52 protein-coding genes and 3 pseudogenes (1 of these 55 running past the window's edge) are annotated in these 56,267 nt (G+C 71.4%); 25 read left to right on the forward strand and 30 right to left on the reverse strand.

Features of this window, described 5'->3' with window-relative positions:
• Positions 1-98: 98 nt before the first annotated feature.
• The 5 genes from ACFYST_RS00005 to ACFYST_RS00025 all read right to left on the reverse strand — a co-directional run bounded on the left by ACFYST_RS00005 (position 99) and on the right by ACFYST_RS00025 (position 4,228).
• Positions 99-470, reverse strand: a complete 372-nt coding sequence (locus ACFYST_RS00005; RefSeq protein ID WP_387858715.1) for a nuclear transport factor 2 family protein — start codon at positions 468-470, stop codon at positions 99-101.
• Positions 471-487: 17 nt separating this feature from the next.
• The gene (locus ACFYST_RS00010; RefSeq protein WP_387858717.1) at positions 488-1,249 is read right to left on the reverse strand and encodes an NADP-dependent oxidoreductase; all 762 of its coding nucleotides are present in this window, start codon (positions 1,247-1,249) and stop codon (positions 488-490) included.
• Between the two features lie 155 nt (positions 1,250-1,404).
• Positions 1,405-1,833, reverse strand: a complete 429-nt coding sequence (locus tag ACFYST_RS00015; protein WP_387858719.1) for a nitroreductase family deazaflavin-dependent oxidoreductase — start codon at positions 1,831-1,833, stop codon at positions 1,405-1,407.
• Positions 1,834-2,022: 189 nt separating this feature from the next.
• A complete protein-coding gene (locus ACFYST_RS00020; protein ID WP_387858720.1) occupies positions 2,023-3,861 on the reverse strand; it encodes a protein kinase in 1,839 nt (612 codons plus the stop codon).
• A gap of 130 nt (positions 3,862-3,991) precedes the next feature.
• Entirely contained in the window at positions 3,992-4,228 is a 237-nt protein-coding gene (locus tag ACFYST_RS00025; RefSeq protein ID WP_387858722.1) for a hypothetical protein, read from the reverse strand.
• Between the two features lie 90 nt (positions 4,229-4,318).
• Here ACFYST_RS00025 and ACFYST_RS00030 point away from each other — a divergent pair, with 90 nt between their 5' ends.
• Complete coding sequence (locus ACFYST_RS00030) at positions 4,319-4,897, forward strand: TetR/AcrR family transcriptional regulator (protein ID WP_387858724.1); 579 nt, start codon at positions 4,319-4,321, stop codon at positions 4,895-4,897.
• 162 nt (positions 4,898-5,059) lie between these two features.
• Here ACFYST_RS00030 and ACFYST_RS00035 read toward each other — a convergent pair whose 3' ends face one another.
• The 4 genes and pseudogenes from ACFYST_RS00035 to ACFYST_RS00050 all read right to left on the reverse strand — a co-directional run bounded on the left by ACFYST_RS00035 (position 5,060) and on the right by ACFYST_RS00050 (position 7,568).
• On the reverse strand, positions 5,060-5,539 hold the full coding sequence (locus ACFYST_RS00035) for a cytosine permease (RefSeq protein ID WP_387858725.1): 480 nt from the start codon (positions 5,537-5,539) through the stop codon (positions 5,060-5,062).
• A gap of 109 nt (positions 5,540-5,648) precedes the next feature.
• Positions 5,649-5,900, reverse strand: a pseudogene (locus tag ACFYST_RS00040) (cytosine permease); the annotation flags it as partial.
• A 100-nt stretch (positions 5,901-6,000) separates the two neighbouring features.
• Complete coding sequence (locus ACFYST_RS00045; protein WP_387858726.1) at positions 6,001-7,242, reverse strand: tyrosine-type recombinase/integrase; 1,242 nt, start codon at positions 7,240-7,242, stop codon at positions 6,001-6,003.
• A 17-nt stretch (positions 7,243-7,259) separates the two neighbouring features.
• Positions 7,260-7,568: a hypothetical protein gene (locus tag ACFYST_RS00050; protein ID WP_387858728.1), complete on the reverse strand. Its 309-nt coding sequence runs from the start codon at positions 7,566-7,568 to the stop codon at positions 7,260-7,262.
• Positions 7,569-8,114: 546 nt separating this feature from the next.
• Between ACFYST_RS00050 and ACFYST_RS00055 the strand changes: the two genes are divergently transcribed.
• From ACFYST_RS00055 to ACFYST_RS00065, 3 genes are all read left to right on the forward strand, one after another.
• Complete coding sequence (locus ACFYST_RS00055) at positions 8,115-8,783, forward strand: cutinase family protein (protein ID WP_387636880.1); 669 nt, start codon at positions 8,115-8,117, stop codon at positions 8,781-8,783.
• Positions 8,784-8,876: 93 nt separating this feature from the next.
• Positions 8,877-11,339, forward strand: coding sequence for a penicillin acylase family protein (locus ACFYST_RS00060; RefSeq protein WP_387858729.1), 2,463 nt, complete (start codon positions 8,877-8,879; stop codon positions 11,337-11,339).
• A gap of 53 nt (positions 11,340-11,392) precedes the next feature.
• Entirely contained in the window at positions 11,393-12,475 is a 1,083-nt protein-coding gene (locus ACFYST_RS00065; RefSeq protein ID WP_387858730.1) for an alpha/beta hydrolase, read from the forward strand.
• Positions 12,476-12,524: 49 nt separating this feature from the next.
• Here the strand turns inward: ACFYST_RS00065 and ACFYST_RS00070 are convergent, their stop codons facing one another.
• The 6 genes from ACFYST_RS00070 to ACFYST_RS00095 all read right to left on the reverse strand — a co-directional run bounded on the left by ACFYST_RS00070 (position 12,525) and on the right by ACFYST_RS00095 (position 19,459).
• Positions 12,525-13,595, reverse strand: coding sequence for a BTAD domain-containing putative transcriptional regulator (locus ACFYST_RS00070; protein WP_387858732.1), 1,071 nt, complete (start codon positions 13,593-13,595; stop codon positions 12,525-12,527).
• A gap of 169 nt (positions 13,596-13,764) precedes the next feature.
• Positions 13,765-15,111 (reverse strand): serine/threonine-protein kinase, encoded by a 1,347-nt coding sequence (locus ACFYST_RS00075; RefSeq protein ID WP_387858734.1) that lies wholly within the window; start codon positions 15,109-15,111, stop codon positions 13,765-13,767.
• Positions 15,112-15,123: 12 nt separating this feature from the next.
• A complete protein-coding gene (locus ACFYST_RS00080; protein WP_387858735.1) occupies positions 15,124-15,891 on the reverse strand; it encodes a serine/threonine protein kinase in 768 nt (255 codons plus the stop codon).
• 291 nt (positions 15,892-16,182) lie between these two features.
• Complete coding sequence (locus ACFYST_RS00085) at positions 16,183-17,703, reverse strand: peptidoglycan DD-metalloendopeptidase family protein (protein ID WP_387858737.1); 1,521 nt, start codon at positions 17,701-17,703, stop codon at positions 16,183-16,185.
• A gap of 11 nt (positions 17,704-17,714) precedes the next feature.
• The gene (locus ACFYST_RS00090; RefSeq protein ID WP_387858739.1) at positions 17,715-18,704 is read right to left on the reverse strand and encodes an alpha/beta hydrolase; all 990 of its coding nucleotides are present in this window, start codon (positions 18,702-18,704) and stop codon (positions 17,715-17,717) included.
• 434 nt (positions 18,705-19,138) lie between these two features.
• A complete protein-coding gene (locus ACFYST_RS00095) occupies positions 19,139-19,459 on the reverse strand; it encodes a tyrosine-type recombinase/integrase (protein WP_387858741.1) in 321 nt (106 codons plus the stop codon).
• Between the two features lie 34 nt (positions 19,460-19,493).
• On the opposite strand from ACFYST_RS00095, the gene ACFYST_RS00100 reads away from it, so the two are divergent.
• Entirely contained in the window at positions 19,494-20,909 is a 1,416-nt protein-coding gene (locus ACFYST_RS00100) for a reverse transcriptase domain-containing protein (protein WP_387858743.1), read from the forward strand.
• On the opposite strand, the gene ACFYST_RS00105 is transcribed toward ACFYST_RS00100, so the two are convergent.
• Entirely contained in the window at positions 20,798-21,157 is a 360-nt protein-coding gene (locus ACFYST_RS00105) for a phage tail protein (RefSeq protein ID WP_387858744.1), read from the reverse strand. The two genes, ACFYST_RS00100 and ACFYST_RS00105, sit on opposite strands and share 112 nt — an antisense overlap.
• Before the next feature lie 103 nt (positions 21,158-21,260).
• Between ACFYST_RS00105 and ACFYST_RS00110 the strand changes: the two genes are divergently transcribed.
• Complete coding sequence (locus tag ACFYST_RS00110) at positions 21,261-24,041, forward strand: SpoIIE family protein phosphatase (protein WP_387858746.1); 2,781 nt, start codon at positions 21,261-21,263, stop codon at positions 24,039-24,041.
• Between the two features lie 616 nt (positions 24,042-24,657).
• Here ACFYST_RS00110 and ACFYST_RS00115 read toward each other — a convergent pair.
• The 3 genes from ACFYST_RS00115 to ACFYST_RS00125 are packed head-to-tail and all read right to left on the reverse strand — an operon-like array spanning position 24,658 to position 26,765.
• On the reverse strand, positions 24,658-25,800 hold the full coding sequence (locus tag ACFYST_RS00115) for a hypothetical protein (RefSeq protein WP_387858748.1): 1,143 nt from the start codon (positions 25,798-25,800) through the stop codon (positions 24,658-24,660).
• Between the two features lie 10 nt (positions 25,801-25,810).
• Positions 25,811-26,527 carry a cytochrome b N-terminal domain-containing protein gene (locus ACFYST_RS00120; RefSeq protein ID WP_387858750.1) on the reverse strand — a complete coding sequence of 239 codons (717 nt, stop codon included), beginning with the start codon at positions 26,525-26,527 and terminating at the stop codon, positions 25,811-25,813.
• 46 nt (positions 26,528-26,573) lie between these two features.
• Positions 26,574-26,765 carry a hypothetical protein gene (locus ACFYST_RS00125; protein WP_380478221.1) on the reverse strand — a complete coding sequence of 64 codons (192 nt, stop codon included), beginning with the start codon at positions 26,763-26,765 and terminating at the stop codon, positions 26,574-26,576.
• 534 nt (positions 26,766-27,299) lie between these two features.
• On the opposite strand from ACFYST_RS00125, the gene ACFYST_RS00130 reads away from it, so the two are divergent.
• The gene (locus tag ACFYST_RS00130) at positions 27,300-27,665 is read left to right on the forward strand and encodes a hypothetical protein (RefSeq protein ID WP_387858751.1); all 366 of its coding nucleotides are present in this window, start codon (positions 27,300-27,302) and stop codon (positions 27,663-27,665) included.
• A gap of 108 nt (positions 27,666-27,773) precedes the next feature.
• Here the strand turns inward: ACFYST_RS00130 and ACFYST_RS00135 are convergent, their stop codons facing one another.
• Positions 27,774-27,926, reverse strand: a complete 153-nt coding sequence (locus ACFYST_RS00135; protein WP_387858752.1) for a hypothetical protein — start codon at positions 27,924-27,926, stop codon at positions 27,774-27,776.
• Between the two features lie 296 nt (positions 27,927-28,222).
• Here ACFYST_RS00135 and ACFYST_RS00140 point away from each other — a divergent pair, with 296 nt between their 5' ends.
• The 15 genes from ACFYST_RS00140 (at position 28,223) to ACFYST_RS00210 (ending at position 41,360) form a co-directional block, all read left to right on the forward strand.
• Positions 28,223-29,278, forward strand: a complete 1,056-nt coding sequence (locus ACFYST_RS00140; RefSeq protein WP_387858753.1) for a hydrogenase expression protein HypE — start codon at positions 28,223-28,225, stop codon at positions 29,276-29,278.
• Positions 29,279-29,356: 78 nt separating this feature from the next.
• Entirely contained in the window at positions 29,357-31,138 is a 1,782-nt protein-coding gene (locus ACFYST_RS00145) for a nickel-dependent hydrogenase large subunit (protein ID WP_387858755.1), read from the forward strand.
• Entirely contained in the window at positions 31,135-31,602 is a 468-nt protein-coding gene (locus ACFYST_RS00150) for a thioredoxin (RefSeq protein ID WP_387858756.1), read from the forward strand. Before ACFYST_RS00145 ends, ACFYST_RS00150 begins: the two co-directional genes overlap by 4 nt.
• Positions 31,599-32,246 carry a DUF5947 family protein gene (locus ACFYST_RS00155; RefSeq protein ID WP_387858757.1) on the forward strand — a complete coding sequence of 216 codons (648 nt, stop codon included), beginning with the start codon at positions 31,599-31,601 and terminating at the stop codon, positions 32,244-32,246. Before ACFYST_RS00150 ends, ACFYST_RS00155 begins: the two co-directional genes overlap by 4 nt.
• Entirely contained in the window at positions 32,243-32,887 is a 645-nt protein-coding gene (locus ACFYST_RS00160; protein WP_380478241.1) for a DUF6084 family protein, read from the forward strand. The genes ACFYST_RS00155 and ACFYST_RS00160 overlap by 4 nt, the downstream gene beginning before the upstream one ends.
• Entirely contained in the window at positions 32,884-34,245 is a 1,362-nt protein-coding gene (locus tag ACFYST_RS00165) for a hypothetical protein (protein ID WP_387858758.1), read from the forward strand. The genes ACFYST_RS00160 and ACFYST_RS00165 overlap by 4 nt, the downstream gene beginning before the upstream one ends.
• Entirely contained in the window at positions 34,242-34,772 is a 531-nt protein-coding gene (locus ACFYST_RS00170; protein ID WP_387858759.1) for a hydrogenase maturation protease, read from the forward strand. The genes ACFYST_RS00165 and ACFYST_RS00170 overlap by 4 nt, the downstream gene beginning before the upstream one ends.
• Complete coding sequence (locus ACFYST_RS00175; protein WP_380330774.1) at positions 34,766-34,870, forward strand: DUF6893 family small protein; 105 nt, start codon at positions 34,766-34,768, stop codon at positions 34,868-34,870. The genes ACFYST_RS00170 and ACFYST_RS00175 overlap by 7 nt, the downstream gene beginning before the upstream one ends.
• A gap of 120 nt (positions 34,871-34,990) precedes the next feature.
• The gene (hypA, locus tag ACFYST_RS00180; protein WP_387858760.1) at positions 34,991-35,371 is read left to right on the forward strand and encodes a hydrogenase maturation nickel metallochaperone HypA; all 381 of its coding nucleotides are present in this window, start codon (positions 34,991-34,993) and stop codon (positions 35,369-35,371) included.
• 6 nt (positions 35,372-35,377) lie between these two features.
• Positions 35,378-36,142: a hydrogenase nickel incorporation protein HypB gene (gene hypB, locus ACFYST_RS00185; protein ID WP_387636545.1), complete on the forward strand. Its 765-nt coding sequence runs from the start codon at positions 35,378-35,380 to the stop codon at positions 36,140-36,142.
• Between the two features lie 47 nt (positions 36,143-36,189).
• A complete protein-coding gene (hypF, locus tag ACFYST_RS00190) occupies positions 36,190-38,484 on the forward strand; it encodes a carbamoyltransferase HypF (RefSeq protein ID WP_387858761.1) in 2,295 nt (764 codons plus the stop codon).
• Positions 38,485-38,497: 13 nt separating this feature from the next.
• Entirely contained in the window at positions 38,498-38,788 is a 291-nt protein-coding gene (locus tag ACFYST_RS00195; RefSeq protein ID WP_189272948.1) for a HypC/HybG/HupF family hydrogenase formation chaperone, read from the forward strand.
• A complete protein-coding gene (gene hypD / locus ACFYST_RS00200) occupies positions 38,785-39,909 on the forward strand; it encodes a hydrogenase formation protein HypD (protein WP_387858762.1) in 1,125 nt (374 codons plus the stop codon). Before ACFYST_RS00195 ends, hypD begins: the two co-directional genes overlap by 4 nt.
• Complete coding sequence (gene hypE / locus ACFYST_RS00205; protein WP_387858763.1) at positions 39,902-41,011, forward strand: hydrogenase expression/formation protein HypE; 1,110 nt, start codon at positions 39,902-39,904, stop codon at positions 41,009-41,011. The genes hypD and hypE overlap by 8 nt, the downstream gene beginning before the upstream one ends.
• A gap of 67 nt (positions 41,012-41,078) precedes the next feature.
• Entirely contained in the window at positions 41,079-41,360 is a 282-nt protein-coding gene (locus ACFYST_RS00210) for a hypothetical protein (protein ID WP_387858765.1), read from the forward strand.
• A 381-nt stretch (positions 41,361-41,741) separates the two neighbouring features.
• On the opposite strand, the gene ACFYST_RS00215 is transcribed toward ACFYST_RS00210, so the two are convergent.
• The gene (locus tag ACFYST_RS00215; protein WP_387858767.1) at positions 41,742-42,293 is read right to left on the reverse strand and encodes a hypothetical protein; all 552 of its coding nucleotides are present in this window, start codon (positions 42,291-42,293) and stop codon (positions 41,742-41,744) included.
• 180 nt (positions 42,294-42,473) lie between these two features.
• Here ACFYST_RS00215 and ACFYST_RS00220 point away from each other — a divergent pair, with 180 nt between their 5' ends.
• Positions 42,474-42,551: a DALR anticodon-binding domain-containing protein gene (locus ACFYST_RS00220; protein WP_387860036.1), complete on the forward strand. Its 78-nt coding sequence runs from the start codon at positions 42,474-42,476 to the stop codon at positions 42,549-42,551.
• 390 nt (positions 42,552-42,941) lie between these two features.
• Here the strand turns inward: ACFYST_RS00220 and ACFYST_RS00225 are convergent, their stop codons facing one another.
• From ACFYST_RS00225 to ACFYST_RS00235, 3 genes are read right to left on the reverse strand one after another with little or no spacing between them, the layout of a single operon-like run.
• Positions 42,942-45,398 carry a beta-glucosidase gene (locus tag ACFYST_RS00225; protein ID WP_387858768.1) on the reverse strand — a complete coding sequence of 819 codons (2,457 nt, stop codon included), beginning with the start codon at positions 45,396-45,398 and terminating at the stop codon, positions 42,942-42,944.
• Between the two features lie 55 nt (positions 45,399-45,453).
• The gene (locus ACFYST_RS00230) at positions 45,454-46,779 is read right to left on the reverse strand and encodes an MFS transporter (RefSeq protein WP_387858769.1); all 1,326 of its coding nucleotides are present in this window, start codon (positions 46,777-46,779) and stop codon (positions 45,454-45,456) included.
• 25 nt (positions 46,780-46,804) lie between these two features.
• Positions 46,805-48,046, reverse strand: coding sequence for a glycoside hydrolase family 1 protein (locus ACFYST_RS00235; RefSeq protein WP_387858771.1), 1,242 nt, complete (start codon positions 48,044-48,046; stop codon positions 46,805-46,807).
• 96 nt (positions 48,047-48,142) lie between these two features.
• Here ACFYST_RS00235 and ACFYST_RS00240 point away from each other — a divergent pair, with 96 nt between their 5' ends.
• Complete coding sequence (locus ACFYST_RS00240) at positions 48,143-49,330, forward strand: TetR/AcrR family transcriptional regulator (RefSeq protein ID WP_387858772.1); 1,188 nt, start codon at positions 48,143-48,145, stop codon at positions 49,328-49,330.
• On the opposite strand, the gene xerC is transcribed toward ACFYST_RS00240, so the two are convergent.
• The 5 genes and pseudogenes from xerC to ACFYST_RS00265 all read right to left on the reverse strand — a co-directional run.
• The gene (gene xerC / locus ACFYST_RS00245; RefSeq protein ID WP_387636528.1) at positions 49,234-50,094 is read right to left on the reverse strand and encodes a tyrosine recombinase XerC; all 861 of its coding nucleotides are present in this window, start codon (positions 50,092-50,094) and stop codon (positions 49,234-49,236) included. The genes ACFYST_RS00240 and xerC overlap by 97 nt on opposite strands.
• A gap of 184 nt (positions 50,095-50,278) precedes the next feature.
• Complete coding sequence (locus ACFYST_RS00250) at positions 50,279-51,904, reverse strand: FAD-dependent monooxygenase (RefSeq protein ID WP_387858773.1); 1,626 nt, start codon at positions 51,902-51,904, stop codon at positions 50,279-50,281.
• 303 nt (positions 51,905-52,207) lie between these two features.
• On the reverse strand, positions 52,208-53,491 hold the full coding sequence (locus ACFYST_RS00255) for a serine hydrolase domain-containing protein (protein WP_387858775.1): 1,284 nt from the start codon (positions 53,489-53,491) through the stop codon (positions 52,208-52,210).
• 231 nt (positions 53,492-53,722) lie between these two features.
• Positions 53,723-53,994, reverse strand: a pseudogene (locus ACFYST_RS00260) (transposase); the annotation flags it as partial.
• A gap of 24 nt (positions 53,995-54,018) precedes the next feature.
• Positions 54,019-54,708: pseudogene (locus ACFYST_RS00265) on the reverse strand (tyrosine-type recombinase/integrase); the annotation flags it as partial.
• Between the two features lie 364 nt (positions 54,709-55,072).
• Here ACFYST_RS00265 and ACFYST_RS00270 point away from each other — a divergent pair.
• Positions 55,073-55,795 (forward strand): LURP-one-related/scramblase family protein, encoded by a 723-nt coding sequence (locus tag ACFYST_RS00270; protein WP_387858777.1) that lies wholly within the window; start codon positions 55,073-55,075, stop codon positions 55,793-55,795.
• A gap of 411 nt (positions 55,796-56,206) precedes the next feature.
• On the opposite strand, the gene ACFYST_RS00275 is transcribed toward ACFYST_RS00270, so the two are convergent.
• On the reverse strand, positions 56,207-56,267 hold the final stretch of the coding sequence (locus tag ACFYST_RS00275) for a hypothetical protein (RefSeq protein ID WP_387858778.1). The gene runs 203 nt beyond the window's last position; the window shows 61 of its 264 coding nt (coding positions 204-264); the start codon falls outside the window, past its right edge — the gene reads right to left on this strand; its stop codon occupies positions 56,207-56,209.

Raw genomic sequence — 56,267 nt, forward strand, 5'->3', positions numbered from 1 at the left:
CGACCCGCCACGACCGGGCCGGCCCGGCGTCGTCCTGGTCGGACCGACCAAGACCACCCCGACTCGCCAAAAATCAACCTAAATCACCGGTATTGCATCTAGGCCGGCTGGCGGGCCTCGGTGACGAAGGTGTAGAGCTCGACGATGACGCCGTCCTTGCACCGGGTGATGTCCATGCCGGTCACGACGGGCTCCTGGCCGTCGGGGCCGTACCGGAAGCCGAGGTGGCCGAGGTCGTCGATGGCCGAGACGGGGCCGTCCGGCTGGAAGACCCAGTCCGGCGTCCGCGCCCGCAACTCCGCGGCGCGCTGTGCCAGTGCCTCGCGTCCTCGGACGATGCGGTCGGGCTCGTGCCACACGACGTCCTCGGCGTAGGTCTCGGCGATGGCGGCGGCGCGGCGGTCGGGGTCCGGTTCGTCGAAGACGTCGAGGAGGTTGCGGCGCATCAGGTCGGCGGTGGTGGTGTTCACGGGTTGGTCCTTCGGGGTCAGGGCTGGAGGACGATCTTGCCGTGGGTGTGGCGGCGCTCGAGTTCGGTGTAGGCCTCGCGGACCCGGGCCAGCGGGTAGACGTTCGCGATCGGCACTTCGAGGTGTCCGTCGGCGATCAGGCCGGCCAGCTCGGCGAGCACCTCGGCGCCCGGCCCGGCTGCCGTCCCACCGTCGGTCCGCACCCCGGCGGCGGCGAAGTCGGCGATGGTGTCGATCCGCTCCGTCGCGACGCCGAGCGCGAGCGCCAGCTCGACGTACCTGTCGCCGTGGGTGTCGATGAAAGCGTCCACACCGCCGGGCGCGGCGGCCCTGATCCGGTCCGCGACACCGTCACCGTAGGCGAGCGGGATCACGCCGCGGCTGCGCAGCCAGTGGTGGTTCCGCTCGCTCGCCAGGCCGATGACGGTGGCCCCGGTGCGGCGGGCGAGCTGGACGGCGAGCGAGCCGACTCCGCCGGCCGCTCCGGAGACCACGACGGTCTCGCCCGCCCCGGGGCGGACTGCGTGAACCGCACCCCACGCGGTCACACCGGCGACGTACAGGCCGCCGGCGACCTCCCAGGGGACCCGCTCCGGCTTGCGTGTGAGGTTGCCGGTCTCGACCAGGACCAGCTCGGCCTGGGAGGCCCGCTCGTTGCTGAACCCGATCACCTCGTCACCAGGCCGGAACCCGCTGGCCTCGGGGCCGACCTCCTCGACGACGCCGGCGAGGTCGCTGCCCTGCCCGGACGGGAACGTGGACGGGAAGATGTCTGCCACCGCCCCCTGCGGATGGCCGCTTCGCTCGGGTTGATGCCGGCGGCCTTCACCCGGACCAGGACCTGACCGGCCGCGGGCACCGGGCGCTCCACCTCTTCGACCCGCAGCACGGCGATCCCGCCGAACCCGTCGTACCTGACCGCCGTGGACATGAGTCACGCCCGCCGGAGTTCGAGCACGGGGATGGTGCGAATGCCTTCCGTCCGCTGTGCGTAGTCGGCGAAGCCCGGGTAGCGCCGGGCCTGTTCGGCGTAGACCCGGTCGCGTTCGGCGCCGGTCAACTCGCGGACGGTCGCCCGGTACGTCTCGGTTCCGCGTTCGACGCTGCCGGTGCCGGCGGCAGCCAGGTTGCGGTACCAGTCCGGATCGGTGGGGGCTCCGCCGTTGGTCGCGAAGACGTAGACGACGTCCGGCTCGGTCTCGTGCGGGAGGTACATCATCGGGTTGACGTACTCCCGCCCGCTCTTGCGGCCGCGGTGGTGCACCAGGACCAGCGGAGCGCCCTCGAAGACCCCGCCGACCCGTCCCTCGTTCGCCCGGAACTCCGCGATGGTCTTCGCGTTCCAGTCGAGTGCTTCACTCATGTCCGACTCCTGTCCGGGAGGTATGGTCACTGAGCCCTACCACCGGCGAGGTGAGCGGGCATCACCGGATCGAGGTGATTCGCACGGCCGGGGCATCGCGGTCCCACCGGGCCGGGTGCCGGGTCAGCCGGACCATCAGGCCAGCCGCCGACGACCGGTCCGGACGCGACCCCGAATGAAACGCGCAGGCTAGGGGATCCGCCATTCCTGGAACTTGTTGGCCGGGGTGCAGGCGGTCATGGTGACCTGCTTGCCCGGGCCGTTGTTGGTCAGGCAGGTGTCTCCCGCCTGGAGGTAGTAGGCGCCCGAGGTGCTCGCCGTGACCACCGACCAGGTCGTCATGAAGCTGAAGCCCGACGAGAGTTGCACCTTCCGGTTCTGGGCGGGCCAGCCCCCGTCGCTCTCGCCCTGGACGAGGGCCGGACCGCTCAGGTTGCACGGATGGAACTGGTACCAGCCGCCGGGGTCCGGCGCCGAGCGGACCCAGCCGTAGGCGGTCGTCCCGCCCATGACGGCTGCGGCGCCCGCCGACGGGCTGTCGGTGGCCAGGCCGAGCTTCTGGCCGTCGGCCACGTTGACGATGGCGCCCCAGTTCGCGCCGCCGCACCCGGCCGGCACGGTCGAGGCGGGCGGCTTGGCCGTGGTCGCACCGGGAGCCGGATGCGGCGGGGTCTGCTGGTTGGGCGCGGCCCCGCCACCGCCACCTCCGCCTCCACCGTTGGTACTCCCGCCACCGCCGGTACTCCCGCCACCTCCACCGCCGCTACTGCCGCCACCGCCGATGCTTCCGCCGCCACCGCCCGCCGACCCGCCGCCGAGGTCCGGCGCCGGGGTGGACTCGGACGGGGCCGACGGCGGGGTGCCCGGCGTCGTCTCGCCGCCCGGCGGCGTGCTCGGTGTCGGCGAGCCGGTGATCGCGGCGGCGGACACGGAGACGGCGGGCTGCGCGCCGGGGGTCTCGCCCCGCGACTGGAACGGGACCCGGTCGACCAGCAGGACCGTGCCGGCGCCGGTGGTGATGATCACCGGGACGACGACGGGCACCAGGAAGCGGCGCCACGGCCGCCTCGTGCCGGGCTCGGCGGTGCTCCGGGGCGCCACCAGGGGGATCTCGACCGACGAGTTCCCGGCCCGGGCCCCGGCCGCGGCGACGGCGGGCGGAACGGCCCGCACCACCGCGGCGACCGGCACCGACCGGTCACCGACCGCGGCCCGCGCTGCGGCCGCCATCGCCGCGGCGTCGGCGAACCGGTCCCCGGGTTGCTTGGCCAGCGCCCGCGCCACGAACTCCCGCACCGCCGGCGGGAACTCCTCCGGCAGCTCCGGCGCGGACTGCTGGACGTGCTTGAGCGCGACCTCGACCACGCTCTCGCCGGTGAACGGCGGTGTGCCGGTGAGCAGTTCGTAGCAGACCACGCCGATCGAGTAGAGGTCCGAGGCCGCCGTGACGGCGCCGCCGCCGGCCTGCTCGGGGGCCATGTACAGCGCGGTGCCGATCACCACGTTGGTCGCCGTGAGCGTGGTGCTCACCAGCGCCCGCGCGATGCCGAAGTCCGTCACCGTCACTCGGCCGTCGGCCCCGACCATCAGGTTGGACGGCTTGACGTCCCGGTGCACGATCTCCTGCCGGTGCGCGGCCTGCAGTGCGTCGAGAGCCGTGGCGATCATGCTCAGCACCCGTTCGGGCGGCATCGGGCCGTCCTCGGCGAGGACCTTGTCCAACGGCCGCCCGTCGACGAGCTCCATCACGATGTACGCGATCCGCTCGCCCTCCGCCTCGCCGCTGCTCTCCCCGTAGTCGTAGACGTCCACGATGCCCGGGTGGCTGATCGCGGCGAGCAGTTGGGCCTCGCGCCGGAAGCGGCGGGCGAACGTCCCCTTCTCCAGCAGCTCCGCGTGCAGGACCTTGACCGCCACCTGCCGCCTCAGCACCGCGTCGTCGGCGCGCCAGACGGCACCCATGCCGCCGCCGCCGATCCGCTCGGTCAGCATGTAGCGACCTCCGAGCACCGCCCCCCGACCAGTCATGTCCCGCCCCTTCGCGATACCCGGCCCCAACCGGCTGTCAGTAGCGTGTCACGTCCTGCCATCAGTGTTCCCCGGCCCGGTGGGCGGCGGGACGATCCGGCAGCCCGGCCTCAACACAGCACGCAGATGCTCAACCGCCGTTGCGCGCGCACATGGCGAGGACGAGGAACGCGACGATCAGGATGACGACCCAGGCAAAGCACCCCAGCCCTTCCGGGTTCCCGGGCTTGATCTGAGTGACACCGCCCGGTTCGACGCGCGGGTGCCGCCGGGCATAGTGATCGAGCAGCTGCTGCGCCGCAGTAGCTTCAGTGGTCCATCCGGTCTTGAATCCGCACTCACCACAGTGTCCACAGAACTTGGCCATCGACTTCCCCCTCGGAAAATCACCACCACACATGTGGTACCACGGCTGGGGTGGTACATTCAAGTAGGCATTGAGAAAGCGAAGTTGACGATGAACCATGGTCGAAGGGACCAGTTGCGCGATGCGGCCATCGAGGTGCTGGCCGAGGCGGGCGGGCGCGGGCTGACGCATCGGGCCGTTGACGCGGCCGCCGGGGTGCCGTCGGGTACCACCAAGAACTACTTCCCGACGCGGGACGCTCTGCTGGGCACGGTCGCCGAACGGTGCGCCGAGCAGTACCGCATGATCACCGAACAGCTAGCGGCCGCCGGCCCGGGACCCAGCGACCGCGAGGGCCTGGTGGCCATGATCAGAGGCCTGTTGGAGAACGTCGCCGGACCGGGCCGCGCCAGAATGCTCGCCTGCCTCGAACTCCAGGCCGAGGCCGCCCGCCGGACCTGGCTGTCGGCGATCCTGGACCCGATCTCCGCCGCCGACTTCGCCCTCTTCGGGCATGCCCAGCGCATGGCCGGCCTGCCCGTCACCCCGCAACGGTCCGCCACCGTCACCCTCGCCCTGCAGGCCGCCATCCCGCACCTGCTCGACGCCGGCCCCCACACCCTCGCCGCCGCCGGCCTGGACGACCTGGACCGCTTCGTCCGCGACCTGCTCGCCGCGGTCTACCCGTAACCCCCCGAGCAGCACCTTCGAAACCTGACCGCTGCCACAGGTCGCCGGCGGCGGCCGCGCGCTCGATCGCCTCGCGGGCGGCGGCGCGGTTGGATTCCGGCTTGCCGACGGCCAGCGTGAGCTGGGCTCAGGCGATGCGGGTGGTGCCGGTGGTGTGGAGGCTCACTCTCGGACCCCCAGGGCAGAATTGGGGCCGTCTTCGGGGGCGTGGGCGTCCTCGCCCTCCAGTTCGCGGTGGCTGGCGGCCATCGCGTCGGCCTCGGCATCGAGGTCCAGCCCGCGGGTGAGCGCGTAGTAGAGGGCGCCGGAGACGATCAGGTCGACCACGAAGGAGATGTCCGCTCCGCCGAGAGCCTCGGCGGCCGGGCCGGTCCAGAACGAGGTGGCGAAGAAGGGGACCATCGCCGCGAAGCCCACGGTGTAAGCGGTCAGGCCCTGCCAGGACCAGCGGCCGTAGATGCCCTTCGGGTCGAAGATCGCGGTGATCGCGTAGTGGCCGCGGCGGACGAAGTAGAAGTCCACCAGGTTGACGGCGGTCCACGGGACCAGGAAGTAGAGCATCAGCAGCACGAAGTTGTTGAAGTTGCTCAGGTAGTCGGCGGGCAGCGCGAGCGCGACGACGAAGACGACCAGCTCGATCACCACGATGCCGGCTGGCGATCCGGGACTTCACCGTCTGGCGGATCTTGCGGAAGGCGTCCACCGCGCTGGTGGAGGCCAGCATCGCGCCGTAGGCGTTGACCGACATGATCGAGATCAGCGCCAGCGAGGAGACGACCACGGCGAAGGCCCCGAAGCCCGGCAGGATGTCGTTGCCCACCTGCTGCAGGCTCGCGATCACGTCGGGGGTCGGCAGCACGGAGGCGATCAGCGCGCCCAGCGACATCAGCCAGACCGCGGAGCCGGTCGCGCCGAGGTACGTCCACCCGATGACCTTCCTGGCCGGGACGTCCGCGGGCAGGTAACGGGAGTAGTCCGAGACGTAACACGCGCGGGACGACACGCCGCCAGGGAGGTCACGGCACGTAGCCGGTGGGTAGGCGTCCCTGATCCGCGCTCTGAGGCTTCGCAGTAGGCGGACCCACAAGCCGAGGTCTCGGGAGTCATCTCCTGCGTGTAGCGGGTGGCTGGCAGAGTGCTGTTACTCGGCGTGTCCGAAGCCGGTACTGAGCCTTGGGACCGTTTGGGACCAGCGGGTTTGGCCGCTGGGGGTCAAGGGGTCGCAGGTTCAAATCCTGTCGTCCCGACTTGTAACACTGCAGGTCAGAGGCCGTTTCCGCTTCTGGCGGGAGCGGCCTTTCTGTTGTTCCGTCGACTTGTGGTCGCATGGTGGTCGCAGTGTTCTGCGGTGGTTGGTCAGGGTTTCGGCAATTGGCTGCTCCTTCCGCCCTCTTGGTGCGTGTGAGTTGGTTGTGGAGCGGTGGATTGTGGTCGCTGGGTGGTCGCGGCCTCGGGATACGGCCCGTGGGAATGTCGACTTCGTTGACGGTGGTGAGCGTCCTGCCGATGGTGTCGACAGCGTCGCGGGCGGCTTGGGTGGTGAGGTGGCTGTAGATGTTGGCGGTGGTGGACAGGGTCGAGTGCCGCAGGGTCTTGGAGACCACGGTCAGGGGTACGCCGGCGGTGATGGAGATGGTGGCGGCGAGGTGGCGCAGGTCGTGGACGGTGGTGCGTGAGACGCCGGCACCGCGGCTTAGGTCGTGGAAGTGGTTGAGGACGTACTCGGGGTGGAGCGGCCGGCCGTCGGGGCGGTGGAAGACGAGCCCGCCGCCGGGTGCGCCAGCGGCTGTTATGGCTCGGTCGTCCGCGCGGTTGTGCAGGGCGGTCGCGACGCGCGGGGAGATGGCGACCCAGTTCTTGCTGGTGCGGGTCTTGGGGGTGGTGAGGAGGAGGTGGTTGTTGTCGACGGCGGCGAGTGAGTAGCGGACGAACAGGACGCCGTGGTCGAGGTGGACGTCGTTCCAGTGGAGGCCGAGGGCTTCGCCCTTGCGCATGCCGGTACCGACGAGCAGCTCGATGAGATCGGCGAAGGGCGGGTCGACGGCGTGGCAGTAGCGGAGGAACCGGACAGCTTCGTTCGTTGTCCAGATGCGGCGTTCGGCGGCGGCTGGGCGGGGGATGACCGTGGGCCGGGCGGGGTTGGTGGCCAGGCGGTGGTGGCGGACGGCGTCGCCGAGGGCGCTGGAGAGGGTGGCGAGGATCTGGTGGACGGTGACGCGCCCTCGTCCGTGGGCGAGTTGGGCGTGGACGAGGCCGGCGATGTGGGGGTAGCCGAGGTCGTCGAGGCGGATGTTGCCGATGGCGGGGATGAGGTCGTTGGTGACGTAGGCGCGGTAGCGGGCCATGGTGGTCGGTTTGAGGATCAGGGCCTTGGCTCGAGCCAGGCGTTGAGGTAGTCCGCGACGGTCTGGTTGGGGTCCGCGGTGAAGCCGCCGTTGTGGCCTTCGAGTAGTCGGCGCAGGGCGGCGCGGGCGGAGTCCTCGGTGGGGTATCCGCCGCGGCGCACGGTGTGGCGGCCGGGGGCGGGCGCCGGCAGGTCGACCGCGAAGGTCCAGGTGCCATGTGCGGGGTCGGAGGTGAGGGCGGGGCGGTGGGCGCCGAGTTGGTGGTGCTGTGGGTCGCGGCAGCCGCAGCGGCGGTAGACCCGGCCGTGATCGACGATGGCGCGCATCGTGATCGCTTCCAATGGATGTGCAGGTTGTTCGGCATATCCATTGTCGGTCGCGTTGAGTGGTTACCCGCGACCAGCTTGCGACCACCAGCTGGCCGAGAGGCACCCTGACCTGGGACGACCCCTTAATGAGGCGACAAGTGCTCGGAGAGCGCCGGTGGTGACCTCGGCATTGAGCGATGTCGTCCCGGCGCAGGGCCAGGGCCTCGCCCTTGCGCTTGCCGGTGCCGATCACCGGCTCAGCGGGGTCGGCATACAGAGGGCCGACGAGATGGGTGAAGCGCAGAAAGCGAGCCGCCTGCTCCTCGGTCCACAGATGCTGCTCGGCCGCCGCGGGCCGGGGCGTGAGCGGGGGCTTCGTGGGGTTGCGGGTCGGACGCTCGGTGTCGATGTGCTCGGGGGCCGGGACGAGGGGCGGTCCGCTGCGCCCGGGTGAGGCTTCATCGGGATGTCATCGGGTGCTGCCACGGTCGTCGGGTGACCTCGGTCGACCGGGTGCCGCGCCGGAGCGTGGACGGGTGGGCCAACTGCTTTGGGAGGATTGACATGCGAGCACGAAGGATTGTGGCCGCGGCGGCCGGACTCTTGCTGACCGTCGGGCTCACGGCGGCACAGGGTGCCACGGCACAGGCTGCCGCCACACGCGTGACCGCTCCGTGCGACGGCACCTACACGATCGTCGTCGGGGGCACCGGCAGCTCGTGGAACAACGATGGTTTCACCGGCAATATCCAGCAGCACGTCGGCTATCCCACCCAGATCCCCAACGGCGCGAGCACCCGGGCGGGCGTCAACGAGCTGAACCGGCTGGTCCGTGACCAGCGCGCCGCCTGTCCGGACCAGCACGTCAAGATGGCCGGGTACTCCCTGGGGGCCGGCGTGGTGCACGTCTGGGTCACCGAGAACTGGCAGACCTTCGGCAACGTCAACGCCATCCTCATCTCGGACCCCAAGCGTCAGGGCCCGCCCGGAGCCAACGGCGGGGCGGTGCCGTTCGGCGGCGTCATCGGCGCCCCGCTCGCCGGCGCCGACAAGTTCTTCGGCAACATCCCCGTCAAGACGATCTGCCACTGGGACTACGTCTGCGACGAGTCCGCCGGCATCTGGACCTACCCGTACAACCACATCCACAACTACCCCGAAGACTTCAACATGGACCACCACAACGACAGTGCCAACGAGGTTTGGTACAACGGCGCCTGGTACCCCGCGTAACCACGGGGCGCCCGCTTCATCGGGTTGTCATCGACCCTCCCTAGTCTGGCCGCGTTCAGTCAAGTGCCCGGACCGACAGGGGAAGGACGGCCGATGGCACGCAGGAGAGTCAAGGGAAGGCTGCCGATCGCGGTCATGGCCGCGATGGCACTGATGAGCACGATGGCGGCGGTCGGGGCACCGGCCGCCGCCGCACCGGGGCCGGACAAGCCGACGATCCGGTACACCGAGTACGGGATCCCGCACATCATCGCCTCGACCCTCGGAGGGATCGGGGAGGGCTACGGGTATGCCGCGGCCAAGGACAACATCTGCACTCTGGCCGACACCTACCTGATGGTGAACGCCCAGCGGTCCCGCTACCTGGGGCCGGACGGCAGGACGAGCCCCGGCCAGAACCAGAACACCACCACCAACCTCAACAGCGACTTCTACTTCCAGCGGATCAACGACAACCGGGTGGTGGAGCGGCAGCTCGAACAGCCCGCCCCCAACGGGCCGGAACCGGAGGTCAAGGAGGCCATCAGCGGCTACGTCCGGGGGTACAACCGCTACCTGGCCGAGACCGGCGTGGACAACATCTCCGACCCGGCATGCCGAGGCAAGGCCTGGGTGCGGCCGATCACCGAGCTGGACGTCTACCGGCACGCCCACGCCGAGATCATCATGGGCGTCGCCGATCCGCTGCTGGAGGGCGAGGTGAACGCCGCACCCCCTGGAGCCTCGGCCTCGGCAGCCCCCGCCGCCCCGGCCGTGTCGCCGGAGGAGACCGCGGCGAAGATCAGCGAGGCGATCGCCGCCAGCCATCAGCAGGGCGCCATGGGCAGCAACGCCCTGGCGGTCGGTTCGCAGGGCATGTCCGCGGGTAGCGGCACCAGCATGCTGCTGGCCAACCCGCACTTCCCGTGGCAGGGCAAGAACCGGATGTGGCAGAGCCAGCTGACCATCCCGGGCAAGTTCAACGTCTCCGGGGCCAGCCTGCTCGGCCTCCCCGCGGTGAACATCGGCCACACCGACGACGTCGCCTGGAGCCACACCGTCGCCACGGTGGCCCCGTTCGGGCTGTTCGACGTGCAGGTGGACCCGCTGCACCCCACCAACTACCTGGTGGACGGCGCCTGGACGCCGATGACCTCGCAGCAGGTCGGCGTCGACGTGCTGAACCCGGACGGCTCCCTCGGCAGGGTCACCAGGACACTGTGGTCCACCCGCTACGGCCCGATCACCACCTCGATGCAGGGTTACCCGCTGCCCTGGGTGGTGAGCGCCCACGCGGTGCGCGACGCGAACATGGACAACCTGCGGGCCCTGAACACCTGGTTCCGTCTGGACCAGGCCAAGGACGTCAACGACGTGGTGAACGCCCTGGAGACGACGGAGGGCGTGCCCTTCTTCAACACCGTCGCCACCGACCGCAAGGGCAACGCGCTGTACGCGGACATCCAGGCCGCCCCGAACATCACCGACGAGCACGCCCAGTCGTGCCTCACCCTGACCGGCCAGGCGCTGTTCAACCAGGTACTGCGGCTGCCCAACGTGCCGCCGATCTCCATCTTCGACGGCAAGCGCAGCGAGTGCGACTGGCCGAACGACCCGAACGCCGTCGCGCCGGGCCTGCTGGACCCGCACAAGCAGCCGCGACTGATCCGGTCCGACTTCGTGGGCAACGCCAACGACAGCGCCTGGCTGGCCAATCCGGACCAGCCGCTGTCCTACCCCCGGGTGATGGGCGACAGCGGGACGGCCCGCACGCTGCGCACCCAGGAGCTGATCCTGACCGCGCGGAACCGGATCGACGGCAACGACGGCCTGCCGGGACGGGGCTTCACCCCGGAGAACATGCGGCAGCTGCTGTTCTCCGACAACAGCCGGGCCGCCGACCTGGCCCTCAATGCCACGGTGAGTGCCTGCCAGGGCGCCCCGTTCGGGCTGGTCCTGGTGGACGGCAACCTGGTCAACATCAGCGAGGCCTGCCCGATCCTGGCCGCCTGGAACCACAAGTACGGTACGGACAGCCGGGGTTCCCTGCTGTTCGAGAACTTCTGGTACTTCCTGGGCAATGGGCAGGCGATCGAGAAACTGCCGTGGCGGGTCCCGTTCGACCCCAAGGACCCGGTACACACGCCGAATTCGCTGGACGCCGGGAACGACGCCGTCCGCAACTCGCTCGCCCGGGCCGTCCTCGCGCTGCGCAACGCGGGCATCCCGCTGAACGCACCGCTGTCGGACACCCAGAAGATCACCCGCAACGGTGAGCAGATCCCGATCCACGGGGCGATCCACGAACTGGGCGTGCTGAACGTGGTCACCTTCGGCACGGTCGACGGCAAGCTGGACGTCACCTTCGGCTCCAGCTTCATCCAGCAGACGAGCTTCACCGCGGACGGCCCGCCGCAGTCCGCCTCGCTGCTGGCCTACTCCCAGTCGGCCAACCCGAACTCGCCGCACTACGCGGACCAGACCAAGTTGTTCTCGGCCGGCCAGTGGGTGACCGAACGGTACACGGAGGACCAGATCGCGGCCTCACCGGCCCTGGAGATCAAGGTGCTGGACTGATGTTCCGCGCCGCGCGAGCACGACACCCGCGACACCCACGAGGAGGGAACACCGTGAGCAGGACATGGAGCCGGTGGCGCATGGTGGTGGCCCTGTTGGCCGCCATCGTGGGAACGGCCACGACCACGAGTGCGGTGCGGGCCGCCGGTGGCACCGGGGCGCCGCCGCCGATGGCGGACAGGTTCGGCCTGACCCAGGTCGAACCGGCCGTGGGCGGACCGACCAACTTCTACCTCACCGTGACCACGCCCGAGGTCACCGGCAAACACCACATCAAGATCGTCCTGCCGAGCGGCTACTACGACGACCCGGCCAGGCGCTACCCCGTGCTGTACTTCCTGCACGGTTCGCCCGACGATCCCGTCCAGCAGAACTATCCGGCGCTGACCAGCTCGAACTCCATGATCACCGTCATCCCGGACGGCGGCGCCCGGGGCTGGTACGCCAACTGGCTCAACCAGAACACCCAGGTCGGAGCCCAGAACTGGGAGAACTTCCACCTCAACCAGGTGATCCCGTTCATCGACGCGAACCTGCGGACCGTCGCCACCAAGAAGGCCAGGGCGATCGCCGGCGTCTCGATGGGCGGGTTCGGGGCCCTCCACTACGCCCAGGACCGTCCCGAGCTGTTCAGCCAGACCGCGTCCCTGTCCGGGGACATCGACCTGTCGGTCGACTCCATGGACCTGCGGCTGGCCGTCGTCGCCTCCCTGATCGACGCGCAGGGGGCGCTCTGCGGCTCGGCCTCCGGGTTCTGCGGCGACCCGAACAACGACCCGTACAAGCCCGGTGTGGACAGCGACGCCCTGTTCGGAACGCCCTACCCGGTGTTCAACGCGGACTGGCGGTGGAACGCGGCCGACCCGTCGCAGCACATGGACAAGCTCTCCGGTGTCGGGGTCTCCATCTACGTGGGCAACGGCCGCGGCGTGCCCACCGACCTGGAGTTCTGGCTCGAAGGCGCCTCCAAGCACGTCAAGGACCACATGGACGCCCTGGGCATGCCCTACTACTACGTCGACTACGGTGACGGCTCGGCCTGGGGCACCCAGTGCAACGGCGGCCACAGCGCCGGCTGTTGGGAACAGGACCTCAGGGACCTGATCCCCCGGCTGGAACGGGCCTTCGCCTCCTGACCGTGACCGTGATGCCCCGGTGACCGGGGCGCCACGGCCGGCCCGGGCCTCACCGCGTGACGGCGGTGAGGCCCAGGCCGGCTTCGTCCCCGCACAGGATCATCTGGTACGTCCGCCGCAGCATCCGGCTCGGCGGAACCCCCAGCTCCTCGGCCAGCCGGCGGCGCGCGCGGCCGAACACGGCCAGGGCGTCGGCCTGCCGGCCGCACCGGTACAGCGCACCCATCAGCATCGCCGCCACCGGCTCGTTCAGGGGGTGTTCGGCGGACAGCGCGGACAACTCGGCGATCGCCTCCGCGCACTGACCCAGCCCTAGCTGCCACTCCGACTTCCGCTGTGCGACGGCGATCCTGCGCTCGGCGAGCCGCAGCCGCTCCGACTCGGCGAGCGGACCGGGCAGGCCGGCCAGCAGCTCCCCGCGGAACAGGTCCAGCGCCCGGGTGCAGAGGCGGACCGCCTCGACCGGGTCTCCCGCCCGATGGGCCGCCCCGGCATCGGTGACCAGGCTCTCCATCCGGGCCAGGTCCACCTCGGCCGCGTCGGCGACCAGCCGGTAGCCACGCCGGTCGTGCCCGATCACCGAGTCCGGACTGTCCCCGATCCGCAGGGTCTTGCGCAGCCGGTAGACGTGCACCGGCACCACGTTGGTGACCGGTGGCTCCGACCCCCACACCCCGTCCAGCAGTTCCTGCTGACTGACCGTCCGCCCCGCGCGCAGCGCCAGCGCCGCCAGCACGGCCTGCTGGCGCAGGTGCCCCAGGTCCAGCGGCCGTCCGTCCCGCCAGGCCCGCAGCGGTCCGAGCACGGAGATCTGCACCTTCGGTCCGGCCGTACGGCGGGCGGTGCGCTGCGGCACCGGGCTCCCCAGCCCGGTCCGGGGGCCGCAGCCGGGGGAGACCAGCCCGCAGTCGAAGGCGTGGACGATGGCGGCGGCCCGGTCGCGCAGCCCCAGCTTCCCGAGGATCCGCACGAGCTGTCCGGCCACGGCGTCCTCGGTGAGGGCGAGGGCGGCGGCGATCTCGTCGTCCCGTAGGCCGCAGCCGACCGCGCGGAGCACCTCGCGCTCCTGGGGGCCGAGCAGGGCGGAGCCGGGCCGGCTGGTGGTGGCGGTCGTCGGCATCGCTGCTCCCTGGACTCCGGGCCGGCCGGTCCGGCGGGCACGGTCGAAGGTAGTGACGGGGACTCAGGGACCGGAATCCGGAACGATCCGGAGGCGCGCGGCCGACGGTCCGCGCCGCAGGCTGTGGGGCATGCGCGCCTGGTCAGGGTTCCTGATCGGGGCTTCCCGGTCAGGGGCAGCCGACGAGGGTGGGCCGGTCCTTGGTGCGGACTGCGGGGAGCCAGGCCGTGGCGGGGCCGGGGAGGCGGATGCGGTACCAGAGGGTGGAGGTGCGGTCCTCCTCGTCGATGACCGGGAGGCCGGTGGGGAGTTGGCAGTCCGCGTCGAGGACGTCGTTGTGCCAGACGCGGGTGGGGATGACGTTGTCGGCGGTGTACGGGCGCGTCGGGTCGACGGCGAGGCCGAGGCTGCACTGGGGGTCGCGGTCGGCGCGGTCCTGGCAGCTGCGTTCGGCGTTGAACACCCTGATGTGAGCCGGGCGTTCGGCCGGCTGTCGGGCCGGAGCGGGGTGCGGCCAGAGCGCGGTGGCGGTGACGGCGGCCGTGGCGCAGGTGGCGAGGACCAGCAGGGCGGTGCGCGGTCGTGGGCGGCGGCCCGGGCGGTGGGCGCGGATCCGGGCGAGCAGGCTCTCGGCGGTGTGCGGGGCGCGGGCGGCGTGGGTGGGGGCGAGGCAGTCGGCGGCGAGGTCGCGCCAGAACGGCGGGACGACCGGGGCCAGCCGCAGGGCCGCGCGGCCCTCGGCGTACTGCTGGGCAGCGGCGCTGCGGGCGGTGGGGGTCGCGCCCGGGAAGGGCGGGACGCCGGCGGCGAACACCTCGTGGATCACGATGCCGAGCGCCCAGATATCGGCGGTGGCCCGGATCTTGACGCCGTCCGCGCCGAGCGGCGCCTTCCAGCGTTCCGGCGGGAGGTAGTCGGGGGTGCCCATGGGGGCGGCGTGGCCGTGGGTGCCGGTGAGTTCGATGGCGAGGCCGAAGTCGGAGAGGCGGACCTCGCCGTTCCGGCCGATCAGGACGTTCTCGGGCTTGAGGTCGGTGTGGACCCAGCCGGAGCGGTGCAGGTGGGCCAGGCCCTCGCAGATGCCGGCGATGATCCGGGCGCCCTGGGCCTCGTCGACGCCGGTGGCGAGCAGGTCGCGCAGGGTGCACCGGGCGCGTTCCATGACCAGGACGATGGCGCCGTCGAGCGCGGGGTGGTCGGGGGCGGCCAGTACCAGGGTGTCGAGCAGGCGGACCAGCCGGGGGTGCGGGGCGGTGCGGCCCAACTCGGCCTCGCGGCGGGCGGCTTCGGTGACCTGACGGGCTTGGCGGGGGGCGAGTCCGGCGGTCGGCAGCACCTTGAGGGCGACCGAGCCGTCCTCTCCGTCCCCGCCGGTCGTTCCATCGGCTCGGCGGGCGGCGTAGACCGTCGCCCAGCCGCCTTCGCCGATCGGCTCGGTGACGGTCCAGTCGCCGATCCGGTGGCCGGGTGGCAGCAGGTCCTCGCCGTCCCCGTGGCAGGACGGGTCGTGCACCATCGGAGCCCCCTCCTACCGTCCGGGCGCGGCGGCTTCGGGGCGCGGCAAGAGCGCGAGGTGCTCCTCGCGGACGATGCCGAATTTCAGCGCGAGCCCGACGACGGCCTCGCGCTTGCCGTTGCGCCGGTCCGCGCGGACCGCGCCGTCGGGCAGGTCGATGCGGAGCTTCTCGTCGGCGAGATAGTCGAGGTGCGAGCTGACCGCGCGGGCGGTGAGCCGGGCGCAGGCGGGGTGGAGGCGCAGCCGCTCGACCACCTGGGGGGTGGTGGGCACGGCGGCTGGGGAGCGGTCGCGCAGCCACGGTTCGCAGAGCGCGACCAGGACCAGGAAGTAGGTGGCGGTCTCGTCCAGCGAGTACGCCGTCATGGTGCGGCTCTCCCAGGAGCCGCGGCCGAGCGCGTGGGCGTCCAGGTAGACGTGGTCGGGCGCGAACACCTGGAAGGACAGCGGCGTTTCCCGTCGCGAGGGCAGCACCACCCGGGAGAACTCGAACGGGATCGGCGCGCCGATCCGCCGGGGCGGCACCCGCAGGTACTCGCCGGCGCCCTCCGGGTTCTCCACCAGGTAGGAGTGGGTGTCGCTGAGGTTGCTCAACTGCCAGTGGTCGTCGGTCGCGTGGATCTCGCCGGCGAGCCGGGAGACCGTCTCGTCGCCGAGCCGGAGCTCGACCGGCGTACGGGCGGAGCCGCGGCCGAAGCGCGCCCGCTCCCCCGGACCAAGCCGCAGGGTCACCGCGTCCTCGCCGTTCCCCTCCGGCAGGTGGACGAGAATTCCGCTCACCGTTCCTCCGTCCCGCGCGCTGCTCCCCGTTGCACCGTTCGGCCTGCCGGTGGTGGCCAGACGGACCAAACGTTACCTCCTTGAGCATGACAATAAACCGCGTGGTGGCGCAGACCACGTGACGGGGAGTGCGGGGCGCCGGACGGACAGTCAGGGCCGCAGCGCCGCCGAGTGCCTGATGGCGGAACGGCCGACGGGCGGGAGCACCGGTGCTCCCGCCCGCCGGCAGGTGTCGATCGGGGGCGCGATCGCAGTCGCGGACTCGGTCGCGGTCGTGCCCCGGGAGGGCCGTCAGGGCACGGCGGGTCCGGCGGTGGTGTTGAGCCAGGCCCAGTCGGACCAGGTGGAGAAGCCGGTCTGCCACTTGTGGTAGACGCCGGCGCTGCTGGTGCCGAACACCTCGATCCGTCCGTCGGCGTTGGCGGTGGCGGTGATTTCGGTGCCGGCTCCGCCGAAGGTGTCCCACGGGCTGTACGGGGCGTTCAGGTTGGTCTGCCAGGTGTGCTGCGCGGTGCTGCCGTTGAGGGCGAACACCTCGACGCGGCCGTCCGCGGTCGGTTGGCTGGTGAGTTGGGAGTCGGCGGGTCCGCCGGCGGCTTCCCAACCGGACCAGGTGGTCGGGTTGGTCTGGTACTTGTGGTAGACCCCGGCGGAGCCGGAGGCGAAGACCTCGAGGCGGCCGTCCTGGTTGTGGTCGACGGTGAGGTCGTGTCCTCCGCCGCCGAAGGTCTCCCAGCTCGACCAGGCGCCGTTCACGGCGGTCTGCCACTGGTGCTGGAAGGTGCTGCCGTTCAGGGCGAAGACCTCCAGCCGGCCGTCGGGGGCCTTGCCGAGCGCGATCTCGCTGTTCGCGGGCCCGCCGCCGGCGGATTCCCAGTTCGACCAGCCTCCGTTCGGTGCGGTCTGGTACTTGTGGAACAACCCGGCGGGGCCGGACGCGAAGACCTCCAGCCGGCCGTCCTGGTTGGCGCCGGCGGCGACGGCGTGACCGCCACCGCCGAAGGTGTCCCAACCCGACCAGGTACCGGAGGGCTGGAGCTGGTAACGGTGTTGGAGAGTGCTGCCGTTGAGGGCGAACATCTCCAGCCGGCCGTCCTGATCGGAACCGATCGTCAACTCAGCCCCGCCCGGACCGCCCAGACTCTCCCAGTCCGACCAGGCACCGTTCACCGCCGTCTGCCAGGCGTGCGACACACCGCCCGCCCCCGCCGCGAACGCCTCCAGCCGACCGTCCGCCGACCGGGCCGACACCACCTTCCCCGACTGCGCCGGATACACCAGCGGAGCGGGGCGAGGACCGGTTCCCGGCGTGCAGGGCATGCCGATGCCGCGGTCCGCGAGGTACCCGATCGGGTCGGTGCGCACGGTTGCGTTCGCGTCGGCCCAGACCCGCAGGTGCAGGTGCGGGCCGCTGGACTCGCCCTCGCTGCCCATCCGGGCGATCAGCTGACCGGCCGTCACGTGGTCGCCGGTGGACACGTCCCGTTCCTGCATGTGCCCGTACTCGGTGATAGTCCCGTCCGGGTGCAGGATGCGGATCCACTGGCCGTAGCCCTGTGCCGGGCCGGAGGCCAGCACCTGGCCGTCGCCGACCGCGTAGATCGGGGTGCCGTAGTCGTTGGCGATGTCGATGCCGTTGTGCTCCGGGGTGTAGCCCTGGGAGATGAACCCGGCGGCCGGGCAGGAGGCCGCGAACCCGGCGGCCGCTGCGGCCGCTGCTTCGGCAGGGGCGGCCGGCACGCCGACCGGCAGCAGCAGGGCGACCGCGGCCAGCGCCAGCCGCGAGGCGCGGCGGGAGAACGAGGAGTACATCCGAGCGCTCCTCACGCCTTGCGCAGGCGGTCGATGATGCCGTCGATGTCGAGCCGCATCAGGTCCGGCCGGATGATGTGGCCGCCGTCCACCTCGTGCGAATCGTGGGGGATGCCGGCCTGGTCGAGCAGCGAGCGGAACTCGCGCTGCCCGGCCAGGACCTGGGGCTCGTTGACGCTGCTGAACCAGTCGACCGGGCTGGGGCTGGTACCGGCCACCAGGAAGACCCGCTTGTTGCGGTAACTCTCGATCCGCTCCACCGGGTTGTCCGCCGTCACCCGCGCCTGGTCCCAGAGCGGCGCGCCATAGATCGTGCCGCCCGCCAGGTCCAGCGCGGCGGAGGAGGCGTTGGCCCAGTGCGCCACCAGTCCGCCGTCCCGCCGCAGGCTGGCCGGGCCGGAGTGGGCGCTGACCGAGGCGAAGTGGCCGTAGTACTTGGCGGCGTACTTCAGCGCGCCGAATCCGCCCATCGAGAAGCCGGACACCGCGCGGCCGTCGTACTCCGCGAAGGTGCGGAAGTTGGCCTCGACCCACGGCAGCAGCTGGTTGATGTGGAACTCCTCCCAGTTGCGGGGCCCCACGTTGGAGCTGACCGGGTTGGAGTACCAGCCGGCGTGGCCACCGTCCGGCATCACGACGATGATCGGCTTGCCGGCGGTCCAGTCGCGGACGCCCATCCGGTCGAAGGTGATGAAGTCCTGGTCGGTGCCGCCGCCGTGGAACAGGTACAGCACCGGGTAGGTGCGCCCGCTCGTCCAGTAGTCGTCCGGCAGCAGCACGTTCACGGCGGGGTTCCAGCCGATCGCGGAGGTCTGGAAGCGGTAGTACCACATCCGCGGGTCGCCCTCGTTGTGGTCCACAATGGTCAGGCCGAACCCGTTGCCGGCCGCCGCCGCGGGCTCCGCCGACGCCAACGAGCCCGCCGTGCCCAGCGCCAGCGCGGCGCCGAGCCCGCCGGCCGACCTGAGGATGCTCCTACGGGTGGGGTGGTGCGCGGTCAACGTGACCTCCTGAAGGCGCGTGACGGCGGGCCTGTCCGGACCGCCGGGTATCGAGCGGTTCGGACGGTAGCCACGCTCCGCGCCGCGCAGAACCCGGAACCATACGGACTGACAGGAGCGGACCCGTCGCCCGAGACTGGCGCCTGTCCCCTGACCGGGCCGGCCGGCCGACAGCCTCGAACACCCCACGTGCGGACGGGCGGACCAGCGGACGGCGACGGCCGGGTCGGCGGGGGTTCAGCGGCGGCCGAGGCAGCGGTGGGCTTTTAATCCGTAGGTTCAGGGTTCGAGCCCTGGCGGCCCACTAGACCAAAATGCCTCCTGACCTGGGCGTTCTCCCTTCGGGAGGGCGCCCTTCGTCGTGTTCGGGTCGCTGATGGGTCGGTGGTGGGCCCCGGGTGGGGCGACAAGGGATCTGCTGGTCTCTCAATTGGCTACGCCGCGAGGGGGGTTCTGGCGGCGGTGTGGGTGGCCGAGTGGGGATTCGTTCGGCGGTGGCGGCGTTTGGGCTGGTGGCGGATGCTGCGGGAGATCGTCCGGGCGGCGTCGATGACGACTCTGGCGGTGTCTTCGGCGCCGTTGTGGGCGGTCTGGGGCAGGACCGAGGTGTAGGTGTCCGCGGTCGTGATGATGGTGGAGTGACCGAGTTGGGCCTGGATGACCTTCAGATCGCAGCCGCCGGTCAATGCGAGGCTTGCGGCTCCGTGGCGCAGGTCGTGCGTGCGCCGTGAGGCGCTGTGGTTCGAGCCGGGCATGGCTCCTGCGGGGTCGTGGTCGCGGGTATCGGAGATGCAGGCCAAGCTTCACCGTTGGGCGGTGGCCGATCCCGGCCGCCGGTTCGATGACTTGTTCAACTTCGTGTGTGATCCGGCGGCGCTGATCGTGGCGTTCGACCGGGTCGCGGGAAACCGGGGTGCGCGCACCGCCGGCGTGGACGGCCTCACGGTCGCCGATGTCGCCGAGCAGGTGGGCGTGCCCGGGTTCCTGGACGGCCTGCGGGCCGGTCTCAAGGACGGCTCGTTCCGGCCGCTTCCGGTGCGGGAGCGCAAGATCCCGAAACCGGGCGGGTCGGGAAAGCTCAGGCGACTGGGTATCCCGACCGTTGCGGACCGGGTCGTCCAGGCGGCGCTGAAGCTGGTGCTGGAACCGGTCTTCGAGGCGGACTTCCTGCCGTGCTCGTACGGTTTCCGGCCCAAGCGGCGTGCTCAGGACGCGATCGCCGAGATCCACCACTTCGGCTCCCGCGGCTCCCGCTGGGTGCTGGACGCGGACATCGAGGCGTGCTTCGACTCGATCGACCACACGGCCCTGATGGACCGGGTGCGTCTGCGGGTCAAGGACAAACGCGTCCTGGCGCTGGTCAAGGCGTTCCTGAAAGCCGGGGTCCTCACGGAACTCGGCGGGCATCAGGACACGGTGACCGGCACGCCGCAGGGCGGCATCCTGTCCCCGCTGCTGGCCAACCTCGCCCTGAGCGTGCTCGACGAGTACGTGATGGAGCCGTGGAAGCCGGGTGGGGCGATGTCGACCCACGGCAAGTGCGACTACCGGCACCGCAAGGGGCGGCCGACGTGGCGGCTGGTCCGCTGCGCGGACGACTTCGTTGTCCTGGTGCACGGTTCGCGCGAGCACGTCGAAGCGCTGCGCGAAGATGTCGCCGTCGCGCTGGCCTCGCTCGGGTTGCGGCTGTCACCGGCCAAGACCCAAGTGGTGCATGGGGCGACGGGTTCGACTTCCTCGGCTTCCGTATCCGGTGGAAGCGCAAGAGGGGGACGGACAAGTGGTACGTCTACACCTTCACCTGGGCCGACGACGAGAAGAGCTGACACGGCACCCCCGTCGGCTCCCTTTGGCGCGGTCTCCCGGGGCACGTTGGTGGCACGCCGGCGGGGACATGGTGGTTGGCGGCCGACCTCGCGGCGACCCCGACCTGTGCGGGGCGGCCCCGTCTTGTCGGCACGCCCTGCCGTCGCCCTCATGGGGACAGCGGCCGAGTCGTCAGTGGAACATGACGGCGAGCCGATCGGCGGACAGGACGACCTCTTCGACGGTCCCCTCGCCGTTCGTGCCGTCCAGGTTCTGGCCGGAGAGCTTCACGGGAAGGCGTCGGTGACGGTCCAGGTGACGGCCTCGGTGGTGCCGGATTCGTCGGTGAGGGTGATCGTGCAGTCCTTCTTGTCGACCTTGTTCTCGCTGACCGAGTAGAGCCAGGCGAACAGGGGGCTGTTCTTCGGGACGGTGCCGCGGCGCAGGGTGATGCTGAGGCCCTGCCGCTGACCGGGCGGCTGGACAACGTTGCCCGCGCCGTCCTTGTACTCGAAGGTCTCGATGCCGGCTTCCAACCCGGACACCGAGGCGAAGACGCCGTCGGTCCTGCCGTCGCCGTCGATGTCGAGGACGAACCGGTTCGTCGGGACCGGGTAGTCCGCATTGATGTACTCGGTGGTGGCCATGCCGTGCTCCGTCGGACCTCTGGTGATTCTCCTGCTGTGCGCGACATCGGGCGGGGTGGCAGCGTGGAAGGAGCTGGGACCCGGATGTGCGGGGATGGCCTGGATGAATGCAGCGGACGGCAATGCCGCTCGAGGTGCAGGACCGGGCGGGTCGGACGGACAGCGATCCGCCCGAAGCGGGGTGCGCTCGCGGCTGCGGGTGCGCACCGTTGCCGGGCAGGTGTTCGTGGTGCTGCTGGTGGTCGTGATGCTGCTGGTCGGCGTGGCGCTGACGGCGCTCGTGCTGCAGGCCCGGCGGTCCGCCACCGGTGAGGCCGCGGGCCGCACCCGGGCCGTGGCCGTCGCCCTGTCGCGGGCCCCCGGCGTGGTGAGCGCGATGGACGGTCCCGATCCGACCGCGGTGCTGCAGCCGTTGGCGGACAAGGTCGTGCAGGAGGGCGGCGTCGACTACGTGGTGTTCGCCAACCCGGCCGGGATCCGCTACTCGGCCCAGAGCCCCGACCTGATCGGGAAACACGTCATCGGTCCGTTCGAGCACACCCTCGCCGGGCCGACCACCGACAGCTTCCGGACGCCCGTCGGGCGGGTCGTCGAGTCCGGCGCGCCGGTCCACCGGCCGGACGGCTCGGTCGCCGGCGTGGTCCAGGTCGGAATCACCGTCGCCCACGTGGGCAGCGCGGTGGGCCGGCAGCTGCCGATCCTGATCGGCGGCGCGGCGGCCGCGCTCGCGGTCGGCACGGGCGGGGCGGCGCTGGCCCGGCGGCGGCTGCGACGCCAGACGCACGGCCTGGATCCGGCCGAGATGACGCGGATGTACGAGCACCACGACGCGGTGCTGCACGCCGTCCGCGAGGGTGTGCTGATCGTCGGCGGGGACGGACAGGTGCTGCTGGCCAACGACGAGGCCCGCCGGTTGTTCGAACTGCCGCCCGACGTGGAGGGGCGGGCCGCTTCCGAACTCGGGCTCGATCCCGCGTTGGCCGAGCTGCTGGCGTCCGGGCGGGCCGCCACCGACGAGGTGCACCGGGCCGGGGACAGGCTGCTCGCCGTCAACAACCGCCCCACCGCACCGTTCGGCGGAGAGCCGGGCAGCGTCGCGACCGTCCGCGACACCACCGAACTGCGCGCACTGGCCGGGCAGGCCGAGACCGCGCGGGCCAGACTGCAACTGCTCTACGACGCCGGGCTGCGGGTCGGCACCACCCTGGACGTGGCGCGGACCGCGCAGGAGCTGGCCGACGTGGCCGTTCCCGGTTTCGCGGACTTCGCCACGGTCGAGCTGGCCGACGCCGTGCTGAACGGTGAGGAGCCCCCGGACCCGGGCACCGCGCAGGGCCTGTGGATCCGCCGCGTCGCGGTCGGCGGCGTCGACGAGGACTGGCCGTTCTTCCCGATCGGCTCGCGGCTCGATCCGCGCCCCGGCACCCCGGAGGAGATCGCGCTGGACACCGGGCGCGCCGCGCTCGTCGCCGACCTGCGCGGGTCCGACGCCTGGCGGGCGCGGAGCCCGGAGGCGGCCGACCGGGTGCTCTCGTACGGGGTCCACTCGCTGATCTGCGCACCCCTTCGGGCCCGTGGCACGACCCTGGGCACGGTCCACTTCTGGCGGGCGGGGTCGCCGCCGTTCGAGGAGGACGACCTCTCCTTCGCCGACGAGCTGGCTGCCCGCGCGGCGGTCTGCCTCGACAACGCCCGCCGGTACACCCGCGAGCGCACGATGGCCGAGGCGTTGCAGCGCAGCCTGCTGCCCGGAGCACTGCCCGAGCAGAGCGCCCTGGAGGCGGCCTACCGCTACCTGCCGGCGTTGCACGGGGTGGGAGGGGACTGGTTCGACGTCGTTCCGCTGCCCGGCTTCCGCGTCGCGCTCGTCGTCGGGGACGTCGTCGGCCACGGCCTGCACGCCGCCGCCACCATGGGCCGCCTGCGCACGGCCGTCCTCAACCTCTCCGCCCTCGACCTGCCCCCGGACGAACTGCTCGCCCGCCTCGACGAACTGGTCACCCGCCTCGACCCGGCGGAGAACTCCGGGGGAGAGTGGGACATCGGGGGCCAGGGCGAGCGGGCGGCCGTCACGGGCGCCACCTGTCTGTACGCGATCTACGATCCGACGTCCGGCGAATGCACCATGGCGCGGGCCGGACATCCACCGCCGGTGCTGGTGGGGCCCGACGGCAGCGCCGAGTTCGTCGACCTGCCGGCCGGGCCGCCGCTCGGCGTGGGCGGACTGCCCTTCGAAACCGCCGACCTGCGGCTGGCCCCCGGAACCGCCCTGGTGCTCTACACCGACGGGCTGGTCGAGAACCGCGACCGCGACCTGGGAACCGGACTGGAGGCACTGCGCCGCTCCCTGGCCGGCGCCGATGTCCGGCACTCCCCGGACGACATCTGCCAGGCCGTGTCCGACGCGCTGGTGCCGCCGCGCCCCACCGACGACATCGCGCTCCTGGTGGCGCGCACCCGGCTGCTCGAAGCCGACCAGGTGGCCAGCTGGGACGTGCCGTTCGACTTCGCCTCGGTGTCACGCATCCGGAAGGAGTGCGCCGACCGACTGGCCGCCTGGGGACTGGAGGACCTGTCCTTCACCGCCGAGCTGATCCTCAGCGAGCTGATCACCAACGCCATTCGCTACGGCACCGAGCCGGTCCGGGTCCGCATGCTGCGCGACAGCAGCCTCGTCCACGAGGTCTCGGACGGCAGCAGCACCGCCCCGCACCTGCGCTACGCCGCCACCACGGACGAGGGCGGCCGGGGCCTGTTCCTGGTGGCGCAGACGGCCGAGCGGTGGGGGACCAGGTACGCGGCCCGGGGCAAGGTCATCTGGGCCGAACAGTCGCTGGTCGCGCCGGAGTTCCGGTTCGAGGGCTTCGGCGAGCTGCACCCGTGAGCCCGCGAACGCCCGGAACGCCGACACGCGTCGGCGTGAGGAGACCGTGCCGCCGGTGCTGCGGGCCGCGCGCCGTGAATTCTCCGGTGTCGAGGAATCCACTCGGTTGCTGTCGATCCGTCAGCGAGAAGGACTCGTTGCCCGTCTTGCGGAGGGATGCGCCGTCCCTTGGGCATTCAGCGGCGCGCTCGCGTCAGACCGCGACGGTCTCCTCCAGTTCCTCCAGCTCGTCCTCGGCGAGCTCGTCGGACCTGGGCTCCGCCGTCGGACCGGTCACCGCGGCAGTCCGCTGCCGCTGCTCGTAGATACCGGCTCAACCTCCGCGACTCCACCCGCCTGCTCATCCAGGGCCACGCCGCCGCCCAGCCGCCCACGTCCCACGCGCGGCCCGATACCGCGCCCGCCGCCGGCCCGGTGCGCCGCGCGCTCCGTTCGGCGATTTCGCGGTCCGGCCACCGGCCCCGCGGAGACGGCTCTGCTGCACTTCACCAGTGGCACCATCGGAACGCCAGCAGGCGCCGGACGTGCGCCGGGCTCGCCCCAGGCCGGCGTCGAGTTGTCGCCCGGGTCCGGGGGGCTGGTGGCGCGGTCGTTCAGGGACTCCATCCGGGCTCAGTCATGTCGCGGGGCTCGACGGTGCGGGATCCGGCTCGTCGGGCGTCTCGGCGGGTGGATGGCCACCGCCGGTGCTGCGGTAGTAATCCCGGTAGATGATCTTGTAGAGGGGGATCCATCGTGGAATGCGATTGATGCCCGGAATCCATGGCGCGAACGTCGGCAGCAGGAAGCCGAGCAAGATCATGAGTAGCCCGACATCGAGGTCGAGATTGGCGTTTCCGGAAGGGTTGAGCGCAGGAATCTGGTACATGCCGGCATACAGCCAGAGCCAGACCTGCCCGGGGTAGTTCCACAGTTCGTTCATGACGCCCCACTGGTCACCCGCGACGCCCTGCGCCGTCGCGATGTCGGCCCAGAGGTTGCCGTCACCGAAGAACATGGTCGCTTTCGTGGTGTTGGTGCTCAGCTGCTGATCACTGCTCTGGAAATAGCCGTCGAGGCTGCCGTTCTGAGCGATCAGCTGTTCCGCCTGGATGATCACCGGGACAGGTCCGTAGTCGCCCGGGCCCACCGTGGCGGAGGTGGGGGTGAACGTCGCGCTCGGGTCGGCCAGCGCCCTGGCGTAGTTGTTGAGCCAGATCGTCTGCTGAGGCGATGCGAGCCGGGTCGCCGGTGCGCCCGGTGAGAGGTCGCCGCCGGCGGCCTTGTACTGACTGACGGCCGCCGCGACGGCGGGGTCGAAGGGCGCGGCGAGCCGGGAGACCGGGGCCAGGACGAAGTCGTCGGCGGTGTTGATCGGCAGGGTCAGGCCGAAGACCGATTTCGCGATCTCCGCCGGGCGGATCCCGGCGATCTCCTGCGATGCCCCGGAGGTGGTGTTGAACGGCGGTCCGTACCCGGCCGTCTTGCTCCCACCGAGCAGCTCCTGCACGGCCGTCTGGGTCAGGTCGGAGGGGTCATTGGTGTCCCAGTACTTGGCGCTGAACGCCTGCCCGGGTGGGGAGGCCGGGCCTTTGGGATAGGTCAGACCGCCGTTCGGGGAACCCCACAGGCTTGCGGCAAGAACGCACAGCAGGGCGACGACGACCACCGCGACAGTGCCCTCGGCGATGAGATCGAAGCGGCGTTCGGGGCCTTGCCAGGTGGCGAGCGCGTGGTGCTTGGTGCGAGTGGTGCCCGGCTCCTGCGCGGGTGCTGCCATCCTTGCCTCCTCAGCCCCGGACCGCGGTTCGGGCCGGCTCGTCGGGGACCTCCAGTGCTTCCGCCCCAGGTGGCGGCGCGACGCCCCTGCGTCGGATCAGGCCGATGTGCACCAGGACGATGAACAGCAGCACGGCGACGGTGACGACCATGTGCACGGTGAACTGCTGGCCTGCGTTCATCACGTTCCAGATCGAACCGATGCCGAGCGCGTTGAACGCGTCCTTGGCCTGCTGGCCGATCCACTGGCTGTCCCAGTTCGTCATCATCAAGAAGCCGGTGAAAGCAGTCAGGATGCTCACAATGAAGGCGAGGACACCGGTGATCCACGTCCAACCGCGCCCGCCGCGCCAGCCCATGGTGAAGAAGCTCGTCATGAAGTGGACGGCCATGAACAAGAACATGGCCTGCACACCCCAGAAATGAATGCTGTTCATAAAAGCGCCGAAGGTGTTCGTGTGCCAGAACGACACCCCACCCAGTGCGATGATCACGCCGCTGACGACCGTGATGATGAGTGCCGCGAGCGTCAACACCCCCATGGTGTAGAGCACCGAGGAGACGAATGCCGGCTCCCGGTCGGGCAGCAACTTGCGCAGCGGGAGGTTCCGTACCAGGTAGCCCCGCAGCCACGGGCTTGGACGCTTCCACGAGAACCCTTTGGCACCCGTGGTGTTCGTGGTCGGGTCCGGTCCCCGGCCGCCCGGGGCGGCACCGCCGCCGCTCACCGGGCATTCCCGGTGGCTGCATCTCCGGAGATGACGGTCCGGCCGGTCATCGCGCGTCCTCCGGCGGCTCCGTTTTGCCGCCGGGCAGCTTGATGAACATGCCGGCAACGAAGATCAGCACGACCAGGCCCATCTCGATGAGGTTGCCGACCTTGAGAGTGAACCAACTGAACGTGGCGGCGTTGAAGCCGCCGTCGCCCACCAGGTCGAACACCGGTCCCCAGAGCTGTTTGATCATGCTTCACCTCCCTTCGACGAATCGGTCGGACGACACGTTGCACCGCATGCCCTTGCCGGGCCGCAGCAGCCAGGGGTGGCCCTCTCCGAGAGGCGCAGCGGCGCGGCAGGGCCATCGAGTGAGTCACACTGAAACCGGTGCTCAGCGAGGCTCGCGTGAGCTTGAGCCGTGTGCAAGGAACCTGCGGAAATCCCCTTGATCCTCTGCCGCAGTTTATTCGGCGGGGACGGGCAAGAGGAATTTACTGGCCTTAATCCCTCAATCGTGTGAGAGGCGAAACCGCGGCAGGGGAAGAATGGACCGGATTCCCATGGGGCGAATCCTTTCGGCCGCCTGGCGAGCGCTGTGCCGATCGGAGCAACTGGTTCGGGGCCGCTCGCACGTGCCCGTTCCACGGCTTTCTGCCGCGCTCCGATTCCCGCCTCTGGTTTCGCTCGTCCAGGCGCTCGAGGGCGGTGATGGGCAGTGGGGTGGGTTCGGGCTGGGCGGAGATCAGCAGGCGGGGCCGACCCGCAGGACGTGGTGGCCCTCGACGTGGACGCCCTCACCGGCCTGCTGGCCGTGCAGCACCGGTCCGTGCCCGTGGTCGTGCACCGCTTTACCAATGCCGACGGCGACTACTACAGCGCTGACCCCGATTTCCACCCCGACGGCCGCTCCACCGCCCTGAACATCTACCCGGCCACCGGGAAGCGGATCCGGCTACACCGACGCCACCCGCCGCGACCAGTGGAGGGCGAGGGTTTCGCCGCGGCGCATGCCGGTGCCGAGCATGACCACGAACAGGTTCGTGAGGTTCGCAATGTGGTCGTGAACGCTCGTTCACATCGCCTCGCCGAGCACGTTTCCGCAGGCCTGGCCTCTGCAGCCTGGTCGCGACGGGGTATTTGTTCATTCTGACTCCGTCGACGACTGCACGTCGTCGCATCCGCAGCCTGGTGACTCCCCGTCAACCGGCTGCGTGCGGCGAATCCGAACCGGCCGTCAACATTGGCGCCCCCCTTGTGGTCAGTCGTCAGGCGAGTGGCTGCGTTCGAGGCCGCCGCTGAAAGCGGCCGTGGCGAGGAACAGCGACGAGGTGGAGAGGACGGTGTGAGCGGCCAGGCCCGACAGCAGGACCGCGACGAGCAGCGCGGCCCCGAACGCGGCGATGAGCGCCATGAAGGGGACCCTCGGTTCGGCTATGGGGCAAGAGGGCCGGATCGTGGCGAAGAAGGCCGCTCGGAAGGGCGACGAACGCAGTCGGTCGCCGGCCGCGTACCGTGCCGAGGAGCTGGCGGTGATGCGCCGCCAGTTCTTCGCTCCCGAGCGGCGGTGTGTTGAGCCGAATGGCGGACCTGGTCTGCGGCCCATCGGATGTTCCGTACGGCCCTGTGGACCGGCGTGCCGGGCCAACCGCTGTTAAGACGGTTCTGAGCCATCGTGTCCGGCTCTCCCGGCTCCGAGGAGGCATCCTCATGGGTGCTGCAACAACGAGTGCCACCGACACCGACGTGGTGCACATTCTCTGGATCAACGCGGGGCTCAGCTGCGACGGCGACTCGGTCTCTCTGACGGCCGCCATGCAGCCGAGCATCGAGGAGATCGTCACGGGGGCCCTGCCGGGCCTGCCGAAGGTCGCCGTCCACTGGCCGCTCATCGACTTCGAGTGCGGACCGGTGCAGGGCGCCGACAACTTCGTTGAGTGGTTCTTCAAGGCGGACCGAGGCGAACTCGACCCGTTCGTCCTGGTGGTCGAGGGATCCATCCCCAACGAGGAGATCAAGGAGGAGGGCTACTGGTGCGGCTTCGGCGACGACCCGGAGACCGGTCAGCCGATCACCACCAGTGAGTGGCTGGACCGGCTCGCCCCGAAGGCCACCGGCGTCGTCGCGATCGGCACCTGTGCCACGTACGGCGGTATCCACGCCATGGAGGGCAATCCGACCGGTGCGATGGGTGTGCCGGACTACCTCGGGTGGGACTGGAAGTCCAAGGCGGGGCTGCCGATCGTCTGCGTGCCCGGCTGCCCGATCCAGCCCGACAACTTCGCCGAGACCCTGACGTACCTGCTCTACCAGCTGGCCGGCTCGGCGCCGATGATCCCGCTGGACGACAAGTTGCGCCCCGCCTGGCTGTTCGGTGCCACCGTGCACGAGGGCTGCGACCGCGGCGGCTACTACGAACAGGGGCAGTTCGCCACCGACTACGGCACGCCGGAGTGCCTGGTGCGGCTCGGCTGCTGGGGCCCGGTGGTGAAGTGCAACGTCCCCAAGCGCGGTTGGATCAACGGGGTCGGCGGCTGCCCGAACGTCGGCGGCATCTGCATCGCCTGCACGATGCCCGGATTTCCTGACAAGTTCATGCCGTTCATGGACCCGCCTCCCGGCTCGACCGTCTCCACGGCGGCCAGTTCCGCGTACGGCTCGGTGATCCGGCGGCTGCGTGCGATCACCCTCAAGACCCTCGACAAGGAACCCAAGTGGCGCCGCACCGGCCGCAAGCTCACGACCGGCTACCGCGCCCCGTGGTGACCCGGCGGGCCGCCGCGCACCCGCGTGGCGGCCCGCCCGCCGCTCCTCCCACCCCTTCAGAAGGGCACGACAGACACGATGGCACCGATGACCAAGGCGGCCGGGGACGGCAGCGGCCTGGTGGAGATGTCCTGGGACCCGATCACCCGGATCGTGGGCAGCCTGGGCATCCACACGAAGATCGACTTCAAGCAGAAGCGGGTGGCGGAGTGCTACAGCACCTCATCGGTCTTCCGCGGCTACAGCGTCTTCATGCGCGGCAAGGACCCGCGCGACGCGCACTTCATCACCAGCCGGATCTGCGGCATCTGCGGCGACAACCACGCCACCTGTTCGGTCTACACCCAGAACATGGCGTACGGCGTGAAGCCCCCGCACCTCGGTGAGTGGATCATCAACCTCGGCGAGGCCGCCGAGTACATGTTCGACCACAACATCTTCCAGGAGAACCTGGTCGGGGTCGACTACTGCGAGAAGATGGTTCGCGAGACCAACCCCGGCGTGCTGGAGTTGGCCGAGCGCACGGAAGCGCCGCACGCCGGCGAGCACGGCTACAAGACCATCGCCGACATCATGCGCTCGCTCAACCCGATCGAGGGTGAGTTCTACCGTGAGGCGCTGCAGGTCAGCCGCTACACCCGGGAGATGTTCTGCCTGATGGAAGGGCGCCACGTGCACCCCTCCACGCTCTACCCGGGAGGTGTCGGCACGGTCGCCACCGTCCAGCTGTTCACCGACTACCTGACCCGGCTGATGCGCTACGTCGAGTTCATGAAGAAGGTCGTGCCGCTCCACGACGACCTCTTCGACTTCTTCTACCAGGCGTTGCCCGGGTACGAGGAGGTCGGTCGGCGGCGCGTCCTGCTCGGCTGCTGGGGCAGCCTCAACGACCCGGACCACTGCGACTTCACCTACCGCAACATGACCGACTGGGGCCGGCGGATGTTCGTCACCCCCGGCGTCGTGGTCGACGGCAAACTGGTCACCAACGACCTCACCGAGATCAACCTCGGCATCCGGATCCTGCTCGGCAGCTCCTACTACGAGGACTGGCAGGGCAAGGAACTGTTCGTCACCCACGACCCGCTCGGCAACCCGGTCGACCCGCGCCACCCGTGGAACCAGCACACCATCCCGCAGCCGCAGAAGCGCAACTTCGACGACAAGTACAGCTGGGTGATGTCCCCACGCTGGTTCGACGGCAAGGATCACCTGGCGCTCGACACCGGCGGCGGCCCGATCGCCCGGCTGTGGTCCACCGCGCTGTCCGGGCTGGTCGACATCGGCTACGTCAAGGCCACCGGCCACAGCGTGGTGATCAACCTGCCGCGCTCGATGACCAAGCCGGAGACCACCTTCGAGTGGAAGATCCCGCAGTGGAGCAACGCCATCGAGCGCAACCGCGCCCGCACCTACTTCCAGGCCTACGCGGCCGCCGCGGCCCTGCACTTCGCCGAGAAGGCGCTGGAGGAGGTCCGCGCCGGCCGCAGCCAGACCTGGGAGCGCTTCGAGGTACCGGACGAGTCGATCGGCTGCGGCTTCACCGAGGCGGTCCGCGGTGTGCTCTCGCACCACATGGTGATCCGGGACGGCAAGATCGCCAACTACCACCCGTACCCGCCGACCCCGTGGAACGCCAGCGTCCGCGACAGCTACGGCACGCCCGGCCCGTACGAGGACGCGGTGCAGAACACGCCGATCTTCGAGGAGAACTCCCCGGACGACTTCAAGGGCATCGACATCATGCGGGCCGTCCGCAGCTTCGACCCCTGCCTGCCCTGCGGCGTCCACATGTACGTGGGCGGCGGCAAGACCGTGCAGCAGATGCACGTGCCCACCGGCCTGAGCGGGCTCGCATGACGGCGGAGCAGACCGGGCAACGGGTCCAGGAAGCGCTGGAGCGGCTCGCCGCGTACGGCGCGCAGGAGACCGGCGAGCACTTGGTGCGCGAGCTGATGGAGATGTACGGCGACGGCCTCACCCGACTGGTCCGGGCGGTGCCGCCGCCCGCGCTGGACCGGCTGCTGGACGACCCGGTGGTGGCCGGACTGCTCGTCCTGCACGACCTGCACCCCGAGGACGCCACCGCCCGTATCCGCCGGGCGCTCGCCACCCTCGCCGAGCCGATCGAACTGTCCGGCTACGAACCCGCCACCGGCACCGCCCGGCTCCGCCGCACCCGAGGAGGCTGCGGCTGCTCCGAGCAGGACATCGAGACCGTTCTCGCCTGCCACGCACCCGAGGTGACGGCGCTTGAGCTGGAACAGGCCCCGCAGTTGCTGCAGATCTCCGCCCGCCCGCCCCGCCCGGCGGAGGCACGGTGAGCATCCGTCGACTCGACAGGCTCGGCACTGCCTTGCTGCGCCGGCTGCGCGAACCGGCCCCTCCGCAGCCCGAGCGCTGCACCTTCTGCGGCCAGCGCGTTCCGCAGCACCACCGGCACCTGGTGGACACCGAGGAACAGGCCCTGACCTGCGTCTGCACCGCGTGCGGGCTGCTCTTCCAGCAGCCGGGCGCGGCCGGCGGCCGTTACCGCAGTGTCCCCGACCGCCACCTGATCGACCCGGACCACCGGATCGGCGAGGACGCCTGGGCGGCGCTCGGCATCCCGGTCGGGACCGCCTTCCTGTTCCGCAACGCCAGGCAGGACCGACTGGTGGTGTTCTACCCCGGCCCGGCCGGTGCCACCGAGAGCGAGCCGGACGAGGCCGCCTGGCAGAGCGCCCTCGACGGCAGCAGGCTCGCCGCCGTCCTGGAGCCGGACGTCGAGGCGCTGCTGCTGCGGCACACCGACGACGGCGTCCACTGCCACCTGGTGCCCATCGACACCTGCTACGAACTGGTCGGCCGGCTGCGGCGCTGCTGGCGGGGGTTCGACGGCGGCGCCGAGGCCCGGGCCGAACTCGACGCCTTCTTCGCCCGGCTCGACGAGCGCGCCAGGCCGCTGGCGGCGGAGGTCTCCCGATGACCGAACTCGGCTTCGCCTGTACCGGCGTGACGACCGACCCGCACGCCGCCGGGCCCACGCTCGTCTTCCGGCTGCGGATCACCGCGCCCGCTGCTGCCCGGGTGCACGCCCTCGCGCTCCGCTGCCAGCTTCGCATCGAACCCGCCCGCCGCGGCTACGGCGAGGCGGAGGGCGAGCGGCTCGCCGACCTGTTCGGCGAGCGCTCCCGCTGGGGCACGACGCTCAACCCGGTCCAGCTCGCCCAGGTGCCGCTGATGGTCCCCGGGTTCACCGGCGAGACCGAGGTGGACCTGCCCGTGCCGTGCACCTACGACATGGACGTCGCGTCCGCCCGCTACCTCAGGGCGCTGGACGGCGGGGAGGTCCCGTTGCTGCTTCTGTTCTCGGGCACCGCGTTCGCCGGGCCCCGCGGGTTCCAGGTCACCCCGGTCCCGTGGGACCGGGAGGCCTCGGTGCGGATGCCCGTCGCGGTGTGGCGGGAGGCGATCGACCGGCACTTCCCCGGCTGCGGCTGGCTGCGGCTGCCCGAGGACGTGATGGACGCGCTGCTCGCCTACCGTTCCCGCCGCGCCCTGCCCTCCTGGGAGGCCACCGTGCGGGAACTGCTGACCGCCACCGAGCTCGAGGACGCCGCCCGGTGACCGCCTTGACCGAGGAGTTCGACAGCAGATTCGCGCAGGCCCGGCAGATCGCCGACGCCGTGCTCTTCGAGGGGTACGTGCTGTACCCCTACCGCGCCTCGGCCGCCAAGAACCGGCTCCGCTGGCAGTTCGGCGTGCTCGTCCCGCCCGGCTGGGGCGAGGACAGCGGCGAGCACTCCCACCAGCGCACCGAGTGCCTGATGGAGCCGCGCCCCGGCGACCGACTGGCCGTGGAGCTGCGCTTCCTGCGGGCTCAGCGCCGCACCGTCGAACGCGCCCTGCCCGGCGGCGGGTTCGAGCCGGTCGAGGAGTTGGAGCTTGCCGACCGGGTGCTGGTGCCGTGGGACGAAGGCGTCGAGGAGCGCATCGAGCTACTGCTCCCGGTCACGGAGCCGGCCGAGGGGGTAGTGCACCCGTTCCACCTCCTGGCCGGCGAGGACATCGAAATCCTCTATGAGGAAGACGTGCTGATCGGACGGCTGGTCCGGCGACGGGAGTCGGTCGAGGGCGTGCTGAGGCTGACGGCCTGCGCGGTCCCGGGACCGTACGCGGCCCAGCGGCTGACCGTCGTGGTGGAGAACACCACCGTCCGGACGGCGGCGCCGGCAGACGGGCGGGAGGCGGCGCTGCAGCACTCACTCGTCTCGGCGCACCTGTTGCTGGGGCTCGATCGGGGCTCCTTCCTGTCGGTCACCGACCCGCCCGAGTGGGCCAGGGAGGCGGTCGCGCAGTGCCGCAACGAGCACACCTGGCCGGTCCTCGCCGGGCCGCCCGGGCGCTGCCGGGTGCTGCTCTCCTCGCCGATCATCCTGGAGGACCACCCGAGCATCGCCCCCGAGAGCCCCGGCGCGCTCTACGACGCGACCGAGATCGACGAGATTCTCGCACTGCGGACCGCCGCCCTGACCGACCGTGAGAAGCGCGAGGCCCGCGGTACCGACGAGCGGGCCGGCGCAGTGATCGACCTCGCCGACTCGATGCCGTCGGAGGTGCTGGAACGCCTGCACGGCGCCGTCCGAGGCCTGCGCGAGATCACCGGGAACGTGCCCGGCCGGCCGTGGTGGGATCCGGGCGACGACCCCGAGACCGACCCGGAACACGACCGGGTCGTTGTCAACGGCCGGCAGGTCGGTGCGGGCAGCCGGGTCGTGCTCAGGCCCGGGCGGCGGCGCACCGACGCGCAGGACCTGTTCCTGGACGGGCGGACCGCCCTCGTCGAGGCCGTGCTGCACGACGTGGACGGCTCGGTCCACCTCGCCGTGACGGTGGAGGACGACCCCGGCGCGGACCTGTGGCGGGCCCAGGGCCGCTTCCGCTACTTCCAGCCCGACGAGATCGCCCTGTTGGAGGAGCCATGAGCACGGGCCGCGTCCTGGTCGCCGGGGTCGGCAACATTCTCCTCGGCGACGACGGGTTCGGGGTGGAGACCGTCCGGCGGCTGGGGGAGCACCCGCTGCCGGACGGCGTCGAACTGCTCGACGTGGGCGTGCGCGGCGTCCACCTCGCATACCAGGCCCTGGACGGCTACCGGCTGCTGGTGCTGGTCGACGCCACCGCGCGAGGCGGCGGGCCGGGCACTGTCTACCTGATCGAACCGGACGCCGGCCCGGTCGAGGTGCCCGTCCTGGACGGGCACCGGATGGGACCCGACGCAGTACTCGCGCTGCTCGGCACCCTGGCCGCAGGTACCGGAGGCACTCTGCCCGAGCGGGTGCTCGTGGTGGGCTGCGAGCCGGAGTCGCTGGACGAGGGAATCGGCCTGAGCACACCGGTTGCCGCCGCCGTCGAGGAGGCGGTCCGGGTGGTTCTGCGGATCGTCGGCGCGGAGGAGCCGACGGGCGCGAAGGCGGACCTGCAAGTGGAGAGAGGGACAACGGCATGGTGAAGAAGCTGCTCTGTGCGGCCGTCGTGACGGCCGTGGCGGCGGTGATCTGGCAGAACCTGGACGACGTGAAGCGGTACGTGAGGATCAGCCGGATGTGAGCCGCGGATTGCTGCGAACGGCGTAGCCCCCCGGCGCGGCGGCGGTGCGGCTCCGAGCCGCTGCCGCCGCCGCGCTCTTCAATGAAGCCTTGTTGCCTCCCAGCAGCGGGAACGGGGCCCATGCACGAGATGTCGATCGCGGCGGCAGTCGTCGAACAGGTGGACGCCGCGGCGCGCGAGCACGGGGTGGAGGCCGTCGTCCTGGTGCGGCTGCAGGTCGGCGAACTGGCCGGCGTGGTGCCCTCGGCTCTCGAGTTCTGCTTCGAACTGGCCTGCGCCGGAACGCTGCTGGAAGGCGCGGTCCTGGAGACCGAGACGGTGCCGGCCCGCGCGAGGTGCCTCGGGTGCGAAACCGAATGGTCCGTCGGTATGCCGCCCGACCTCGGCTGCCCGAACTGCGCCGGCGCCGGCGTCGAACTGCTGGCCGGCCGCGAGCTGCAGATCATCGGCGTTGAACGGGCCGAGCGCCCGGCGGGCGCCGGAGCCCGACAGGAAGGCTGAACTCCCATGTGTCGTACGGTGGAACTCCGGCAGGCGGTCCTGGCCCGGAACGACGACGGTGCCCGCGCCCTGCGCGCCCGGCTCGCCGCCCAGGGCACCGTCGCGGTGAACCTGCTCTCCAGCCCCGGCAGCGGGAAGACCGCGCTGCTCGAGGCCGAACTCTGCCTGGCCCGGGACCGCGGGATTGCCGTCGCCGCCCTCACCGCCGACCTCGCGACGGAGAACGACGCACTGCGGCTGGCCCGTTCGGGCGTGCCGGTGAAGCAGGTGCTCACCGACGGGCTGTGCCACCTCGAGTCCGAGATGCTCACCGGGCAGCTGGCCGGCTGGCTGCCCGCCGGCACCCGGCTGCTGTTCGTGGAGAACGTCGGCAATCTGGTCTGCCCGGCCTCGTACGACCTCGGCGAAACGCTGCGGGTGGCGCTCGCCTCGGTCACCGAGGGCGAGGACAAGCCGCTCAAGTACCCCACCGCGTTCGGGCTGGCCAACCTGGTGCTGGTGACGAAAGCCGACCTCGCTGCGGCGGTGGAGTTCGACGAGACGGCGTTCCTGGCCAACGTCGCCCGGGTCAACCCGGGGGTGGAGGTGGTGTTCACCTCGGCCCGGACCGGGCAGGGCGTGGGCGAGTTGCTGGACCGGGCGTGCGCCGTGCTGGACGGTGCGGAGGTGCACCGGCCGGTGATGGCGGGAGCGTCGGCGAACGGGCCCGGGCACCTGCACTCCCGCGGGGATGCGCACTCGCACGACGGTGCTGCCGCGGAGCACCTGTGAAGGCCGCTCAGGAAGCTTCGCCGGCAGCCGGGTTGGAGCGGCGGCGGGTGGCTGTGCGCGGGGTCGTCCAAGGCGTCGGGTTCCGGCCGTTCGTCTTCGCGCTCGCCGCCGAACTCGGCCTTGCCGGGACCGTCACCAACACCGGCGAAGGGGTGCTCGCCGAGATCGAAGGGCAGACCGAGGCGCTCGATTCGTTCTGCCGGCGCGTCGCCGGCGACGCGCCGCCGCTGGCACGCGTCGACGCAGTCGAACATGCGCCGTTGCCGCCAACCGGCGCGACCGGCTTCGCCATCACCCCCTCCTGCGGCGACGGCCTGCGGCGCTCCCTGGTCCCGCCGGACACCGCCACCTGTGCGGACTGCCTCGCCGAACTGGCCGACCCCCACGGCCGCCGCCACCGGCACCCGTTCATCAGCTGCACCAACTGCGGGCCGCGCCACACCATCGTCACCGGTCTGCCGTACGACCGCGCCAACACCACCATGGCGGACTTCCCGATGTGTCCGGACTGCGCACGGGAGTACACCGACCCCGCCGACCGGCGCTTTCACGCCCAGCCGGTCTGCTGCCACGCCTGCGGGCCCGAACTCTCCCTCGTCGTACCGGGTGACCGGACGACCCGCCGCGAGGACGCCCTCGACGGGGCCCGCCGGATGCTCCGGGGCGGCGCGATCCTGGCCGTCAAGGGCATCGGCGGGTACCACCTGGCGTGCGACGCGCGGAACTTGCCGAGCGTCGCCCGGCTGCGCCGGCGCAAGCGGCGCGGTTCCAAGCCGTTCGCGTTGATGGCCCGGGACCTTTCCGAGCTCGCCGGGCTGGTGCAGGTGGGGCCGGTGGAGGAGGAACTGCTCACCGGTGCGGCCCGGCCGATCGTGCTGCTCCGCCGCGTGGGCCCGAAAGTCTCGGCGCCGGGGGCGGTGGCGGCGCTGGAGGCCGTCGCGCCCCGCAGCCCCGACCTCGGCGTGATGCTGCCGTACACCCCGCTGCATCACCTGCTGCTCGCGCCGCCCGGGCCGGGGCTGCTCGTGATGACCAGCGCCAACCTCTCCGGCGAGCCGATCGTCACCGACGACCAGGACGCCTTCGACCGGCTGGCTCCGCTGGTGGACGGCTGGCTGACGCACGACCGGACCATCCACGTCCCGTGCGAGGACTCGGTGGTGCGGGTGGTCGACGGGGAGCACCTGCCGGTCCGGCGCTCCCGCGGCCACGTGCCGCTGCCGCTGCCGCTTCCCGTGCCGGTCCGGCCGGTGCTGGCCGTCGGAGGGGACCTCAAGAACACCTTCGCGCTGGCGCGCGACGGCTACGCCTGGCTGTCCGGCCACATCGGGGACATGGACGACCTCGCCACACTGGAAGCCTTCGACCGCGGGACGGCGCACCTGGAGGCCGTCACCGGGGTCCAGCCCGAGGTGTTGGCGGTGGACCGGCACCCCAACTACCGGTCGGCCCGGCACGCCCGGCGGTCCTTCGGCGACGCACGAGTGCGGCCGGTACAGCACCACCACGCGCACATCGCCTCCGTCATGGCCGAACACGGGCTGGACGGCAGCCGGCCCGTCATCGGGGTTGCGTTCGACGGCACCGGGTACGGCGACGACGGCGCCGTCTGGGGTGGCGAGGTGCTGCTCGCCGACTACGACGGCTTCCGGCGGCTCGGACACCTGGCGTACGTGCCGCTGCCCGGCGGCGACGCCGCGGTGGTCCGGCCGTACCGGATGGCGCTCGCCCACCTGTGGGCGGCGGGCATTCCGTGGTCGGCCGACCTGGCACCGGTCCGGGCCTGCCCGCGCGACGAACTGGCGGTACTCGAAACCCAGTTGGATCGGTCGTTGAACTGTGTGCCGACCTCCAGCATGGGGCGGCTGTTCGACGCGGTGTCCGCGCTGGCCGGTGTCTGCCAGCTGGCCGAGTACGAGGCACAGGCGGCCATTGAGCTCGAGGCCGCAGCGCTGGCCCACGGGCCCGCCGAGGGGTACGCCTTCGGGTTCCGGCGCGACGGCAGCGTGCTGCTCGGCGAGCCCGAGCCGGTGCTGGCCGCCGTGGTCGCAGACCTCGCCCGAGGGGCGTCCGGCGGCCTGGTCGCCGCCCGGTTCCACGCCGCGGTGGCCGAGCTGGTGCGCGCTCAGTGCCGGGCCGCCCGCGATGAGCAGGGCACGGACACGGTCGCCCTGACCGGTGGCGTGTTCGCCAACGCGCTGCTCTCGTCGGCCTGCGCGCGCGGGCTGCGGGAGGACGGCTTCACCGTGCTGCGGCACCGCCGGGTGCCCCCCAACGACGGCGGGCTGGCGCTCGGCCAGCTGATGGTGGCCGCCCGGGCCGGCGGCCCGGGCGCGGGTTGAGAGGAGAGAACGGATGTGCCTGGCGGTGCCCGGCAGGGTGATGGAGATCTCGGAAAGGGACGGGACGCGGATGGCGGTCGTCGACTTCGGCGGGGTGGTCAAGGACGTGTGCCTGGAGTACCTGCCGGACCTCGAGGTCGGTGAGTACGCCATCGTGCACGTCGGTTTCGCGTTGCAGCGGCTGGACGAGGAGTCGGCTCGGAAGACCCTCGACCTCTTCGCGGAACTCGGCCTGCTGCAGGAGGAGTTCGGCGACCCATGGGAGGCGGCGGCAGGAACGGGCGCGACGGAGGAGCGGCAGTGAGGTACCTGGAGGAGTTCCAGAACCCGGAGTTGGCGGGCGGGCTGCTGGCCGACATCCGCGCTGCGGTCACCCGGCCGTGGGCGCTGATGGAGGTCTGCGGCGGGCAGACGCACACCATCATCCGGCACGGCATCGACCAACTGCTGCCGGAGGGGGTGGAGTTGATCCACGGGCCGGGGTGCCCGGTGTGCGTCACCCCGCTCGAGGTGATCGACCGGGCGCTGGCCATCGCAGCCCGGCCCGAGGTGATCTTCTGCTCCTTCGGCGACATGCTGCGGGTGCCCGGCACCGACCGCGACCTGTTCCGGGTCCGCAGCGAGGGCGGCGACGTCCGGGTGGTCTACTCGCCGCTCGACGCGCTGCGGATCGCCCGGGAGAACCCGGACCGCGAGGTGGTCTTCTTCGGCATCGGCTTCGAGACCACGGCCCCGCCCAACGCCATGGCCGTCCACCAGGCCCGGAAGCTGGGCGTGCGCAACTTCAGCATGCTGGTTTCGCACGTCCGGGTGCCTCCGGCCATCGAGGCCATCATGACCTCGCCCGACTGCCGGGTGCAGGGCTTCCTGGCCGCCGGGCACGTGTGCAGCGTGATGGGCATCGAGGAATACCCGGCGCTGGCCGAGCGCCATCGGGTGCCGATCGTGGTCACCGGCTTCGAACCGCTCGACATCCTGGAGGGGATCCGGCGCACCGTACGGCAGTTGGAGCGCGGCGAGCACCGAGTCGACAACGCCTACCCGCGGGCCGTCCGCCCCGAGGGCAACCTGGCGGCGCGAGCCATGCTGGAAGACGTCTTCGAGGTGACCGACCGGGCCTGGCGCGGCATCGGAGTGATCCCGCAGAGCGGCTGGCGGCTCTCCCCGCGCTACCGCGACCACGACGCCGAGCACCGCTTCGACGTCTCCGGGATCACCACCTGCGAGCCCGCGCAGTGCCGGGCCGGCGAGGTGCTGCAAGGGCAACTCAAGCCGAACGAGTGCGAGGCCTTCGGCACGCTCTGCACCCCGCGCACCCCGCTCGGCGCCACCATGGTGTCCAACGAAGGGGCGTGCGCGGCCTACTACCTCTACCGGCGACTGGGCGCGCCGACCACTCCCCAGGAGGCGAGCTTCGTTGGCTGACATCGAGATTCTCACCGCGCTGCCGGCGACCGCGCCCGACGGGCCGCCCTCGGCGCCCGACTTCTCCGGGTGGTCCTGCCCGCTGCCGCTGCGCGACCACCCCAGGGTTGTGATGGGGCACGGTGGCGGCGGGGCGATGTCCGCCGAGCTGGTGGCCAACTTGTTCGCCCCCGCGTTCGGCGGCCCTGCCCTCGCAGGCCTCGGCGACTCCGCCGTACTGGAACTCGGCGGCGCGCGGCTCGCCTTCTCCACCGACTCGTACGTGGTGCGGCCGCTGTTCTTCCCCGGCGGCAGCATCGGGGACCTCGCCGTCAACGGCACAGTCAACGACCTCGCGATGAGCGGCGCGCGGCCCGCCTACCTGTCCTGCGGCTTCATCCTTGAAGAGGGAGTGGAGATGGCCGCCGTCGACCGGGTCGCGCGGGCCGTCGGCGCTGCCGCGCGGGCGGCCGGAGTGGAGATCGCCACCGGCGACACCAAGGTGGTCGAGGCCGGTCACGGCGACGGCATCTACCTCAACACGGCCGGCATCGGGCTGGTCCCGGCCGGCGTGGACATCAGGCCGCAGCGGGCCGCTCCCGGTGACGTGGTGATCGTCAGCGGGGAGATCGGCCTGCACGGCGTGGCCATCATGAGCGTGCGCGAGGGCCTGGAGTTCGGAGTCGAGATCGAGAGCGACTGCGCCTCGCTCGGCGGCCTGGTCGAGGCGATGCTCGCCGTCACCCCCGACCTGCACGTCCTGCGCGACCCCACCCGCGGCGGTCTCGCCGCCGCTCTCAACGAAATCGCGATGGCCGCCGGGGTCGGTGTGGTGGTCAACGAGCGGTCGGTGCCGATTCCGCCGCAGGTGGCGAACGCCTGTGCGGTGCTGGGCCTCGACCCGCTGTACGTCGCCAACGAAGGCAAGCTGGTCGCCTTCGTGCCCCGCCGGACCGCCGACGCCGTGCTCGACGCGATGCGCGCGCACCCGTTCGGCGCCAACGCGGCAGTGATCGGTGAATGCGTCCCCGACCACCCCGGCATGGTCGTCGCTCGAACCGCGTTCGGCGCCACCCGGGTGATGGACCTGCCCATCGGCGAGCAGCTACCGAGAATCTGCTGATCGCGCAGCAACGCCTGCCCATCGGAACGAGGAAGGGCTGGGGCGGCCGAGTGAGGAGACCGCACGGGTGAGCACCCCACCCGGTGCCACGGACCGCGACCGCCCCGTCCCGCTGTCCGGTCCCCGCACCCCCTCCGGCGCGCCGTCGCAGTCCGGCGGGCCCATGGTGGTGTGCGGCGGCGACGCGCTCGGTGGGGTGGCGCAGTGTCTTGGAGTCGATGGCGAGGGGGATGCCTTCGGCGATCACGATGCTGGCGGCGGTGCGGCGCAGGTCGGGCAGGCCAATGACGGGCAGGCCGGCTTCGGTCGTGCGCTTGCGGAGTTGGTCGAGGGCCCGTTGGGGTCGTAGGCGAGTGCCGTCCGGTTCCGGGAAAACGAGTCCTTCGAGCCGGCCTTGGGGGTGGGCGTTCATCTGGAGGGCGGCCTGGCGGTGGAGGGCGGCGGTGATTCTGGGGGGGGGTGGCTGATCCAGGCGCGGCTGGCCTCGGTCTGCGCGGGGTGCGGTTGGCGGGGCGTGGCGGGTGCTGGTGTGTGGGACGGCGGGCGCGGCAGACGGGGGTGCCGAGTTCTTCGCGGTCGGCGTTGTCGAGGATCCAGGCGATGCCGTTGACGCCTGCGCGGGCGGCGCGGGGGGTGAGTTCGGCGTAGATGTCGGCGCTGGTGGACAGGACTCGGTGACGGAGGGCCTTGGACATGTTCGGCAGGGGGACGCCTGCGGCGAGGCCGAAGCTCATCGCGAGGTGGCGCAGGTCGTGGAGGGCGATGCGGGGGACGCCGGCTTTGTCGCAGAGCAGGTGGAAGTGGTCGAGGACGGCCTTGGGGTGCAGGGGGCGGCCGTGGCGGTGGAAGACGTAGCCGGTGGGGTCGGTGGTGCCGAAGGGGCCGGTGTCGCCGAGGGCGGTGGCCGCGCGGGGGAGAGGACGACCCAGGTCTTGCTGTGCGGGGTCTTCGGGGTGGTGAGGGTGAGCTGGTTGTTGTCGACGACGGAGAGGGTCGGACGAACAGGACGTTCTCGGCCCGGTGCGTCGCGCCAGTGGAGGGCGAGTGCTTCGCCCTTGCGCAGGCCGGTGTCGATCACGAGTTCGGCGAGGTCGGCGTAGAAGGGGTCGATGGCCCGGGTGAAGCGCAGGAAGCGTGAGGTCTGGGCCTCGGTCCACAGGCGCCGGGTGTGGAGGCGGGCCGGGGCAGCAGCGGGGGTTTGGCGACGTTGCGGGACAGGCTCGTCGTTGACGGCGCTCGTCAACGCGCTGGATAGGGTCGCCATGATCCGGTAGACGGTCACTCTGCCGCGCCCGCAACGGAGTTGGGTGGTGGCGTAGGCGCGTAGGTGCTGGCGGTCGAGGTCGTCCAGGGGGGAATGGCGCCGAGGGCGGGGACGAGGTCGTTCTCGACGTAGGAGCGGTAACGGGCCAGCGAGCACTGCCCCGTCCTCAAGGCCCCCAGCCGCGAGGTCACGCGGCTGCTGCTCTGCCGGCTCACCGGCCAGACCCTCCGCCAGGGCATGGACCTCCTCGGCGTCGGAACACCCGAGCGGCTGTAGATCTCGACGAACTTCGGGGCGGACAGGATCACCTGTCCGCCCCGAAGGCACATCCGTGATGTCTCGCTGTTGCAGTTCTGCTGGGAGTCCGGAATACCCAGCAGGACGCGATCAAGAGGTGGTCCTGCTGAGGTCCTTGATTCAGATCATCGCGCCGCAGAGGCGGAGGCCGTCGAGGGCCGTCATGCCGATCACTTTTTATGGTCGCGTCGGTGGCGGGCCGCCGCTTCGGGCGCGGTGAGGAAGAACGGGTGCTGCGGGACCGGGTGTCAGGGGCCGGTCCCGCAGCGGGTGCCCGCCGTGGGACCGGGCGTCAGGTCCGGTTCCACGGCGGGCACCCCCTTCCCGGGCCCAGGCGCGAGCGCGGGAAGGGGGGTCTGTGTCGCCCTGCTACTCGCCGGTCGCGGGGGTGACCGTCACGGTGTGGCCGGGGTCGGTGGCGGAGGTGGCCAGGCGCAGGGTGAAGGTGCCGGGTTCGGTGGTCCAGGCGTGGGCGTCGGTGTCCCAGTGTTGGAAGGCCCGCGGGGCGATCTCGATGCGGGCGAGCACGCGCTCGCCGGCCTGGGCGCGGACGGCGGTGAAGCCGGCGAGCCAGGCGATCGGCCGCTCGACGGTCGACTCCGGGCGGGACAGGTAGGCCTGGAGGACCTGCTTGCCAGGCCGGGCGCCGGTGTTGGTGACGTCCGCCAGCACGACGACGCGGTCCCCGGCAGTGCTGACGGTGGGCTGGTCGATCCGCCAGGTGGTGTAGCCGAGGCCGGAGCCGAACGGCAGCGCCGGTCCGCGGCCACCGGCCTGCTCGTGCTTGAGCCAGGCTCGGTAGCCGAGGTGGAGGCCCTCGGTGTAGGCGAGCCGGCCCTCGCGGGGCTCGACGGTCCACACCGGGACGTCCTCCTCGTGGGCGGGCCAGGTGGTGGGCAGCCGCCCGCCGGGCTCGCGGGCGCCGGTGAGGACGTCGGCGAGCGCGGCGCCGAACTCCTGGCCGGGGAACCAGGACAGGACGACGGCGGCCACTTCGTCGAGCCAGGACATCAGCACCGGGGCACCGGAGTTGACGACCACGACCGTGCGGGGGTTGGCCGCGGCGACGCGGCGCACCAGCTCGTCCTGGCCCTCGGGCAGGCCGAGGCCCGACCGGTCGAAGCCCTCCGACTCCAGGGCTTCGGTGGTGCCGACGACCACGACGGCGATGTCGCTGGCGGCGGCCACCTCGACCGCCCGGCGGAGCTCCTCGGCCGGGTCGCCGAAGAGGTCCTTGTAGCCGAGCTGGACCATCGCGACGGGGAAGCCGCCCGGGAGCTCCGGGCGGTAGGTCAGGCGCAGCTCGACGGCCTGGCCGTGGTTCAGGTCGCGGGAGACCACCCGGTTCGGGGGGTTGAGGATCGCGGTGACGGGGTCGCCGCCGGGGGCGGCGAGCGAGTCGGTGCTGACGGTCTCGCCGTCGATCTCGAAGGTGAAGCCGCCGACTCCGGCGAAGCCGAGGTCGTGCCGGCCGTCGCGGTCGGGGGTGAGGCGGGTGGTCAGCTCGATGCGGTCGGCCATGGCCAGGCGCGGGTCGCCGAGCCAGGCGAGGCGGCCGGAGGGAATGATCTCCTCGGCGAACGCGGTGCTGTCATGGTCGAGATACCGGACGCGGACCCCGTCGGCGCCCGAGACCGGGTCGGTGACCGTGCCCCGGGTGAAGGCGTGCAGCTCGTCGGCCGGCGGCAGGCCGGGCGCGAAGGTGACGGCGTGCTTCCCGTAGGCGGTCCGCAGGCCCTCGAGCGGCGTGACGACGTGGTAGGGGAACACGGTCGCCGAGCCGCCGCCCTGGGCCCGGGCGCGCAGGGCGTGCTGCCCGATCACGCCGACCGTCAGTCCGTCCCGGGGCTCGACCGGCAGGGTGCCGTCGTTGCGGGCCAGCACCATGCCGTCGGCGGCGGCCTCGCGCAGCAGGTCGGCAATGGCGGTGCGGTCCCAGGGCTCGACCGGGGTGGCCGCGGGGCCGCTCTCCAGGGCGCCGACGCGTGAGGCGAGCAGCAGCAGCCGGGCGACCTTCTCGTCGATCGCGCTCTGCGGGACCCGTCCGGCCGTCACGGCCTCGACGAGTGCCTCGCCCCAGGGCCCCTCCGGGCCGGGCATGACGAGGTCCTGGCCGGAGGCGGCCGACGGCTCGGTGTCGCGCACCGCCGCCCAGTCGGAGACGACGACGCCGTCGAAGCCCCACTCGTCCTTCAGCGGGTCGCGCAGCAGCGGGTTGGCGGACATCGTCACGCCGTTGACGGTGTTGTAGGCGGACATCACCAGCCAGGCCCCCTCGTCGACCATCCGCTCGAAGGGTGCCAGGTAGACCTCGCGCAGCGTCCGCTCGTCGGCGTGGACGTCGACGGTGAAGCGGTCGGTCTCGGAGTCGTTGGCGACGTAGTGCTTCGCGGTGGTGGCGACGCCGTGCGCCTGGACGGAGGCGACGTAGGCGGCGCCGAACTCGCCGGAGAGGTAGGGGTCCTCGCTGAACGCCTCGAAGTGGCGGCCGCCGCGCGGCGAGCGGTGCAGGTTGACCGTCGGGCCGAGCACGACGTCGACGTTCTTGGACCGGGCCTCGGCGGCGATCAGGGCGCCGAGCCGGCGGACCTGCTCCAGGTCCCAGGTGGCGGAGACGCAGCTCGCCGAGGGCAGGCTGGCCGAGGGGTCGCGGTCGTCCATCGCGGTGCCGCGCACGCCGGTGGGACCGTCGGAGACGACGATGGGGCGCAGGCCGACGGCGGGTTCGTCGTGCAGCGACCACATGGAGGCGCCGGTCAGCAGGCGGACCTTCTGCTCCAGGGTGAGGCGCTCGACCAGCGCAGTGATGGGCGGGGTGGTGAACATCGCCGCGTCCTTTCACAACAGGGGTTGGTTCGGTGGTGCAGTGGGTGCGATCCGGTCAGCGGACGCTGCGGATCGGGAGGACGGAGAGCGCGCCCAGCAGCGCGATCACTCCGACCACCGGGTAGAGCGCGCCGTAGCTGCCGAAGACGTGGACGACGCCCGCGGCCACGACCGGTGCGACGGTGTTGGGCAGGGTGGCGGCGAGGTTGAGCACGCCGAGGTCCTTGCCGAAGTCGTCCGGGTTCGGCAGCACGCTGCTCATCAGCGCCTGGTCGACCGCGATGAACGCCCCGAAGCCGGAGGCGACCACGAGAGCGGACAGCGCGAGTCCGGGCACCGACGGCAGCAGGAGCGGGATCACGGTGCCGGACGTGATGAGCAGTCCCCCGAGGAGGACCACGGGCTTGCGCCGGCCGATGCGGTCGGAGAGGGGGCCGGCGACCGCCGTGGCGACGATGACGCCGGGCAGTGCGGCGAGCCCGAGCAGTGGCACGGTCCGCGTCGCCTCCTCCAGGGTCAGGCCGAGGTAGTCCTGCGCCAGGTAGAGCTGGTAGGTGTTCAGCATCGCGTACCCGCCGAACAGCAGCAGGCGTCCGGCGAAGCCCCAGAAGAAGTCGGGGTGGCGGACCGGGTTGACCCAGAAGGCGGCGAGGAAGGCCCGCAGCGAGAACGGCCGGCGTGACTCACCGCGGTTGTCCCGGTCGGGCACGAGCACGACGAACAGCACGATGCCGAGCAGGACGACGCCGGCCATGAGCGCGTACCCGAGCGGGAGGTCGTCGGCGAACACCGAGCCGACGGCCGGGCCGGCGACGGAGCCGAGGAGCACGCCCAGGCCCACGCCGGTCGAGTACCGACCGCGCAGCTTCTCCGGAACCCGGTCGGGCAGCACCGCGGAGAACGGTCCCTGGGAGGCGTTGAAGCCGAACTGCACCAGCATGACGCACACGGTCAGCGCGGCCACGCTCGGCGCGAGCCCGGCGGTCAGCAGGGCGACGGAGCCGATGAGGGCGCCGCCGAGCATCCACGGTCTTCGCGCGCCGTACCGAGTGCGGGTCCGGTCGGACAGCACGCCGGCGATCGGCTGGGCGAGCATCGCGGCCACGGCGCCGAGGGCATTGATCACCGCGAGGTTCGAGGCCTTCGCGTCCGGGGCCAGGTGCTCGACCTGGATGGCGGCGTAGTACGTCGAGACGGCGTAGGCGACCGGGGCGGTGGCGGCGACGAACGGGGCGGTCCGGAACAGCCGCCGCAGCTCCGGGGGTACCGGGCCCTTCGGTTCCGCCGCCCGGTCGTCCGCCGGCGGGGGGCCGTCTACGGGTGCGGGGCCGGTGACCGGCGGGGGGTCGTACGCGGGGCCGGGGGCGGCGTGCACGGACATGCTGGTCTCCGATTCTCCGGCCGAGTCACTGCGGGCCGTTGCGGTGGGCGCGGGCGCGGGCGCCGAGCCAGGCGAGGCTCGGTTTGGGGGTGCGGACGAAGGTCTCCCGGTCCACGGCGATCAGGCCGAAAGTGGGCGCGTAGCGGCCCCATTCGTAGTTGTCGAGCGCTGACCAGTGCAGATAGCCGCGGACGTCGACGCCGTCCGCGACGGCGGCCTCCAGGTGGCCGAGCGCCTCGCCGGTGTAGGCGATCCGCCGGGTGTCGTCGTTGGTGGCGATGCCGTTTTCGGTGACCAGCAGCGGGATGCCGCCGGCTTCGTCCCAGGCGCGGCGCAGCGAGGTGCCGAGGGCGTCCGGGCGGTACGCCCAGCCGGTCAGGGTGTTGTCGGGGTGGGCCGGGTGCGGGACCGGGCCGTCGGCGTCGACCGGCTGGCTGGTGTAGGCCTGCACGCCGACGAAGTCGTCCTCGCGGGCGACGTCGAGGTAGAAGCCCTCCCAGCCGTGGTGGATGCGCTCGAAGACCCCCTCGTTGCCCGGGGTGGGGGTGAATGACTGCTGCGCGACCGTCCAGCCGGCCTTCGCGTTCGTCGTCGCGCGCACCACCTCGACGGCGCGGCGGTGCACCTTGGCGAGGGTGTCGCCGAGCACCCGGTCGGGGCGGACCGCGGCCAGCGCCGTCGCCAGTTCGGTGGCCGCCTGCCCGCCGGCCTGGCCGGTGTCGGCCTTGCTGGCCTGCTGGCCCATCATGGCGTTCAGATAGGCATCCTGGACGCTTGCGAACACGGCGAGCATGTTGGGCTCGTTGATCGTGCAGACCCAGTCCACGTCCCGCAGCGCGGTGGAGACGAACTCGATGTAGCGGGCGAACCGGTCGGCCGCATCGGGGCGCCGCCAGCCGCCGGACTCGGCGAACCACCGGGGCAGGGTGAAGTGCTGGAGCGTGACGACCGGTGCCAGGCCCAGCTCGTGGGCGGTGTCGACCATGCGGCGGTAGTGGTCCCGCTCGGCCCGCGAGAAGTGCCCGTCCGCCGGTTCGATCCGTGCCCACTCGAAGCCGAAGCGGTAGGCGTTCAGCCCGGCGTCCGCCAGCAGCCTCATGTCCTCGGCGTAACGGTGGTAGCTGTCGACCGCGTCGCCGCTGCGGTCGGGGAACGGGGAGGTGGGGGCGTTCTCCGTCGCCCACCAGTCCGCGTTTACGTTGTTGCCCTCGATCTGGTGCGGCGAGGTGGAAGCTCCCCAGAGGAAATCCTCGCGCAAGCCGGTCATACCGGTCTCCTTCGGTCACAGGTCCGCCCTCGGCTCGAAAAGTTACCACGCTGGCGGTATTAATTGGAGAGGCGACACAGGCGCGATACTGGAGCGATGGCGATGAAGCGGGGCAGCTACCGGACCGGGCGCGAGCGCGTCGAACGCATCCTGGACGCCTCCCACGAGCTGTTCGTCCAAGCGGGCTACCGGGCCACCTCGCTGCGCGACATCGCCGCCGCCTCGGGAATCTCCCACCCGGCACTGCTGCGTCACTTCGGCTCCAAGCAGGAGATCCTCACCGCGCTCGTCGACCGGCTCGACCGCAAGCACGGGACCTGGCTCGCGGACGGCGCGAGCGGCGCGGGATGGCCTCTCTCCGTGGCAGAGGTGGCCCGGCGCAACGAGGCCGAGGCCGGGTGGATCCCGCTCTTCACCGCCCTGATCGGCGAGGCGACCAGCCCCGAGCACCCGGGCCACGAGCTCATGCGGACCCGCCGCCGGATCAGCAAGCGGCTCGGGGTCCGGCTGCTCGGCGGCCTCGGCGGCGACGAGCGATCGGTGAAGCTCGCCGCCCAGCGACTGGGTGCAGCGTGGGACGGCCTGCAGATCCTCTCCTTGTACTTCCCCGGCCGGATCGACATCCCCGGCCTGCTCGGCGCCTACCAGGACGACTTGGCGAGGCACGGGATCCCCGCGGCTCCCCCGGCTACGGTGCGTCCGCCCGACGCCCCGCCGACCGAGGAGGCGGCCACGCGGCCGGCACCGGCGCCGCGTGTCAGGGCCTTCGAGAGCGCGGCCCGCCTCTACGCGGCCCATGGCTACTACGGCACCTCGATGCAGGCCGTGGCCGACGGGGCCGGTCTGACCAAGGCCGCGCTGGTGCACATCGCCCCGACCAAGCGCGCCCTCCTCGACCTGGTCGTCGCCGAGCTCACGACCCCCGCACCGGACGAAGCCGACCCCGGAAGCCGACTCGCGGCGCTCCTGGCCCGCCCCCGCTGGCAGGCCGCCGCGGAGATCGTGCTCATGTGCGAGGCCACCACGCCCTCCCATCCCGCGCACGCTCTGATGGCCGGACGACTCGAGTACAGCCTCTCCAGCATCGAGCGCGACCTTGCAGCGGTTGGACCGGCAGCGCGGGACGAGGTGTGCGCAGCGGCACAGTGGCTCCTCGCGCTCGCGCTCGGAGGGCTCATCGCCTGGCTCTACGAGCCCGAGGACGTGGAGCTGGGCACCCTCATCGAGGACGCGCTCCCGCCCCGCCTGCACGGACGTATCGCGCGCGAGCCGCTCGCACCCTGACACCGCGGCGCCCGGCGGCCGTCCCGGACGGGAAGCACCCGCCCACGACGCCAGCCGTACCGGGGGAGCCCGCACCCGCCCGAGATGATCCGTCGGGTAGTCCCCAGTGCCGTGGTGCGGGCGGTGAGAACACCAACTGGGCGTCCGACCTTGCCGTTTGGAGATCGCGGAGAGGCTGGATCGAGTGTGATGGTGATCGCTTGTTTGAGGGGTCTGTGCCGACCAGGAGCGGGTGGTGGGCATGACCTGGGCGTGATGCTCACCGACATCGCGCTGTTCCTGGTCGGACGGGCCGGAGTCCGGCTTGCAGCCAGTCTTGCCGTGACCACTGGCGGGACACCCTGCTCCGAACCATGTCGCAGGAACGCCGCGGTCTCGTCCGGGGTCCACCAGGTGCGTTCGGCATCGCGGGGCTCGGGCGGGACGGAGTGCTTGGCGGGGTTGTAGCGCAGGCGCCAGCAGCGTACGGCGGTGTTCAGCGCGTTGCGCAGGGCGGAGGCGGCCCGGTAGACCGTGACTTTGCCCCGCCCCGCGTTGAGTTGGGCGGTGATCCAGTCGTCGATGTGCTGGGGCCGCAGGTCGAGGAGCCGGTGGCGGCCGAAGGCCGGGATCAGGCCGCGCTCCACGCACGCCGCGTAGCCCGCGTACGTCTTCGGTGCCAACCGCGCCTTTTGCAGAGTCAGCCACTCCCGCAGGAAGCTGGCGACCGTGGTGCGGCGGTTCTCGTAGACCCCGCGCAGTTCCCCGTCGAGGACCGCGGCCATCTCCCGTCCGGCTTCGGCCTTGGTGGCGAACCCGCCCCGTCGGCGGGTGCGGCGCCGTCCCTCGTCGGGGGCGAGGTCGACGCAGTAGGTTCACTTCCCGTGCTTTACGTTCGCGGCCAACTGTGGGCGCCACGGGCCCAGTTGACTGCCGTTGCCGTCCGAGCAGCCGCACCGCCGGTCCGCGTCATCGGGCGCCGGGCTGCCAGGGGGCTGTCGAGCGGGTGATTGCGGTGAGGGCGTGGTGGAGGGTGGTGTCGCTCGGTGGGCGGTCCCGCCAGCGGGCGCCGATGTGGCCGTCGGGGCGGACGAGTAGGGCTCCGTGCGGCCGGAGGTTGCAGAGAGCGGCGTGCTCAATGGGAAGGGCCTCGATGTGCAGCGGCCATGGCGCGGCGGTCTGTTGCTCCCAGTGAGTGGGGTCCGGGGTGAGCAAGGTGAACCACTCGCCGAGGGTGTCGAGGGTGGAGCGGTCGCGGGTGAGCCAGAGGTGCGGCATGCGATGGCCCGGCTCTGCGGTGGGGACGTAGTCCGTGCCCTGGTCGGACGGCTCGGGCGGGGTGCTGCCGTCGGTGAGGACGGCGGCAGAGTGGTAGGTGACGCCGAGCACGAGACCGAGCTGGGCGAAGTACTGCTCCGACCACGGAAGTTCGACCTGTGCCGGTGCCGCTTTGCCGGTCCGCAGCTGCTCGCGGCGCCGGTTCACTACTTGGAGCAGCAGTTGGGTGTTGGCCACGGCTTGGTGGAGAGTCTGCTGGGCGACGGGCTGTCGCTCCGTCTCGTAGGTTTCCAGCAGGCTTGGTTCGGCCCACCCTTGGAGAACGCCCGCCAGTTTCCAGCACAGGTTGTGCACATCGGCGACGCCGGCGTTCATGCCCAGACCGCCGATGATGGGCACCGCATGCGCGGCATCGCCGGCCAGCAGGATCCGGCCGTGACGGAAGCGTTCGGCGACGAACCCGTTCATCACCCAGTGCTGAACCCGCAACACGTCGGCTTGTACGTCGGAGTCGGCGCCGAGGGCGCGCGAGACAAGGCCGGCCCAGTCGGCCCGAGCAGGGTCTTCGGGCGTGGGAACGAACCAGGCCCAGCCTCCCTCGGGGTAGAGCGGGAGGAACGTTCCGTGCGCGGTGAAGTAGACCCCGGCGGGCTGGCGGGCGCACCAGCGGCTGAGGTCGGCGTCGAACACGACGGTGGTGAAGTCCCCGATCGCTCCGGGGCCGGTGGTGTCGATTCCCAGCCGTTGCCGGACCGTGGAGCTCGCGCCGTCAGCGGCGATGACATAGCGGGCACGGACGCGAACCTTCTCACCGCGCTGGTGGTCGACGAGCAAGGCCACGACGCTCTCGGCTTCCTCGACCAGGTCGACGAGCTCGACCCCGAACCGCATGTGCGCGTCCGCGGCGGCGAGAAGCGTGGGTTCCAACCGATCCTGCGAGGTGACCACGCCGATTGCGGGGCTCTCCGGAACCGGCGCGTTGACCCCGACCATCGCCGCAGTGGCGAAGTCGCGGTCGCGCAGGGTGTCGCGGAAGCGGACGCGGCCGTATTCCGGTGCGAATGCGTTGGCCGTGATCTTGTCGGCAAGCCCGAGCTGGCGAAAGATCTCCATCGAGCGCACGTTGACCAGCCGGGACCGGGGAAATGGTGACAGCTTGCGGTGCTTCTCGACCAGCAGTGCCCGCACACCCCAGCGCTCCAGAAGCGCCCGAGCGGTGAGCCCGACCGGCCCACCACCGACGATCAATACGTCCGCCCCGGCGTTGGCTACGGGCATGTCAAGCTCCTCCTGCCCACCCCGGGTCCGTCGGGGCACTCGGTGACGGTGACAGGCCGGGTCGGCAACTCGGCCGCGCCGGTGGCGTAGCCACGCTCGAAGTCGACCTGAACCGCCACCTGGTCAATCATCCGCACCCTGCGGCCGACCGCAATGTCCGCGCGTCGGCATACACCCGAACGTGCTCACGCGGGTGCACGACGACGAGCACACCGCCCCGGTGCAGCCGACCGCCGTGGACGAAGGCGCGGCCTCCGAGTCGAGCCGTACGGCCGGTGAGCGCACCGGTGTCAAACACGAGCCGGTTTTTCAAGGAGGCAGGCCCTGGCGGGGGTTCCGGGGTCAGGTGAGCGGTCCGGCGGGCCGCAGCATTGTGGTGGACGGCGAGGAGGTCGAAGGGCGGTTGCCGCAGATGCCCGTGGAGTACAGGGCGTTGGAGGTTCGGATCATCGCGGCGTGGTCGGACATGTCGTACCGGTTGATCGAGGTGGCGAACTGCCGCTGGCCGTTGGCCTCGCCGACCAGCAGGGTGTTGTAGCCGGGGATGCCGCCGTCGTGTCCCCAGAACTCGCCGCAGGGCATGGTCATCCGCTGGAGCCCGAGGCCGTAGCCGACGGCCGCACTCGCGCCGTCGGTGCGCTTCATCTCGGCGAGTTCGGCCGGGCCGAGCAGTCGTCCCCCGAGCAGGGCGGCGATGAAGCGGGTGAGATCCGCGGTGGTGGAGATGCCCGCCCCAGCGGCGCCCGCCACCGACGGGTTGAGTAGCGTCACGTCGGCCGGGCCGGTGGGGAGCTTGAGGTAGCCGTGCGCGTGCGGGCCGGGTACGAAGGGCGAGTCGATGGGCATCGAGGTGTCCGTCAGACCCAGCGGCCGGATGATGCGGCTGGTCACCTCCTGCGCCCAACTGCGGCCGGTGAGGCGCTCGATGAGAATGCCGATGAGGATGTAGTCGGTGTTGGAGTAGTGCCAGCCCTGCCCGGGGGCGAAGTACGGCGGGTACTTGTTGGCGATGTCCACGAGCTGCTGCGGACGGTAGGACGTCCAGCGTCCGCCCGTCAGCCACTGCCGCAGCGTCTCCGGGTTGGTGATGTCGAACGCCGGGTCGTCGGTGTAGTCGTGGATGCCGCTGGTGTGGTTGAGCAGTTGGCGCACCGTGATGCCGGCGCCGTTCGGCACCGCGCCCGGCAGGTGGCTCTCCACGGAGTCGTCGAGGCCGAGTCGGTGTTCCGCGACCAGCTGGAGGACCACCGTCGCGACGAAGGTCTTGGTGACGCTGCCGATCCGGAAACGACCGTCCGGATCGGCGGGCGCGCCGGTGGCCATGTCCGCCACGCCGGCCGCACCCTTCCACACCGTGGAGCCGTTCTCCCGGACTCGGGCCAGCGTCGCCGAGGCGCCGCCCTCCCGCACCATGGCCCGGACCACCGCGTCCATGCCCGCCCCGTCCCCGGCCCGCGCCCCGCTCACCGCCACCAGGTCGGGCGCCGCCGAGGTGCCCGTCGCACCGGCGGCCGGCGCGAAGGCCGCCAGCAGGCCCGCGCAGGCGAGCACCACGACCGCCGAACGCCACCGCCGACTCTCCGCCCCGATCTTCCCAAGCCTCGGACCCGCTGCCCCGTCCACCATGCACCCTCCAGGAAACCGGCCGATGAAACCAACACCATTGACCACAAAGGCAATTGAGAGAGTGTCAGGCCGGTGCGAGAGGAGACGTCCTCCTCGGAGCCGGAGCAGCTCCGCCCAGAGTCCCATCTTCCCGCCCGCAGAACTCCACCTCAGGTCGCGGCCGCCCCCGACGGATCCCTGATGCGCCCCCACGAAGCGGCGGGTCACTCGGTCTATGCCGTTTCTTTCGGATCATCTCGCTGACCAGATGAAGATGGCGGCGAGGTGGAGTGCGGCGAGGTGGCTGGTGGCGGTCTTGTCGTAGCGGGTGGCGAGACCGCGCCACTGATTGAGCTTGATGCAGCGTTCGACCGTGTTGCGCTGCCTGTAGGCGTCATGGTCGGAGGCCGGTGCCGGCCTCCGCGGCTGCCGCTCCGTTTGCGGTTGGCGGCCTGGTGGGCGGGCTGCGGGATCACCGCCCGGATCCCGCGCCGCCGCAGGTAGCTGCGGATCGCCCGCGACGAATCCTTGGGACCACTTTCGGCGTAGATGTAGGCGCTGGTCGACAGGGTTCGGTGGCGCAAGGTCTTGGAAATGGCCGGCGGGGGAGTGTTGGCGGCGAGGGCGAAGCTGGCGGCGAGGTGGCGCAGGTCGTGCAGGGCGATTCGGGGGACGCCGGCTTTGTCGCAGAGCAGGTGGAACCGGTCGAGGACGGTCTTGGGGTGCAGGGGTCGGCCGTGGCGGTGGAAGACGTAGTCGCGGTTGTCGGCGACGTTGCCGAAGGCGCTGGTGTCGGTGCGGTCGTCGAGCGCGGTACCGGCGCGTTGGGAGAGGGCGACCCAGGTCTTGCTGTGCGGGGTCTTCGGGGCTGTGAGGAGGAGTTGGTTGTTGTCGACGGCGGAGAGAGTGTGGCAATGAATGCCCCAGTCTTCGCGGAGACACTGCGGTTGATCCGGCGGGAGCTGACTGCCCGGCGTTCCCGCAGCCGCGCTGGGGGCCTGTACCCCCGGAATGTCGCTGGTCGCCTGCGGCATGCTCGACGTCGTGGCCGAGCCTGGCGACTGCCGGGCGACGGGCCTCGCCGCCTGCTTCTTGCTCGACAAATCGGCCGCCGGTCGGCAGGTCGGGGCGCCTGAGCGAACGGCGAGGCGCCGGCCGGGGGTGACCGGGGCCTGCGTGGTGGCCACGCCGGCACCGGCGAGGGACAGGCGCCGGCGGCTGTTCGCCGCGGCGGCCATGGCCTGATCCGATGGCTTGCGCCTGTCTCCGGGCTCGGCGGCTCGCGGCCGATCGCGATGGTCGCCCGCGGGCGAACCCGGTGACTTTCACCCGGCGGGACAGCGGGGTGGTGCGACAGGTGGCCGGCTGCCCGCGGCGGACCGTCGCCGAGCAGGGGCTCGACAGCCGGGCCGGCGAGGCAGGCCATCGTCCGCGCGCGATCAGTGGATGTGATGTCGGACACGCCCGCCGTGTCGAGTGTCGGCCGGCGTTCACAACGCCCAAACCCGCAGGTCGAATTCACCACTCGATGCCCCGGACGGGTCCGGCGGCCGTCCGAAATGATCTAGCTACCCACCGGGGATTGGCCCTAGCCTGCCCGCCATGTCCCAGAATACGAACACCCCGGGCTTCCCCGGGCAGCCGGCCGCTCCGGTCGGCGACTCCGCCAAGGTGCAGCGCCAGGTGCAGCAGCAGGCGGGCGTCGGGCCGGTCCACGGTGGCGGCGGCACTCTCTTCTCCGAGCCCGTTCTGGTGGTGAACCAGAAGGTCAAGCTGATCGAGCTGACCAACGAGTACGCGGTCTTCGACCAGCGGGGCGCCACGCTGGGCTCGGTGGTTCAGGTCGGCCAGAGCGGCCTGCGCAAGGCGCTCCGGCTGCTCTCCTCCGTTGACCAGTGCCTGACCCACAAGCTGGAGATCCGTGACGCGCACGGCACCCCGGTGCTGCTGCTGACCCGCCCGGCGAAGATCATCAAGTCGCGGGTGATCGTGCAGCGGCCGGACGGCCAGGAGGTCGGCCAGATCATCCAGCAGAACGTCTTCGGGAAGATCAACTTCGCGATGGAGGTCGGCGGCCGGAGGGTCGGCGCCATCAAGGCGGAGAACTGGCGGGCCTGGAACTTCTCCATCGTCGACGAGACGGACACAGAGGTCGCCCGGATCACCAAGACCTGGGAAGGCCTGGCGAAGACGATGTTCACCACGGCCGACAACTACGTGCTCCAGATCCACCGCCCGCTCCCCGACCCGCTGATCAGCCTCGTCGTGGCGACCGCGCTCACCGTGGACACCGCGCTGAAGCAGGACACCCGCGGCCTCGGCTGACCCGCGAACCGTGCGTGTGCGGAGCCCCGCCCCCGATCGGGCGGCTTCCAGGGGTGGGGCTCCCGTTGAGTAAAAGCCCGATCGCCTGCATTCCGAGGTGGCATTCGCCGTGCTCTGCGGCGCCATTCGCCGTGCTCTGCGGCGCCGCTGTCCCACGCGCGCACCACCCGCACTGGCTCAGCCCGCAGTACCCCGTTCGCAGAGGAGGAGCGTTCGGCCTCCGACCTTCTGGAACAAGTTGCCGGAACCCAGGGCGAGTCCGGTGGGGCCGTTGGGCGGGGTTCGACCGTCGGGCCGCAGCCTGATCGGTCGTGTGGTTGCAGGATCTGACGAGCCGAGCCCTCCGGGGTCGAGGGCTCGGCTCGCCAGGCATGGGCCGTATCGGCCCGGAACTGCGGTTCGAGTTCGGGGTTACAGCGCGCAGAAGGCGTCGAACGCGGCGTTGACGGTGTCGCGCTGGCCCTGGGTTCCG

This window comes from Kitasatospora sp. NPDC004614 (genome assembly GCF_042873675.1).
GTDB lineage: Bacteria > Actinomycetota > Actinomycetes > Streptomycetales > Streptomycetaceae > Kitasatospora.

Coding starts and splice junctions, on each gene's coding strand:
- ACFYST_RS00270 (WP_387858777.1), top strand. CDS start 55,073: ATGTCCCAGAATACGAACACCCCGGGCTTCCCCGGGCAGCCGGCCGCT.
- ACFYST_RS00015 (WP_387858719.1), bottom strand. CDS start 1,833: ATGAGTGAAGCACTCGACTGGAACGCGAAGACCATCGCGGAGTTCCGG.
- ACFYST_RS00110 (WP_387858746.1), top strand. CDS start 21,261: ATGAATGCAGCGGACGGCAATGCCGCTCGAGGTGCAGGACCGGGCGGG.
- ACFYST_RS00170 (WP_387858759.1), top strand. CDS start 34,242: ATGAGCACGGGCCGCGTCCTGGTCGCCGGGGTCGGCAACATTCTCCTC.
- ACFYST_RS00135 (WP_387858752.1), bottom strand. CDS start 27,926: ATGGCGCTCATCGCCGCGTTCGGGGCCGCGCTGCTCGTCGCGGTCCTG.
- ACFYST_RS00025 (WP_387858722.1), bottom strand. CDS start 4,228: ATGGCCAAGTTCTGTGGACACTGTGGTGAGTGCGGATTCAAGACCGGA.
- ACFYST_RS00115 (WP_387858748.1), bottom strand. CDS start 25,800: ATGGCAGCACCCGCGCAGGAGCCGGGCACCACTCGCACCAAGCACCAC.
- ACFYST_RS00240 (WP_387858772.1), top strand. CDS start 48,143: ATGGCGATGAAGCGGGGCAGCTACCGGACCGGGCGCGAGCGCGTCGAA.
- ACFYST_RS00230 (WP_387858769.1), bottom strand. CDS start 46,779: ATGTCCGTGCACGCCGCCCCCGGCCCCGCGTACGACCCCCCGCCGGTC.
- ACFYST_RS00075 (WP_387858734.1), bottom strand. CDS start 15,111: ATGGTGCACGACCCGTCCTGCCACGGGGACGGCGAGGACCTGCTGCCA.
- hypB (WP_387636545.1), top strand. CDS start 35,378: ATGTGTCGTACGGTGGAACTCCGGCAGGCGGTCCTGGCCCGGAACGAC.
- ACFYST_RS00100 (WP_387858743.1), top strand. CDS start 19,494: ATGCAGGCCAAGCTTCACCGTTGGGCGGTGGCCGATCCCGGCCGCCGG.
- ACFYST_RS00160 (WP_380478241.1), top strand. CDS start 32,243: ATGACCGAACTCGGCTTCGCCTGTACCGGCGTGACGACCGACCCGCAC.
- ACFYST_RS00195 (WP_189272948.1), top strand. CDS start 38,498: ATGTGCCTGGCGGTGCCCGGCAGGGTGATGGAGATCTCGGAAAGGGAC.
- ACFYST_RS00175 (WP_380330774.1), top strand. CDS start 34,766: ATGGTGAAGAAGCTGCTCTGTGCGGCCGTCGTGACGGCCGTGGCGGCG.
- ACFYST_RS00030 (WP_387858724.1), top strand. CDS start 4,319: ATGAACCATGGTCGAAGGGACCAGTTGCGCGATGCGGCCATCGAGGTG.
- ACFYST_RS00045 (WP_387858726.1), bottom strand. CDS start 7,242: ATGGCCCGCTACCGCGCCTACGTCACCAACGACCTCATCCCCGCCATC.
- ACFYST_RS00050 (WP_387858728.1), bottom strand. CDS start 7,568: ATGCGCGCCATCGTCGATCACGGCCGGGTCTACCGCCGCTGCGGCTGC.
- ACFYST_RS00125 (WP_380478221.1), bottom strand. CDS start 26,765: ATGATCAAACAGCTCTGGGGACCGGTGTTCGACCTGGTGGGCGACGGC.
- ACFYST_RS00060 (WP_387858729.1), top strand. CDS start 8,877: ATGGCACGCAGGAGAGTCAAGGGAAGGCTGCCGATCGCGGTCATGGCC.
- ACFYST_RS00070 (WP_387858732.1), bottom strand. CDS start 13,595: ATGCCGACGACCGCCACCACCAGCCGGCCCGGCTCCGCCCTGCTCGGC.
- ACFYST_RS00145 (WP_387858755.1), top strand. CDS start 29,357: ATGGCACCGATGACCAAGGCGGCCGGGGACGGCAGCGGCCTGGTGGAG.
- ACFYST_RS00150 (WP_387858756.1), top strand. CDS start 31,135: ATGACGGCGGAGCAGACCGGGCAACGGGTCCAGGAAGCGCTGGAGCGG.
- ACFYST_RS00140 (WP_387858753.1), top strand. CDS start 28,223: ATGGGTGCTGCAACAACGAGTGCCACCGACACCGACGTGGTGCACATT.
- ACFYST_RS00085 (WP_387858737.1), bottom strand. CDS start 17,703: ATGTACTCCTCGTTCTCCCGCCGCGCCTCGCGGCTGGCGCTGGCCGCG.
- ACFYST_RS00105 (WP_387858744.1), bottom strand. CDS start 21,157: ATGGCCACCACCGAGTACATCAATGCGGACTACCCGGTCCCGACGAAC.
- ACFYST_RS00225 (WP_387858768.1), bottom strand. CDS start 45,398: ATGTTCACCACCCCGCCCATCACTGCGCTGGTCGAGCGCCTCACCCTG.
- hypA (WP_387858760.1), top strand. CDS start 34,991: ATGCACGAGATGTCGATCGCGGCGGCAGTCGTCGAACAGGTGGACGCC.
- ACFYST_RS00235 (WP_387858771.1), bottom strand. CDS start 48,046: ATGACCGGCTTGCGCGAGGATTTCCTCTGGGGAGCTTCCACCTCGCCG.
- ACFYST_RS00255 (WP_387858775.1), bottom strand. CDS start 53,491: ATGGTGGACGGGGCAGCGGGTCCGAGGCTTGGGAAGATCGGGGCGGAG.
- ACFYST_RS00055 (WP_387636880.1), top strand. CDS start 8,115: ATGCGAGCACGAAGGATTGTGGCCGCGGCGGCCGGACTCTTGCTGACC.
- ACFYST_RS00095 (WP_387858741.1), bottom strand. CDS start 19,459: ATGCCCGGCTCGAACCACAGCGCCTCACGGCGCACGCACGACCTGCGC.
- xerC (WP_387636528.1), bottom strand. CDS start 50,094: ATGGCCGCGGTCCTCGACGGGGAACTGCGCGGGGTCTACGAGAACCGC.
- ACFYST_RS00020 (WP_387858720.1), bottom strand. CDS start 3,861: ATGACTGGTCGGGGGGCGGTGCTCGGAGGTCGCTACATGCTGACCGAG.